Origin of the sequence: Janthinobacterium sp. LS2A, assembly GCF_036543145.1 — a bacterium.
GTDB lineage: Bacteria > Pseudomonadota > Gammaproteobacteria > Burkholderiales > Burkholderiaceae_D > Janthinobacterium > Janthinobacterium aestuarii.
In genome coordinates this window covers 336958-394628 of the sequence record NZ_JAZHPB010000003.1, presented here as the reverse complement: position 1 = coordinate 394628, position 57671 = coordinate 336958, and the positions used below count along the sequence as shown (strand labels likewise).

41 protein-coding genes and 1 tRNA gene (1 of these 42 running past the window's edge) are annotated in these 57671 nt (G+C 61.3%); 30 read left to right on the top strand and 12 right to left on the bottom strand.

What is annotated here, in order from left to right:
- The first annotated feature begins 125 nt into the window (after positions 1-125).
- From acs to V3C40_RS11960, 9 genes are all read left to right on the top strand, one after another.
- The gene (acs, locus tag V3C40_RS12000) at positions 126-2132 is read left to right on the top strand and encodes an acetate--CoA ligase (RefSeq protein WP_331777540.1); all 2007 of its coding nucleotides are present in this window, start codon (positions 126-128) and stop codon (positions 2130-2132) included.
- A gap of 203 nt (positions 2133-2335) precedes the next feature.
- Positions 2336-2426: transfer RNA gene (locus V3C40_RS11995), tRNA-Ser, on the top strand.
- 241 nt (positions 2427-2667) lie between these two features.
- Complete coding sequence (locus V3C40_RS11990; protein ID WP_331777539.1) at positions 2668-3978, top strand: tyrosine-type recombinase/integrase; 1311 nt, start codon at positions 2668-2670, stop codon at positions 3976-3978.
- A gap of 1114 nt (positions 3979-5092) precedes the next feature.
- Positions 5093-5959, top strand: coding sequence for a phage integrase N-terminal domain-containing protein (locus V3C40_RS11985; protein WP_331777538.1), 867 nt, complete (start codon positions 5093-5095; stop codon positions 5957-5959).
- Between the two features lie 135 nt (positions 5960-6094).
- Positions 6095-6295: a helix-turn-helix transcriptional regulator gene (locus V3C40_RS11980; RefSeq protein ID WP_176382029.1), complete on the top strand. Its 201-nt coding sequence runs from the start codon at positions 6095-6097 to the stop codon at positions 6293-6295.
- 367 nt (positions 6296-6662) lie between these two features.
- The gene (locus V3C40_RS11975; protein WP_331777537.1) at positions 6663-8273 is read left to right on the top strand and encodes a type I restriction-modification system subunit M; all 1611 of its coding nucleotides are present in this window, start codon (positions 6663-6665) and stop codon (positions 8271-8273) included.
- Positions 8270-9589: a restriction endonuclease subunit S gene (locus tag V3C40_RS11970; protein ID WP_331777536.1), complete on the top strand. Its 1320-nt coding sequence runs from the start codon at positions 8270-8272 to the stop codon at positions 9587-9589. Before V3C40_RS11975 ends, V3C40_RS11970 begins: the two co-directional genes overlap by 4 nt.
- A 38-nt stretch (positions 9590-9627) precedes the next feature.
- The gene (locus tag V3C40_RS11965; protein ID WP_331777535.1) at positions 9628-12909 is read left to right on the top strand and encodes a type I restriction endonuclease subunit R; all 3282 of its coding nucleotides are present in this window, start codon (positions 9628-9630) and stop codon (positions 12907-12909) included.
- A 2-nt stretch (positions 12910-12911) separates the two neighbouring features.
- The gene (locus V3C40_RS11960; protein WP_331777534.1) at positions 12912-13622 is read left to right on the top strand and encodes a YgjP family zinc-dependent metalloprotease; all 711 of its coding nucleotides are present in this window, start codon (positions 12912-12914) and stop codon (positions 13620-13622) included.
- Positions 13623-14358: 736 nt separating this feature from the next.
- On the opposite strand, the gene V3C40_RS11955 is transcribed toward V3C40_RS11960, so the two are convergent.
- The 5 genes from V3C40_RS11955 to V3C40_RS11935 form a co-directional block, all read right to left on the bottom strand.
- Positions 14359-16092, bottom strand: a complete 1734-nt coding sequence (locus V3C40_RS11955) for an MAG1210 family protein (RefSeq protein WP_331777533.1) — start codon at positions 16090-16092, stop codon at positions 14359-14361.
- The gene (locus tag V3C40_RS11950; protein WP_046685382.1) at positions 16089-16826 is read right to left on the bottom strand and encodes a LemA family protein; all 738 of its coding nucleotides are present in this window, start codon (positions 16824-16826) and stop codon (positions 16089-16091) included. Before V3C40_RS11950 ends, V3C40_RS11955 begins: the two co-directional genes overlap by 4 nt.
- 710 nt (positions 16827-17536) lie before the next feature.
- Positions 17537-19117: an isocitrate lyase gene (locus tag V3C40_RS11945; RefSeq protein WP_331777532.1), complete on the bottom strand. Its 1581-nt coding sequence runs from the start codon at positions 19115-19117 to the stop codon at positions 17537-17539.
- 425 nt (positions 19118-19542) lie between these two features.
- Positions 19543-20106 (bottom strand): cysteine hydrolase family protein, encoded by a 564-nt coding sequence (locus V3C40_RS11940; RefSeq protein WP_331777531.1) that lies wholly within the window; start codon positions 20104-20106, stop codon positions 19543-19545.
- Positions 20107-20189: 83 nt separating this feature from the next.
- On the bottom strand, positions 20190-21494 hold the full coding sequence (locus tag V3C40_RS11935) for an MFS transporter (RefSeq protein ID WP_034760055.1): 1305 nt from the start codon (positions 21492-21494) through the stop codon (positions 20190-20192).
- A 163-nt stretch (positions 21495-21657) separates the two neighbouring features.
- Between V3C40_RS11935 and V3C40_RS11930 the strand changes: the two genes are divergently transcribed.
- A complete protein-coding gene (locus tag V3C40_RS11930; protein ID WP_331777530.1) occupies positions 21658-22374 on the top strand; it encodes an SDR family oxidoreductase in 717 nt (238 codons plus the stop codon).
- Positions 22375-22377: 3 nt separating this feature from the next.
- On the opposite strand, the gene V3C40_RS11925 is transcribed toward V3C40_RS11930, so the two are convergent.
- Positions 22378-22656: a DUF1993 family protein gene (locus V3C40_RS11925; RefSeq protein WP_331777529.1), complete on the bottom strand. Its 279-nt coding sequence runs from the start codon at positions 22654-22656 to the stop codon at positions 22378-22380.
- Positions 22657-22790: 134 nt separating this feature from the next.
- Between V3C40_RS11925 and V3C40_RS11920 the strand changes: the two genes are divergently transcribed.
- From V3C40_RS11920 to V3C40_RS11885, 8 genes are all read left to right on the top strand, one after another.
- A complete protein-coding gene (locus V3C40_RS11920) occupies positions 22791-23213 on the top strand; it encodes a hypothetical protein (RefSeq protein ID WP_331777528.1) in 423 nt (140 codons plus the stop codon).
- Positions 23214-23283: 70 nt separating this feature from the next.
- On the top strand, positions 23284-24240 hold the full coding sequence (locus V3C40_RS11915; RefSeq protein WP_331777527.1) for a bifunctional helix-turn-helix transcriptional regulator/GNAT family N-acetyltransferase: 957 nt from the start codon (positions 23284-23286) through the stop codon (positions 24238-24240).
- A 94-nt stretch (positions 24241-24334) separates the two neighbouring features.
- A complete protein-coding gene (locus V3C40_RS11910) occupies positions 24335-24973 on the top strand; it encodes a TetR/AcrR family transcriptional regulator (protein WP_034760036.1) in 639 nt (212 codons plus the stop codon).
- Between the two features lie 116 nt (positions 24974-25089).
- Positions 25090-25911: an alpha/beta fold hydrolase gene (locus V3C40_RS11905; protein ID WP_331777526.1), complete on the top strand. Its 822-nt coding sequence runs from the start codon at positions 25090-25092 to the stop codon at positions 25909-25911.
- Positions 25912-26059: 148 nt separating this feature from the next.
- On the top strand, positions 26060-28264 hold the full coding sequence (locus V3C40_RS11900; protein ID WP_331777525.1) for a TonB-dependent receptor: 2205 nt from the start codon (positions 26060-26062) through the stop codon (positions 28262-28264).
- 84 nt (positions 28265-28348) lie between these two features.
- On the top strand, positions 28349-29344 hold the full coding sequence (locus V3C40_RS11895) for an extracellular catalytic domain type 1 short-chain-length polyhydroxyalkanoate depolymerase (RefSeq protein ID WP_319992389.1): 996 nt from the start codon (positions 28349-28351) through the stop codon (positions 29342-29344).
- A gap of 200 nt (positions 29345-29544) precedes the next feature.
- Entirely contained in the window at positions 29545-30219 is a 675-nt protein-coding gene (locus V3C40_RS11890; protein ID WP_331777524.1) for a hypothetical protein, read from the top strand.
- Positions 30220-30258: 39 nt separating this feature from the next.
- Complete coding sequence (locus V3C40_RS11885; RefSeq protein WP_051992096.1) at positions 30259-30693, top strand: DUF695 domain-containing protein; 435 nt, start codon at positions 30259-30261, stop codon at positions 30691-30693.
- On the opposite strand, the gene bla is transcribed toward V3C40_RS11885, so the two are convergent.
- Both bla and V3C40_RS11875 read right to left on the bottom strand, forming a co-directional pair.
- A complete protein-coding gene (gene bla, locus V3C40_RS11880; protein ID WP_331777523.1) occupies positions 30694-31587 on the bottom strand; it encodes a class A beta-lactamase in 894 nt (297 codons plus the stop codon).
- On the bottom strand, positions 31580-34255 hold the full coding sequence (locus tag V3C40_RS11875) for a hybrid sensor histidine kinase/response regulator (protein ID WP_331777522.1): 2676 nt from the start codon (positions 34253-34255) through the stop codon (positions 31580-31582). The genes bla and V3C40_RS11875 overlap by 8 nt, the downstream gene beginning before the upstream one ends.
- A gap of 510 nt (positions 34256-34765) precedes the next feature.
- Between V3C40_RS11875 and V3C40_RS11870 the strand changes: the two genes are divergently transcribed.
- On the top strand, positions 34766-36997 hold the full coding sequence (locus tag V3C40_RS11870; RefSeq protein WP_331777521.1) for a TonB-dependent receptor: 2232 nt from the start codon (positions 34766-34768) through the stop codon (positions 36995-36997).
- Between the two features lie 78 nt (positions 36998-37075).
- On the opposite strand, the gene gluQRS is transcribed toward V3C40_RS11870, so the two are convergent.
- Positions 37076-38053, bottom strand: a complete 978-nt coding sequence (gene gluQRS, locus V3C40_RS11865) for a tRNA glutamyl-Q(34) synthetase GluQRS (protein ID WP_442907246.1) — start codon at positions 38051-38053, stop codon at positions 37076-37078.
- A 166-nt stretch (positions 38054-38219) separates the two neighbouring features.
- Positions 38220-39083, bottom strand: a complete 864-nt coding sequence (locus tag V3C40_RS11860; protein WP_442907245.1) for an outer envelope protein — start codon at positions 39081-39083, stop codon at positions 38220-38222.
- Between the two features lie 388 nt (positions 39084-39471).
- Between V3C40_RS11860 and V3C40_RS11855 the strand changes: the two genes are divergently transcribed.
- From V3C40_RS11855 to V3C40_RS11830, 6 genes are all read left to right on the top strand, one after another.
- Positions 39472-40986, top strand: a complete 1515-nt coding sequence (locus V3C40_RS11855) for an ABC transporter ATP-binding protein (protein ID WP_331777519.1) — start codon at positions 39472-39474, stop codon at positions 40984-40986.
- The gene (locus V3C40_RS11850) at positions 40979-42055 is read left to right on the top strand and encodes an ABC transporter permease (RefSeq protein ID WP_331777518.1); all 1077 of its coding nucleotides are present in this window, start codon (positions 40979-40981) and stop codon (positions 42053-42055) included. Before V3C40_RS11855 ends, V3C40_RS11850 begins: the two co-directional genes overlap by 8 nt.
- Positions 42048-42977, top strand: a complete 930-nt coding sequence (locus V3C40_RS11845; RefSeq protein WP_070303295.1) for an ABC transporter permease — start codon at positions 42048-42050, stop codon at positions 42975-42977. Before V3C40_RS11850 ends, V3C40_RS11845 begins: the two co-directional genes overlap by 8 nt.
- A 21-nt stretch (positions 42978-42998) precedes the next feature.
- Complete coding sequence (locus V3C40_RS11840; RefSeq protein WP_331777517.1) at positions 42999-44084, top strand: BMP family ABC transporter substrate-binding protein; 1086 nt, start codon at positions 42999-43001, stop codon at positions 44082-44084.
- Between the two features lie 115 nt (positions 44085-44199).
- The gene (locus V3C40_RS11835) at positions 44200-45036 is read left to right on the top strand and encodes an HDOD domain-containing protein (protein ID WP_034760008.1); all 837 of its coding nucleotides are present in this window, start codon (positions 44200-44202) and stop codon (positions 45034-45036) included.
- 136 nt (positions 45037-45172) lie between these two features.
- Positions 45173-46786, top strand: coding sequence for a M28 family peptidase (locus V3C40_RS11830; protein ID WP_331777516.1), 1614 nt, complete (start codon positions 45173-45175; stop codon positions 46784-46786).
- 144 nt (positions 46787-46930) lie between these two features.
- On the opposite strand, the gene V3C40_RS11825 is transcribed toward V3C40_RS11830, so the two are convergent.
- Positions 46931-48145: an MFS transporter gene (locus V3C40_RS11825; RefSeq protein ID WP_331777515.1), complete on the bottom strand. Its 1215-nt coding sequence runs from the start codon at positions 48143-48145 to the stop codon at positions 46931-46933.
- A 150-nt stretch (positions 48146-48295) separates the two neighbouring features.
- Complete coding sequence (locus V3C40_RS11820) at positions 48296-49294, bottom strand: LLM class flavin-dependent oxidoreductase (RefSeq protein ID WP_319992400.1); 999 nt, start codon at positions 49292-49294, stop codon at positions 48296-48298.
- Positions 49295-49554: 260 nt separating this feature from the next.
- On the opposite strand from V3C40_RS11820, the gene galT reads away from it, so the two are divergent.
- The 5 genes from galT to V3C40_RS11795 all read left to right on the top strand — a co-directional run.
- On the top strand, positions 49555-50658 hold the full coding sequence (gene galT, locus V3C40_RS11815; RefSeq protein WP_331777514.1) for a galactose-1-phosphate uridylyltransferase: 1104 nt from the start codon (positions 49555-49557) through the stop codon (positions 50656-50658).
- Positions 50655-51761 (top strand): peptidase M24, encoded by a 1107-nt coding sequence (locus V3C40_RS11810; protein WP_331777513.1) that lies wholly within the window; start codon positions 50655-50657, stop codon positions 51759-51761. Before galT ends, V3C40_RS11810 begins: the two co-directional genes overlap by 4 nt.
- On the top strand, positions 51758-52825 hold the full coding sequence (galK, locus tag V3C40_RS11805; RefSeq protein ID WP_319992402.1) for a galactokinase: 1068 nt from the start codon (positions 51758-51760) through the stop codon (positions 52823-52825). The genes V3C40_RS11810 and galK overlap by 4 nt, the downstream gene beginning before the upstream one ends.
- A 177-nt stretch (positions 52826-53002) precedes the next feature.
- Positions 53003-54742 (top strand): glycoside hydrolase family 2 protein, encoded by a 1740-nt coding sequence (locus tag V3C40_RS11800; protein WP_442907254.1) that lies wholly within the window; start codon positions 53003-53005, stop codon positions 54740-54742.
- 55 nt (positions 54743-54797) lie between these two features.
- Positions 54798-57671 carry the 5' portion of an NAD(P)-binding protein gene (locus V3C40_RS11795; RefSeq protein WP_331777511.1) on the top strand. The gene runs 963 nt beyond the window's last position, so only the first 2874 of its 3837 coding nucleotides appear in the window; its start codon is at positions 54798-54800; the stop codon falls past the right edge of the window.

The window sequence follows — 57671 nt, the reverse complement described above, 5'->3', positions numbered from 1 at the left end:
CTATTGCTGAAGGCGCTTATGGTTAGCCTTGATAGGGGTAAACGCTGCATAAACGCGACATGTAAGGCGTCCGTAAGACATGGGGCCTATCGTGTTAGCAAACAATTACTACACTGGAGACAAGCATGAGCGCTACAGAGAACCAAGGGCAGGGCACACAGCAGCAGGGACCAGAAGAGTCACGCGTATTTGACCCGTCGACAGCATTTGCCGCACAGGCAACGATTTCCGGCATGGACGCTTACCGCGCCATGGTGGCCGAGGCCGAACGCGACTACGAAGGCTTCTGGGCCAAACTGGCGCGCGAGAACCTGAGCTGGAAAAAGCCGTTCACCCGCACCCTGAACGAAGACAACGCCCCATTCTACAAATGGTTCGAAGACGGCCAGTTGAACGTGTCGTACAACTGCCTGGACCGCAACATCGAAAATGGCCTGGGCGACAAGACGGCCATCATCTTCGAAGCGGACGACGGCACCGTCACCAAAGCAAGCTATAAAGAACTGCACGAAAAAGTCTGCAAGTTCGCCAACGGCCTGAAATCCAAGGGTATCGCCAAGGGCGACCGCGTCATCATCTATATGTCGATGTCCGTCGAAGGCGTGGCCGCCATGCAAGCGTGCGCGCGCATCGGCGCCACCCACTCCGTCGTCTTCGGCGGCTTCTCGGCCAAGTCCTTGCAGGAACGCATCATCGACGCGGGTGCCGTGGCCGTCATCACGGGCGATGAGCAATTGCGCGGCGGCAAGAAGCTGCCATTGAAATCCATCGTCGACGAAGCGCTGGCGCTGGGCGGCTGCGAGTCCGTGAAAAACGTCATCGTGTATAAACGCACGGGCAGCGACCTGCCGATGGTGGCCGGCCGCGACACGTGGTTGCACGAGCTGATCGAAGGCCAGAGCGCGCAATGCGAACCGGAATGGGTCGATGCCGAGCATCCATTGTTTATTCTCTACACGTCGGGTTCCACCGGCACGCCGAAGGGCGTGCAGCACTCGAGCGGCGGCTACCTGCTGTGGGCCGCGCTGACGATGAAGTGGAGTTTCGACATCAAGCCCGACGACGTGTTCTGGTGCACGGCCGACATCGGCTGGGTGACGGGCCACAGCTACATCGCGTATGGCCCGATGGCCGTGGGCGCCACGCAAGTGGTGTTCGAAGGCATCCCGACCTACCCGAACGCGGGCCGTTTCTGGGAAACCATCAAGAAGCACAACGTCAGCATTTTCTACACAGCCCCCACGGCCATCCGTTCGCTGATCAAGGCGGCTGACGTGGACCCGAAAGTCCACCCAAGCAACTACGACCTGACGAGCTTGCGCCTGCTGGGCACGGTCGGCGAGCCGATCAATCCGGAAGCGTGGATGTGGTACTACAAAAACATCGGCGGCGAGAAATGCCCGATTGTCGATACTTTCTGGCAAACGGAAACGGGCGGCCACATGATCACCCCGTTGCCGGGTGCGACGCCGATGGTCCCCGGTTCCTGCACCCTGCCATTGCCGGGCATCATGGCCGCCATCGTCGACGAAGCGGGCCAGGACGTGCCGAACGGCCAGGGCGGCATCTTGGTGGTGAAGCGCCCATGGCCATCGATGATCCGCACGATCTGGAACAATCCCGAGCGTTTCAAGTCCAGCTATTTCCCGGAAGAGCTGGGCGGCAAGATGTACCTGGCAGGCGACGGCGCCATCCGCAACAAGGACACGGGCTACTTCACGATCACGGGCCGCATCGATGACGTCCTGAACGTGTCGGGCCACCGCATGGGCACGATGGAAATCGAATCGGCCTTGGTCGCCAACCCGCTGGTGGCCGAGGCGGCCGTGGTGGGCCGTCCGGACGACACGACCGGCGAATCGATCTGCGCTTTCGTGGTGCTCAAGCAAGCGCGTCCGACGGGCGAGGAAGCGAAGAAGCTGGCCCTGGAGCTGCGCAACTGGGTCGGCAAGGAAATCGGCCCGATTGCGAAACCGAAGGAAATCCGTTTCGGCGACAACCTGCCAAAAACCCGCTCCGGCAAAATCATGCGCCGCCTGCTGCGCGTGTTGGCCAAGGGCGAGACGATTACGCAGGATGTGTCGACCCTGGAGAATCCGGCGATTCTGGATCAGCTGAAGGAAGCGTCCTGATGTTGCTTGGGTAGCCAAAACCCAAACCAACATCCGGGGTCGGACCCGCCGGGTCCGACCCCAGCCTTTACTTGGTTACTGTAGATGCGCTACTTTTACCCCACGGTAAATAACTTTGGCAGTCCGTAGATTCTTTGCTATAATCTGCGGCTTCGCGACAAGCGAGAAATAGTACGCAATGTAAGTAAGACACATTGCCTGCAGGAGAGGTGGATGAGTGGTTGAAGTCGCACGCCTGGAAAGCGTGTATAGGTTCATAGCCTATCGGGGGTTCGAATCCCCCTCTCTCCGCCACGGATAGTAATTAAGTAAGATCAGGACGTCTCAGGAAGTCCCTCAAAAACCGCTTAGAGCCTTGATTCTAAGCGGTTTTTCGTTTTTCGGCGTCTCAGGTCGTGTCAGCCCATTTCAATGCATCGCGCTTTTTTTAGGGTAGGTGATGTGGAATCGGCGGCATACCCTTGATCGTCTACTCTTTTAATTTGCACCATCTTGTCTATAGTGTTCTTTCAACACGTTGACGTGGAGGTGCATCATGCCCAAGATCATTGCTCCGCTGACTGACGTTCGTATCAGGAACGCCAAGCCACGCGAGAAATTGTACAAACTGTTTGATGGCGACGGCTTGTACATCGAGGTGACACCAAGCGGTTCGCGCATCTGGCGCTTCAAGTTCCGACAGGCCAACGGCAAGGACAACCTGCTGACCTTCGGCCCATATCCGGAAATCACGCTACAGCTTGCTCGCGAAAAGCGCCTGGAGACCCGCCGCCTGATGCTGCAAGGAATCGATCCCGGCAAGCACCGCGATGACGCCAAGCGGCGATTAAAGGAGCGCGCCGCTAACACATTTGAAAAGATTGCCCGCGAGTGGCACGCCAACAAGGTGCCGACCTGGAGCGAGCGCACCGCCAAGAACGTCCTGCAACGGCTGGAGGCAGATATCTTCCCTGCCATTGGCCGCAGGCCCATCGATGAACTCAAGCACCTCGATGTAATCGCTGCACTGCGCAAGATCGAGGAGCGTGGCGCAAGCGAAATCGCCCATCGCCAGAAAGCGGTATGTGCGTCAATTTTCAGCTACGCGATTCAATGCGGATTCACAGAGAGTAATCTGGTCACCGATATGAAGGATGTGTTGAAGACCGTCCGCGCCGGACACTTCGCCGCCATCAATGCCGACGAACTGCCGCAGTTTCTCACCATTCTGGACCGCAACGAAGCACGCATGTTCGCGCCGACCCGCATTGCGCTGCGTCTGATGCTGCTGTGCTTTGTGCGCACCAGCGAGTTGATCGAGACGCCCTGGAGTGAAATCGACCTGGAGCGCGGCGAGTGGATCATTCCATGGCAGCGCATGAAGCGCGGCAAGCTGACCGTCAATCCGGATATGACCAACCATCACGTTTGCCTGTCGCGCCAGGCGCTGGAGCTGTTGCGTGAACTGCATGCGATCACGGGCCGCAGCAAGTATCTGTTCCCGAATCAACGCGACCACGAAAAGCCGATCAGCAATAACACGATACTGGTGGCGCTTGGACGCATGGGATACAAGGGCAAGATGACCGGCCATGGCTTCCGGGCGCTGGCCATGAGCACCATCAAGGAGCGCCTGGGTTACCGGCATGAAGTCGTGGACCGGCAACTCGCACATGCACCGAAGGACAAGGTGGCCAGCGCCTATGACCGCGCCCAGTTCCTGGCAGAGCGGCGCCGGATGATGCAGGATTGGGCCGACTACATCGATGCCGTCAGCGGCAAGGGAGCGCCGCCGCAGGCGCCCAGATTAACGCTGGTCAGCGGTGAATTCAGCCGGGATGGCGGAACAGGAGGGCACCATGTCTAAGTATGTACTGCGCCTCACGGATGCGCTTATCAAGCAAGCGCCCCCCAAGGAAAAATTGCATAAACTAGCAATTTGAGCCTTTGTCCGGGCTGCAACGCTACCGGTCAATGCCAGTAACACCAGCCCAGTCCGCGCCGGTCGCAAATCTGTGTACTACGAAAAGCGCACTTGACGAAACGAACCGCTTGCAAACGTCGATATCAGGCATAGAATGAAGCTCTCTTATGTGGGAATCGCTCCCACGAGGGCATGCTTCGAGCATGTCCCTATGCTTAGCGGCATAGGCGTTGCGGTCGTTACCCGCCACCATGATACATAGCAGTTTCTGCTAGATATATCGCCGGGCCATGCAGAAGCATGCACATCTCGGCACGATAAAGCGCTGCCTTCAGCGTCTTCATATCCCACAATCCGCAAGACGGATTGCCTGGATGATTGCGCCCGGTGGGCGCTTCTTCAAACAGGAGCAAGACTCCTGCCCCGATTGGTTCGCATACCCCGCGAGGTAGCGCACCCTATGAAGCACAGCATGGCTTTGCCGCAAGCCGCACCGTTAGCAGAAATGCCAGCGATGCGATGCCATCGCGGCTGCCGCCAGCGCGTGTGCTTCAGAATCGCCAGTATCGTCACCGTGAGTGCGATGCTGGCATGTATGCCGTCACATGCCATGGCTACGTGCGCGCGTCGTTACTGGCGGCGTGCTGCCAGTGACGACGCGTCGCCGACGGCACAGGCCCAGGCGGCAAGCGGCATTCCACCGCGTGATGATGTTCAGTGACGGGGCCAGGCGCCCCCATCGCAGGCAAGCCCTGCGATGTCCTTTGCCCGCTACGGGCTGATTAATAGAAGTTGATCCGTGCACGATGTGCACTCCATGGACCCTGGGTGATTGGTCCCCGCTGCGGCAGCTTCCTCCGGGAGCGCGCAGCGGTGCCACACGCGCATGCGGCGCGGGCAGGCAGTAACAGCAACCGCATACACGGGAGTGGTGTCCCGAGGCCCTTGATTCAACCTTTTCTGCTGAGGCAGTGAGGGTGGCCAGAAACACTTACCAGACAGGATTACACCACGCGGCATCGATGTGAAAAACAAAGATCGAAGGGATGACTTTGCCATGCGCGACTTGAACTACCAGCTCAAGCAACTGTGTCACCGCAACCGGGATGGCAGCTTTGCGACGCAGGCCGACCGTGAGCGCTTATTGAACCTGTGCGCCAACGACCTGGCGGACCGAGGCTTCCAGCAGATGAGCGTGGACAGTCTGAAGCCGAAGCATGTGGCGGCGCTGCTCGACAAGTGGAAGCAGGATGGCGTCAGTACCGGAACGATCAAGAATCGCATGAGCGCCTTGCGCTGGTGGGCCGAGAAGATCGGCAAGGAGAACGTCATTGCGCGCACCAACGGCGAATACGGCATCGCGGAGCGGGTGTTTGTCACCAATGTCTCGAGGGCGAAGGTGCTCGACGCCGACACGCTGGCCCGCGTGAATGATCCCTATACGCGCATGTCCTTGCAGCTGCAGGCGGCATTTGGTTTGCGGCGCGAGGAAAGCATCAAGATCAAGCCGGGATGGGCCGATGGCGGGAACATCCTGCGGCTGAAGGATAGCTGGACCAAGGGCGGCAAATACCGGGAGGTGCCGATTGCCACCATGCAGCAGCGCGCCGTGCTGGAAGCGGCCAAGGCGCTGGCGGGCAAAGGCAGCTTGATCCCGGCGCAGTTTCGGTATCGGGACCAGTTGAACCGTTTTCGTGCGCAGTGCGACAAGGCTGGCCTCCATGGCGTGCATGGGCTGCGCCATGAGTACGCGCAGCGGCGCTATGCCGAGTTGACGGGCCGACCTTGTCCAGCCAGTGGCGGGGCGACCTCCAGACAGCTGGATGCCTCACAAAAACTAGCAGATCAAGCTGCCCGGATGAAGATTTCGGTGGAGATGGGGCATGGACGTGAACAGGTCACGTCCATCTATTTGGGCAGATGACGGTCCACTTGTATCAGGCGGCAGCGCATGGAGCGGAAGATCTGTAAAGGGTGCAGCCCTGGCGCTGCCGGAACTATCGCGGAGAGTCGGCATGACTCTCTATTGTTTGCTGTTCATCAATCGAAGGAGAATCTTATGACCACGACTAGAAAATTCCTCCGCTTGCCTGCGGTAATCGAGGCCACCGGCTGGTCCCGCGCCACAATCTGGCGCAAGGTGAAGGCCGGCGTGTTGCCAGCGCCTATTCCCATCGGCCCCAAGTCTGTCGCCTGGGACGCGGCCGAAATTGCCGAATGGCAGCAGCGCTGTATAGATGCCAGCCGTGGAGTCGGCTGAAGGTTCCTTTTTGGTAATCCCAGTTTCATTGCCAATCAAGCTGGGGATTCAATGCGAGCGTAGTTCCCCAGTTATGATCGTGCTCGCCGTACTCCTCGTTATATTCATCATTATTTGCAAGTTGGTGAATTGATTTGATGAGTATGGCAACATCTCGCTGAACAACGGCGGGTAAGGTTTGCAAAGTGAGCGTAGTCCGCCTTAACTATAGGCATCAATAGCTAACTGTGCCAGAGAGGGTACCTATGAATTTACTGTTCTTGCTAGTGTACAATTAGCCGCTCTTTGAGGCCGGTATTCCGGCCTTTTCACTTTGTGTGTCGCTGCTAAACTGGCAACAGCACATGGACTTTTAAGTATTGCACCAATGGCAAATCAACTCACCCTCGACGCCCTCGAATCATGGCTGTGGGAATCCGCAAATATCCTGCGTGGTTCCATCGATTCATCAGATTTCAAGAACTATATCTTCGGCCTGCTGTTCCTGAAACGCTTCAACGACGTGTTCGACGAGCGGGTTACCCGGTTGATGCAGGACGATGGCCTGAACGGCAGGGAAGCCGAAGAAGAAGTCGAAGACAAGTGGGGGTACTTCCCGTTGCGTGCACGTTGGCCTGAGCTGATTGCCCGTACAGAGAACATCGGTGAGGCGCTGGACCAGGCCTTCGCCACCATCGAGGCCAACAACCCTGAACTGCAACATGTGCTCACCGCCACCCTGTACGGCGACAAGCGCGTGCTGTCCGATGCCACCTTGCAGCGCTTGTTGCGGCATTTTAACCAGTACAAGCTGGGTAATGCCGACTTGTATAAGGCCGACATGTTGGGCGACGCCTACGAGTATCTTATCAAGCAGTTCGCCGATGACGCTGGCAAGAAGGGCGGCGAGTTCTACACGCCTAAGGCTGTCGTGCAACTGGTGGTGGAACTTATCGATCCCCGTCCCGGCCATGCCGTGTACGACCCGACCTGCGGAAGTGGCGGTATGTTGGTTGAAAGCGCGCACCACATTTCCAACCTGCCGGACGGTACCATCATGGGCATGCCCAATGTGCTGCTGTTCGGTCAGGAGAAGAACCTCGGTACGTGGGCCATCGCCAAACTGAACCTTTACCTGCACAATATGCGAGCCGAGATTGAACGGGGCGACACGTTGGTGGAGCCCAAGCATCTCGACGGCGATTACCTGAGGACTTTTGACCGGGTGATTGCGAATCCACCGTTTTCCGCTAAGTCATGGTGGTCACCGCTGGAACTGGCCAATGAGGCAGAGCAGGAAAGTGGCAAGAAGGCCAAAGCGCCTAACTACAAGCAGGTGAATGACCCCTATGGTCGCTTTGTCTATGGCATCCCGCCCCGTGGGTATGCCGACCTCGCTTTTGCCCAGCATATGCTGGCAAGCTTGAAGGCTGACGGTCGCATGGGCATCATATTGCCGCACGGCGTGCTGTTCCGTAGCGGTGAAGAAGGCAAGATTCGTGATGGTCTGCTGTTCGGTACCGACGCCGCCAGCGGCAACCAGCCCGGCGACCTGATTGAAGCCATTGTCGGTTTGCCGTCGGCGCTGTTCTACAACACCGGCATCCCAGCCTGCGTGCTGATTCTAAACAAGCAGAAGCCAGTAGCCCTCAAGGATAAAGTCATCCTTATTGACGCCAGCCGCGACTACCTCGGAAGCAAGGCCCAGAACACCCTGCGCCCAGAAGATGTCAAGCATATCGTCAGCACGCACAAGGCGGCGTTCGACAGCCAGACCGAGGTAGAGAACTACTGTCGGGTGGTGATGGTGGATGAAATCCGTAGCAACGACGGGAACCTTAATATTGCCCGCTATATCGACAACGGCGAAATCGAAGAGACCGTGGATGTTGCCGCCACGTTAGCGCAACTGGCGGCGCTGGCAGAAGAGGAATCACAGATTGACGAGCGGCTAAATGGGTATCTGGCTGATTTGGGGTTGCTGGAGGTAAGGGAATGAGCGAGGTGGGTAAACGGGGATACAAGGAAACCGAAATCGGTTGGATTCCGTGCAACTGGTCATCTTCGCGGTTGGGAAATGAAGTTGAAGCAATCGTTGGTGGCGGGACACCTTCCAAAGATGTACCTGAATATTGGGGTGGAGAGATTCCTTGGGCGAGCGTAAAAGACTTTGTCGCCACGCGCTTAAGCAGAACTGAAGACTACATAACATCCAAAGCAATCAAAGAGAGTTCGACAAATTTGATTCCTGCTGGGACATTGATTACGCCTACACGGATGGCACTTGGTCGGGTTGCCTTCTTTGACTGTGACGTGGCTATCAACCAAGATTTGAAAGCCATTTTCCCGAAGAGTTCTTTGATAAAGGAGTTCCTGTTCTATTGGTTCCAGTCGAATGCAGAAAAAATCGAAGCCGCAGGAACGGGGTCTACGGTCAAGGGTATTCGCCTTGAGCTATTGCGCGAGTTTGGTTTTGCACTCCCGCCACTCTCGGAGCAAGGGGAAATCGTTGCCATCCTCAGGGCTGTGGACGACAAGCTGGACGTGATCGCTCGCCAGATTGACGCCACCCAGACCCTTAAGCAGGGCCTGATGCAGTCTCTATTCAGCCGTGGCGTGGGTACTCAAGATGCTGCTGGTCGCTGGGTGCCTCATACTGAGTTCGAGGATAGTGAGTTGGGTGCGATTCCGATTGGGTGGGAAGTGCGTAGTCTCGAAAGTGTCGCGGATGTTGAGCGTGGAAAGTTTTCGGCGCGCCCTCGCAATGACCCTAAATATTTTGATGGTGGCGACATCCCATTCGTTCAGACCGGTGACATAGCATCTGCTACTCGGTACTTGGAACGCGCTTCACAGTTCCTGAATGCCAATGGGCTTAGAGTGAGTAAGCAATTCCCGGTAGGTACAATTTTCATCACCATAGCAGCGAACATTGGTGACATAGCAATCGGGAAAATCCCTATGGCGTGTCCCGACAGCGTTGTTGGTATCGGGGCGAATGTGGATATCTGCAATAGCACGTGGCTCTATTACCTACTTGGAAATAATAAAGACTACTTTGATTCCCGTGCAACGCAGAATGCACAAAAGAACATTAATTTGCAGGTGCTAAGGCCTTTTGTGTTCCCAATGCCCACGATGTCAGAACAATGCCGTATCGCAGGCATTCTTACTGCACTTGACGATAAACTTGATGTGCTGACATCCAAGCAAAATCATCACCAAACTCTCAAACGCGGTCTGATGCAAAAGCTGCTGACCGGCGAGTGGCGCGTGACGCTGGGTGTGCACCATGAAATCGCTATTGCCGCCTGATTGGTTGGGCCAAGAAAACGCACAGAGAGGACGTATCCATGGGGGATGCAGAAAAAGTCGGGGTCGAAATTCCAGCAATTGAATCGCTGGTCAAACTGGGCTACACCCATCTTCCGGGCAACAAGGTCGAGGTCGAACATCGGCATCTCGCCCCGGTACTAGGCACTGTTCTGCGGCCCAGACTTCTAGCCCTGAACCCATGGTTGCAAACCGCTCCTGGCGGCGTCAATACGGCACTGATTGAGTTGCGTAAACTGGTGAGCGACGATCTGCTGTCCGCGAATAGGCTGTTCTGGGGGCAGGCTGTGCATCGCTCTGACATTCAGGTGAAGGACGCGGAGGGCAAGCAGCGCAGCGTGCGCTTCTTCGACGCGACGTCAGCCGCAAGCAACGACTTCCACGTGGTTGATCAGTACGTTGGCAAGAATGCTGACGGCGACTTCTTCCGCCCTGATCTGTTGTTGTTCATCAACGGCCTGCCGCTGGCCATCATCGAATGCAAAGCGAGCCACTATCGACTGGATGAGGCGCTGTCTCAACTGGACGAATATCAAGCTAGCTTTCCGGCACAATTCGTATTCAACCAGCTCTGTGTTGGCCTCAACCGGCGTGAAGGCCAGTATGGTGCTATTCGAACAAAGCCTGCTTTCTTTGCCCGGTACCGCTTGGAGGGCGATGAACTAGCGTCCGTGACTAGTGTTCTGGGTTCCGACCCCAGCGAGCAAGACCAGTTGTTGTGGGCATTGTTTGAACCGACACGTTTTCTCGAACTGATTACCCACTTCGTAATGTTTGAAACCCGCGATGGTAAGACGGTGAAGAAGCTGCCACGTTATCAGCAATGGCGTGCAGTACGCAAAACCATAGCCGGGCTGACGGCAACCAACCCCATGGGTGGTGTGGTGTGGCACACGCAAGGCAGCGGCAAATCGCTGACCATGGCGCTGCTGGCGCGGATGCTGCGGGCCGATAGCACTGGTCTGAATAATCCGACACTGCTGGTGCTCACCGACCGAAAAGATCTTGATAAGCAAATCTTCGATACCTTCCACGCCGTGGGCATCAAGGCCATTCAGGCAGTCTCGGTCGATGGGTTGGTTAAGTTACTGGGTAACGATTACGGCAGCGTGTTCACCAGCACCGTTCAAAAGTTTCAAGAGAATGAGCAGCCCGGCGTTGCCGCTGACGCCGCCCCAGATGAGGAAGACGACACCCTGCAGGCGACCCGGCATAGACGGGTGCGTGAAGGGAAGGACTTTTTCATGGTGGCAGAGCGCAATCTCCATGTCGGCCTGTCTGATGCCGATGGTGCGATGCGGGACGCGAAGTGGGAAGAAGTTAGTAGGGAGCGTGTCAATTTTCAAGTGCTAAGTGCCAAGCCCAACTTCTACGTGCTGGTCGATGAAGCGCACCGCAGCCAATATGACTTCTTGGCAGCATTCATGCGTGCCAGTCTGCCTCACGCCAAGTTCATCGCCTTCACCGGCACACCACTGCTGAGCGATGACAAGCACACGCTGGCAGAATTTGGCGGCATTGCTTACATCGACGAGTACCGACTGCATGAAGCGGTTGCGGACGGTGCGACTCTCCCCATCAAGTACCAAGACGCCTGGGTGGAACTCGCCCCTAACGCCAAGCTTGACCAAGCTTTCAAAGATCAGTTCTCCAAGGAGAATGAAGCCAGGCAGCAGGTACTGAAAAAGGAACTGCTGGGGAGATGGCGACAGGCTGGCGACCGTATGGAGCAGGTGGCCACGCATCTGGCTGAGCACTTCGTCTCTAACGTGCAGGCCAAAGGCCTGAAGGCCATGCTGGTGTGTGACGGTCGCGACATGGCAGTGCGCTACAAGGACTTGCTTGATGAGTTGATGAAGGAACGCAAAGCCCATGGCCTGCCAACCTTCGAGAGCCGGGTGGTGATCTCGCTCGCCAGCGTTACGGCATCGCGCACAGGCTTGTCGGTACAGGAAGACGCTGCCGAATACAATCTTGGCCCAGAGCAGATTCAGACCATCGAAGAGCGCATCAAGGGCGAACTGAAGGCTGGCAAACAGCCTGTCGCACTACCGGCAGAGCAGGTGGCAAACTTTGTCAGCAAGCTTTTTCCTCTGCCGTATGGCGATGAAGCCAAGGGGCGCGATGGTCAGCAGCATGCCAATAATGTAGGTCTCATCATCGTGTCGGACATGCTGCTAACGGGCTGGGACGCGCCGATTGTCGGTACCATGTATCTCGACAAGCCACTGAAGGAACACACGCTATTGCAGGCAATTGCACGGGTCAACCGTACCATGGCTGGCAAGAATGCTGGTTATATTGTCGATTACCATGGCGTGGTGGAACATCTCGACCACGCCCTGAAGATTTACGGTGGTGACGTACAAGCGCCCCAGGTCTGGGATGGCGTCGAAAGCGAACTGCCCAAGCTGCAAGCGACACTCGACCGTATCCTCAAACTGCTGCCGAAGAAGCATGACCCGGTCAGTCAGCGTGAGGATTACAAGGATGATGCCGAGCGTTTTCTTGACCCGACCAGCAGATTGGATGCGGTGGAGGACTTCCTTGAGTTGGCCAAGCAGTTCAACCGGAGCATCGACATCATCCTGCCCGATGTGCGTGGCGTGCCCTTCAAGCCGTATTTCACACTGTTTGCAGAAATCCGTCTGATGTTGCGTGACAAGCTGCCCGGCAATACCTATCGGGAGCGTATTACCAAACTGGAATCGCTGCTGTTGCAGCAATTGCTGGACGAGTACATCTCCGCCAGTCCGGCCAGGAGCCTGTTGGGTAAAGAAGTCTCGATTCTCGATGCAAGCGACATGGCCAGGCTGAAGAAGTTGGCGAGTCCGGGAAGTCAGGCGCTGGTCATGAAGAATCAGTTGAAGCACACCATTGCCACCGGAAGAGACAAAGATCCTGCCTTCTTTGATAAGTTGGCGGAGGAACTGGAAAAGCTGTTGGCTGAGGAAGCGGCGGGTCGCATTAGTCAGGCTCAGTTCCTGGAACAGCTCGACCTTTTTGGGCAGCGCATCAGAGACAAAGACAATACGGGCTTTGACCATCCGGCCCACTCGGCGGTGTATCATTATCTGGCGGCATTGCTGACAGAGGGGGCTGCAAGGGAGGCGACGAGCAAGCTGTTTCAGGATGTCGGCTTGAGTAGTGCGATGGCGGCCGCAAACTGGAAGAAGATGCATGACCTGCATCCAGAAATCCGCGACCTGCTGCGCAAGTTGCTGATGCCGTTGGCGGGTTGGGAGCGATCGGCAGCGCGTGACCATGCGAGCCGCATTTTGGATATTCTGCTGAAGAACTGACTATGCCCCGCTTGCAATACGGTCAAACCACCATCGACTGGCTTTTTCAGCCAGACGCCAGTTTGAAGCGGCACTATGTGACCGTGGAGCGGGGGCGTCCGGTGCTGTTGCGCGGGCCGGTAGTGGGGCAGCTGGAGCAGCAAGCATTGGTGCGTAATCGGGCGCGCTGGATACGAGACAGATTGGTGATGGTGAATATGCCGCAGGCCAGTGATGACATCGTCACGGGAAGCCGTTTGCGTTACTGTGGCCGCACGTACTTTACCGAGGTACGGCATGCTCCGGGGTTGCTCAAACCACGCTTGACTTTTACTGCAGCGCGCTTCGTTGTCGAGAACCCAACTGGTATCAGTATCGAACTTGTAACTTTGACGCCGGTATTGGAAGCGTTCTACCGCGACAGGGCACATGAAAAGTTGCTGGTGCGGGTTCGACATTGGGAGCGGAAAACCGAATTGAAGGCCAGGGGCGCTCGTGTGCGCCATTTCCAGAGCCGCTGGGCCAGTTGCAATCCTCAAAATGTATTGGAGTTTCACCCAAGGGTGATGGAACTACCTGCCAGCGTGCAGGACTATGTGATTCTGCACGAACTTTGTCATACCATAGAGAAGAATCACACTAGAGTATTTTGGGCCTTGGTAGCACGACACATGCCCGATTGGCAGCGGCAGCACGACATCTTAGAACAGGCTGTATTTGGTGGGGCAGTTTGAGGGGGAAAGAACCACCATAAATTACTATTGTTTCCCTATTCTCAATAGAATGCGCTCGGAATTGCACTACCCAAGTAGGTGGCTACATTGCGTTATCTACGCTGCCATGGCGAGAGTTTAGACCTTTCACTGGTTTTTACACTATCGGACATGGTGAAAATCTCTCATCAGATGCGGAAATTGGATGATCGAGTGTCCGAGTAGAGCGCAAAAAACTCCCAACCCGGCTGTTTTATGTTCTATAAGTTATGAGTATTAAATATTCTACGCGAGGGGTAGATATGGGGGTATGGACATCTTTATTCTCCTTGAAAAAGAAGAGTTTATCGGTAAAAGCGGGCAGGATATGAATCCCCCTCTCGAAAAAACATAAAGCTACCCTCGGGTAGCTTTTTTTTCATCTGTACGTGGAGAGAAGCACTTCGTTCCGCTGGCGCAGGGCGATGCTCTGCGAATTCTCTGCTTCACCTTGCGCGCTCTGCGCGGGAGATTCGAAGGATCAGGCCTACCGGCCCTTTCCGAATCGACCAACTGCTACCGCTGCGCGGCAGCCTCGCGCGCCTGTGGCGCGCGTTCGTGGTTCTAATCAGCTTTGTGAGTGAGCATGTTTTTACGGCACCTAGCGCAACAGTTCGTGTCCAAATGGCGGACCTGACCCCGCGTCTATGTCGGCACACAGCTTTATGATTTCATACTAAAGCGGTCAACTTCTGCCACTGCAATCCGCGAAGCTGCCCTAACCAGCCAAAACCGCCGAAACAATCGAGCGGCGAAGCACGGTCTTCCCGGCATCGATGCCACGCTGTGAAAACGCCGGCGGCAACGCGACTTCATCCGCAGCAGTGTTGCCTGGCGAAGCCGTTTCCTTTACCAGCATGTTGGCGCTATTCTCGACCTCGAAGTACTCGTCCCAATGCACTGGAACTTGATGGGAGCGGCCATCTCCGCCTCTCACCGAGACGTAGTGGGTTCGCGCGATGCTGCGGAAGCCGCTGGCCGTTACCTGCACTTTCTGCGATCCGTCGGCCTCCTGTTGCATGGATGTCTTCAGGATACTTCGCGTGACGCACTCGGGATGCTTGAACATCGCCTCGCCGTGGTAATTGGCAATCGCTTCATGCTCCCAGAAACAGGGTTTGTGCGAATACGTGTCTTTATAGATGTCCGAGTGCGGTCGATGCTGTTGGTACAAGGGGATGGCAAGCAGCGGGGCGATCCCGAAGTAGAACGACTTGAAGAAATCGTTGTGATAGGCGTTGAAAAACATGCGCGCCTGGGCGAGTTCGTAGGCAAGAAATTTCTCCGGTGCGCCACTGATATCGGTAGCGCGCATGTGTCCCGATTCCAGGACGTTGATCATGCGGGTTTTTTCGAATACGAAGGTGTCGCCAAAACCTGTTTGACTATCCTTGAGCAGCTTGAGCATTTCCTGTTGCGCCAATGGCGTGAACAACAGCCGGAACTGGACTTCATGGTTGCGGTCCGTGGCATCGAACAAGGCGTCGAATTCGCGGTTGGCCATCACCGTAAAAGTATGCCCCTCGTCGACATCGCGGGACTTTTCTTCCAGCTTCTTGATGGCGCGATTCTTCCGCCATTTGTCGAGGAAGCCGTCTTCCAGGCCGGAGAGTTTTGACGGGTGGCGGCTGAACACGAGATCCGGCGCCGCTTCGTTGCCGTAGACGATAAACGTCTGATTTTCGTACTCGGGCATCGGACGCTCGATCGATGCCCGCAGAGTTTCGTGGCGGGTTCTGGTTTCCGATTTGCCTTGCGAATTGCGGTACTGTTCCGTCCAGCTGATAGCCAGCGAGCCATGGTATGTCTTGCTGCCCATCGAGTGTGACAAGGTGCGTGCAAGAATGAAAGGGTTGCCGTTCAGTACGCCGCTGTGCGAGAACTCGATCGAGTGGTTCTCACCAAGATTGCCATACCAGCCAAAGCTGTTGCGCAGCTCTTCCATGCGGCCGTTGCTGAAATACGGGTCGAATGCGATGCGAGGCACTGTTTGTTGCATCAGCTTCGCCACGATATCCCAGTCGTACAGGCGGTTCAGCGGCACCATCTGGCCCCAGGCCACGGCACGCTTTTCGTCGCAGGCTTCCTGCAGCCGCTTTAACTGTGCGTCGGAATCGTTGATGATGCGGTTGAGCGTATGAATCGCAGCGGCAAGCGCAATCGCCGGGACCATGAGCCATGGCCATGCGTGATAGGCGTAGATATAGAGTGCCGCCAGTAACGCGGCCACGATGCTGGCGCCGCGCAGGATACGCCACCATTTGTTGCTGGAACCGGCGCCCGCGGCCTGCTTTTCGAGCACGCGTAGTTCCTGCACCGTCGTGATGTTGGCGTTCTCGTCCACGCCGGACTGGCGCACGAGGTCTTCGAAAAAGTCCGACGTATTGCTGGCGTGAGCATTTTTGAAGTGGAAAGAATACTGCTCCAATGGTTCATGGACGTCGTTGATCAAAAGAAGACGCTCCGGGCGGCAGCCTTGGTTTCGGCGGAGGCAGTGAAAGGAATGCGGGTGGTATAACCTTGCCGCGCCGCAACGATCTGCTTGGTCGGCCAGGCAAAGACGTCTTGGTTCCACATGCCGACGGTATCGTTATACAGCGTGCGCGCGGCGGTCACTTCCTTTTGCAGATAACTGTTTTGGCGCATGGCGTCGGCGATGACGGCTTGTGCCTTCAGATCGGGATAGGCTTCGCACGCCAGGCTGATGCGGGAAAAAATCCCGTCGATTTTCTGGGATGCCTGATTGCGTTCGGCATCGGGGTTCTGTCCGCTCCGGTAAGCTGCTACCGACTTCATCACGTCCTTGTCGAGGTCGATCGCTTTTGCGACCAGGCCAACCACGTTGTTCAGGACGACGACGCGCTGTTCCAGGTAATTGTCGATCTGTGAAGCATCGGCCTGGATTTTCTGCTGCAGCTTGCGCAGATACGCCAGGGCGGAGATCTTCATGAACAGGAAGACCAGGCCTGGCAGTGCCCCCAGCACCAGGAGTGCCAAGCTGTACGTTTGCGGCAACGCACCGGTCAGCAGCGCCAAGCCTCCAATCAGCGGAAGGACGGTCCACAGGGCGATTTCAAATATGAGCGACCCGGTGCCGACTTGGACGGAAATCTGCTTGCTGATGACGTTGATGTCGCGCCCCTGCTCATTTATCGGGCCAGTTACTTCGTCCAAATCATTTGCCATGCTTGAAAATCCTTTGTATTGAGTGTTTCTTATTGAGCGACTCTCGCTCGGTTACAAAATATTTCGCTTTAGCTTTTTAAGTGCGGGAGCGAAATGTCGGTGTATTGTGTATATTTCCCAAAATCAATTTTTTTGTCATCATATCTTGAAGGATGAGACCCTATCAAGGGCGGTCAAGCCGATATTTCACATAAAGTTTCGGGGAAAATCCTCGATACTTTCCGGTGCGGCCAATTTCAGACAGCCGCTTGCATAAACCCGGCAGCAGCGAGGCGGGGCACTGGATAAGGCATACCCGCTTCCAGCCGGCCATGGCGTTCCAATCAACTCCTTCTGGGCCGGCAGGCAATCCCCGCCCTCCACCGTATCTTCGGCTGCTCCAGCCCAGACTTTGCGGAGAAATAAATGATCAAGAATTTTTTAGGGCTTTGCCATCGGCAAATAGAGGAAATGCAGGAAGCGGCTGCAATGCAGCGGTGAAGTAACACTGTCGAGCTGGATGAACGACAGTATTAATTAATTTTTACGAATTTAATGACAGGAATGGCAGCACGGCCGGGTAGAACGATATCGATTGCCGTTAGCATCGGCGCTATCGATTCGCGCTATGCCTATCAAGCATTAACATCCATCAGCAAGCGGGATTGCCGTTCGGTTAACGAAAAAAACCCGCCGAAGCGGGTTTTTCACTTTACAGCCAATCCAAAAGCTCAGAACTGGTTCATGGTGTTGTCTTTGCCAGCCGCCTTCAGCGCCGCTTCGCCGCTGAAGTAATCCTTGTGATCGTCGCCGATGTCCGAGCCGGACATGTTTTGATGTTTCACGCAGGCGATGCCCTGGCGGATTTCCTTGCGCTGCACGCCGGCCACGTAGCCCAGCATGCCCTGGTCGCCGAAGTATTCCTTGGCCAGGTTGTCCGTCGACAAGGCTGCCGTGTGGTAGGTCGGCAGGGTGATCAGGTGGTGGAAGATGCCGGCTTCGCGGGCCGAGTCGGCCTGGAAGGTGCGGATCTTCTCGTCGGCGGCGATCGCCAGTTCCGTCTGGTCGTATTCCACGCTCATCAGCTGGGCACGGTCGTAGGCGGACACGTCCTTGCCTGCCGCTTTCATGCCGTCGAAGATCTGCTGGCGGAAGTTCAGGGTCCAGTTGAACGACGGGCTGTTGTTGTACACCAGCTTGGCGTTCGGGATGACCTTGCGGATTTCGCTGACCATGCCGCCGATTTGCGCGATATGCGGTTTTTCCGTTTCGATCCACAGCAGGTCGGCGCCGTTTTGCAGCGAGGTGATGCAGTCGAGCACGCAACGCTCTTCGCCGGAACCGGCGCGGAACTGGAACAGGTTGCTTGGCAGGCGCTTAGGACGCAGCAGCTTGCCTTCGCGCTTGATGATGACGTCGCCATTGCCCAGCGCGTCGGCCGACACTTCTTCGCAGTCGAGGAAGGAATTGTATTGGTCGCCCAGGTCGCCTGGTTCATTGGTGACGGCGATCTGTTTGGTCAGGCCGGCGCCCAGCGAATCGGTGCGGGCGACGATGATGCCGTCGTCCACGCCCAGTTCCAGGAAGGCGTAGCGGATGGCGCGGATCTTGGCCAGGAAGTCTTCGTGCGGCACCGTGACTTTACCGTCCTGGTGGCCACATTGTTTCTCGTCGGACACCTGGTTTTCGATCTGAATGCAGCAGGCGCCCGCTTCAATGAATTGTTTCGCCAGCAGGTAAGTTGCTTCGGCATTGCCGAAACCGGCGTCGATGTCGGCGATGATGGGCACGACGTGGGTGACGTGGCCGTCGATCTTGGCCTGGATGGTTTGCTTCTCAGCACCTTGAGCCGCGTCCAGCTGGCGGAACAGGCCACCCAGTTCGCGGGCATCGGCCTGGCGCAGGAAAGTGTAGAGTTCGCGGATCAAGCTGGTGACGGCGGTTTTTTCATGCATCGACTGGTCTGGCAGCGGGCCGAACTCCGAGCGCAGGGCGGCGACCATCCAGCCGGACAGGTAGAGGTAGCGGCGGTCGGTGCTGTTGAAGTGCTTCTTGATCGAGATCATCTTCTGTTGACCGATGAAACCGTGCCAGCAGCCGAGCGACTGGGTGTACTTGGATGGGTCCGCATCGTAGGCAGCCATGTCGTTGCGCATGATCTTCGCCGTGTACTTGGCGATGTCCAGGCCCGTCTTGAATTTGTTCTGGGCGCGCATGCGGGCGGCGGACTCGGGATTGATGGCGTTCCACGCGCTACCTTGTTGGTCTTTCAAACCGGCAACAGCCTTGATGTCGTCTTGATATTGGGACATGTGTATCTCCTAAAGAAAAACTAAGTTTGAGAAAATCGTCGAGTGCGCCGCTTTGTCGATGCGAACTGCATGACTAAATAGTAGGCTTATCCGTGTCGATGTTCAAGTCTTATATAAGACATATAACTTAAATTTAATCCTTTTTTTTCAACGACTTAATTATATATTTTCATGATATGAAATGAATTTTCAAAAAGTGAGAGCATTGCTGGCTGAGTTTGTTGTCTAAAATTCCGCGATGTGAAACGTCTTTTCAGAATTTGGTGCAGCGCGACAAATCGGGACGAAAAAAAGCCACCCGTAGGTGGCGCGAGCTTGGGCATGTCTGCAGGGAATGGGCGGGAGGCCTTGCGGGGAAGGCTGTTCCAGCGTGAATGTCGTGTGCCAGCAACAGCCTGGCGGGCAAGATGGTGCGCCGGCGCAGCTCAGGGGCGGGACAGCGCATCGATCACGTCCGCAGCTGTCACCACTTGCGCATACTCGCCGTGCAAATTGGCCAGCGCCATCGCATGCACCTCGTCCGCCGTTCTCGGCGTGCCCGCATAATCGACTTGCGCAAATGCAAAACACGCATCGGCGACGACTTGCGTGGCAAAGCCCAGATTGCCCGCCGTGCGCGCGCTCGACTCCACGGAATTGTTGGTGCTGACGCCCACGATGACGAGCTTGCTGATGCTGCGTACGCGCAGCCAGCGTTCCAGTCCCGAGTGGATGAACGCATCGGGCACATTTTTCTCCACGACATGCTCTTCCTGCAAAGGCGCCAGCGCTGGCTGAAATTCCACGCCGGGCTGGCCGGGCCAGAAGGGCGAGCCTGGCGTTCTGGAAATGTGGCGCACATGCACGACGGCGGCGTGCGCCGCGCGCCAGGCTTGCAGCAGGGTGGCAATCTGGTGTTCCGCATCGGGATTGTTGCGGCTTCCGGCAGCGGGGCTGGCCATGCCTTGTTGCATGTCGATGATGATCAGTGCGGGATGGTGGGCATGCATATTGGTAGCCTGGAATGGATGGCAGGCGCACTTGGCGCCTGCCTGGGGAATAGTGCCGGAGTGATTGTCGCAGGGGAGCGGATCTAGCGTCCCACGGTCTGCCGCTGATCCTTGATGAACAGCGCCGTCAGCATGCCCACCACGCACACGCCGATCACATAATAGGCGGGGCCCAGCACGTTGTTCTTCAGCATCAGGGTCACGACCACGGGCGTCAGGCCGCCGAAAATCGCGTACGACAAGTTGTAGGAGAACGACAGTCCCGAGAAGCGCACCTGGGCCGGGAACGCTTGCACCAGCACGTAGGGCACGGCGCCGACGACGCCGACGAACAGGCCCGTCATTGCGTACAAGGGCAGCAGCAGGTCGGGGCGGCTGCCGACGGTGGTGTAGAAGATATACGTACTGATGGCCAGCAGCACGGAGCCGACGAAGATCACGCGCTTGCCGCCCAGGCGGTCGGCCAGCATGCCGGCAATGATGCAGCCAAAGGCCAGGCACAGTGTCGCCACGGTATTGGCGACCAGGGTGGTGCGCGGCGCGATGTGGTGGATTTTTTGCAGCAGGGCAGGCGTCATCAGAATGACAACGACGATGCCGGCCGACAGCATCCACGTCAGCAGCATCGAGACGACGACGGCGCCGCGGTGGCTGCGCAGCACGGATTTCAAGGGCATTTCCGTGGCCAGCGCCTTGCGCTGCTGCATTTCCGCAAACACCGGTGTTTCATGCAGCCAGCGGCGCAGATACATGGCGCCGAAACCGAAGATGCCGCCCAGCAGGAATGGATAGCGCCAGGCGCCATCGGTGATTTCTGCCGGCGTGTAGACGGTGTTCAAGCCCGTCGCCACCAGCGAACCGAGCAGGATGCCGACCGTCAGGCCCGCCGTCAGCACACCGCAGGCAAAGCCCGTGAAACGGCTCGGCACGTGTTCGGACACAAACACCCACGCGCCCGGCACTTCGCCGCCCACGGCCGCGCCCTGGAAGATGCGCATCAAGAGCAGCAGCAGCGGGGCGGCCAGGCCGATGGTGGCATACGTAGGCAGCAGGCCGATCAGCAATGTCGGCACGGCCATCATCAGGATGGACAGGGTGAACATGCGCTTGCGGCCGAGCAAGTCGCCGAAGTGGGCCATGACGATGCCGCCCAGCGGACGCACGACGTAGCCGGCGGCGAAGATGCCGAAGGTTTGCAGCAAGCGCAGCCATTCCGGCATTTCCGGTGGGAAGAACAACTGGCCGATGGCGTTGGCAAAGAAGACGAAGATGATGAAATCGTAGAATTCCAGCGCGCCGCCGAGGGCGGCCAGCGACAGGGTTTTGTAGTCTTGCTGGGTGAGGGGACGGCTTGCGGCGTTGATTGCGGCGGTGTTGGAAGTAGGCATGTGTCTCGTTCTTGTGTGTTATCGGAGATTGCCAGATCTAGCATACGCATTTCCGCCGCGTGAGTAAATGCTGTGACAGGCGCGCGGGTAGGGGGAGCAGCCTCAGCTGTGCTTAATACAACGCCGCTATCATCAGCGTTGACTTCATTGGAAAGGATACTGCATGAACATCATGATCGTGGGCGCCAGCCGGGGCCTGGGACGCGCGCTGGTGGATGGTCTGCTCGCTGACGGACATGCCGTCATCGGCGTATCGCGCCAGCAACCTGTCGACTTGCCCGCCGGCCAGGGCACGCAGCTGCAATGGATCGCAGCGGACCTGGCGGCACCCGCCGAGGCCGTCGAATGCATCGCGCGCGAAGCGCCCGCCGCACTGGACGCCGTGATCTACAACCTCGGCGTGTGGGAAGAAAAGGCGTTCAGCGATGACTACGCTTTTCTCGGCGATGCGGACGACGCCATCGTCGACATGGTCAATACCAACATCACGGCGACGATATTGCTGCTCAAGCGCCTCGTGCCCCGCTTGCTGGCCAGCAGCAAGCCGCAGCTGATACTCACGGGGTCGACGTCCGGCTTGCGCCAGAGCGGTCGCCCGGAAGTGACGTTCAGCGCGTCGAAATTCGCCCTGAACGGCATCGCCGACGCCTTGCGCGAAGGTTTCCGCGAGCAGGGGCTGGCTGTGACGGCATTGCAGCTGGGCTACCTGAATACCTATGACGGCTTGGCCGTGCCGCTGGCGGACGCTGCCGCGCGGGGCGAGGGCGAACTGATCCCCGTGCATGACGTCGTCGCCGTCGTGCGCATGCTGCTGAGCCTGTCGAATGCCTCGTTCGTGCGCGAACTGGTGATGCCGGCGCTGCGCGACGAACGCTTTTAGGCTTTACGCCGGAAACAGCGCCCCGGCTTGCCGCAAGTTGGCGGGCGTGGCGAGTTGGGGCAGCGCTTGCTGCGTCAGCCGGCACACGGCTTCCTGCGCCTGGGTGCAGCTGAATTCCACCTGGCGCGCCAGAGTGTGCATGTCGGGCGCCAGCCGCGCGTCGAGCAGGTTTTGCGCATAGAAACCCAGCGCTTGGGCGCGTTCCTCACCTTTGGCTAACAGCGTCGTCAGGGAACGCAGCATCTGTGCAAAGCAGGGGATGGTAACGGCGTAGACCGACATGGATTTCCTCAAGTAAAGGGGCGAGAGCAATGCCGGCAGTATGCCCGGGCCAGCCGTGTTTCGGCGTGCCGGTTGAACATGCTACAGTCCGCCATTGCCGCCAAGCTGGAGCGGCGCCCTCTGGATCATGCTTGATGCCCACCTGGACTTCCCCACCCCAACTCGTCGACCTGGCCGCCTTTTATGAACAGGCGCAAGCCCATCCTGAAACGTTCAGTGATGCTGTCTTCGTGGACACCGTGAAAGCCGCCCACTGGCCCACCAACTGCTGGAATTATGTGGAAGCGTCGTTCGCCATCATCGCACCCGCCTGCCTGCTGCGTCCGCATTTGACCGCCGAGCTGATCGCTTTGCCCATCGACGCCATGATCGCGGGCGGCCTCGAGGATGCGGGACAAGTCATCGAAATCGGCCTGGCCTGCGCCAGGCGCGACGCACCGTATGTAGAGCCCAGCGAGGAGGGCAGGCGCTGGCTGACGCAGGTGTGGCCGGGACTGGGGGAGATGGCCGAGGCGGTATTCCAGACCAGTCTGCAAGAGGCAATGGAAGAGGAGTAAGTCTGCGCTTGACCGGTAAAGTTGGTTTACGTTAGGATATACGTAACTACTTACATATATCCCGTTAAACATGTCCTCCACCCTGCAAACCTACGGCTCCCTGATGCTGGCCAGCCGCCTGCGCCGTCTTTCCGATCAACTGTATGCCGGTGTCGACACCAGCTATGTGGCGGCTGGCGTCGAGCTGACGTCACGCTGTTTCCCTTTGTTATTGCTGCTGCGCGACAACGGCCCAACATCGATCACGGCCCTGGCCGCGCAGATCGGGCAGACGCATCCGGTGGTGGTGCAGCTGGGGCGCAAGCTGCTCGACGCGGGCGTGGTGGTGGAAATGCCAGACGCCAAGGATGAGCGGCGGCGCCTGCTGGCGCTGTCCGACGCGGGGCTAGCCTTGCTGCGCGAGATGGCGCCCCTGTGGGACGATGTGCGCGCGGCCGTCGATAGCGTGTTCGAGCAGGGCACGCCGCAGCTGATGGCCAGCCTGGACCGGGCGGAAGCGCGCTTGCAGGCGCAAGGCTTTGGCGAGACGATCGCCGCCTGCCGGCGCCAGCGCGAGCGGGCCGCCGTGGAGATCATCGATTACGCGGCACCCTATGCTGCCGACTTCAAGCGCCTGAATATCGCCTGGCTGGAACGCTATTTCTATGTCGAGGCGCTGGACGACAAGGTGCTGTCCGATCCGCAGAGTTCGATCCTTGACGCTGGCGGGCAGATTTTTCTCGCGCGCCTCGATGGCAGGATCGTCGGCACTTGCGCCCTGATCCGCGCCGATGGCGCCAGCATCGAGCTGTCGAAAATGGCCGTCACGCCAGAGTGCCAAGGGCTGGGCATCGCGCGCCGGCTGATCGAACGGGCTTTCGATGCCTTCGAGGCCAGCGGCGCGCAACTGCTGTTCCTGGAGTCGAACAGCAAGCTGGCGCCCGCCATCCGCCTGTACGAAAGCAGCGGTTTTAACCACGTGGCGCGGCCGGCCGGCGACGCCCATTACCAGCGCGCCGACGTCTACATGGAGTGGCAGGGCAGGTAGTACATTTGAACGCACCCATCGGCCGTCTCCCGCGTTACAATACGCGCACCCATAACGGAACCACGGTTCCACTATCGAGAGACGCCGACGCCGCATGCCTTCCTTTCCGATGCCCTTCCCGCAGATGATCGTTCCCCCCGAGCCCACCCAGGCGCGCAGCAAGCAGGCGTTCGAGCGCCTGCTGCAGGTCGGTGAACAGTTGCTCGCGGAAAACCGTTTCGATGAAATCGGCGTGGCCGACCTGGCCAGACTGGCGGAAACCTCGGTGGGCACGTTTTACCGTTTATTGGGCGACAAGGACACCCTGAGCCGTTTGTTGCTGCAGCGCTTTTTTTCCGACATGGTGGAAAAGGTCGAGACGCTGACGGAGCTGCGCCAGTGGGAAGGGCGCAGCCTGGAAGAGTTCATCCGCGCCATGGTGGCCATGTTCGTGGCCGTGAATGGCGGGCGCAGCGGCGTCTTGCGGGCCCTGATCACACGCGCGTCGCAGGATGCGCAATTTCGCGACAGGGTGCACCAGATCAATCATTTGATCTCGCAACGCACGGTGGCCGTGCTGGCCAGCAAGTCATCGAGCATCGGCCACCCAAACCCCACGCAGGCGATGATGGTGGTGCCGCCCGTGCTGCTGGGCATCCTGAACCAGCACACCCTGACGGGCTCGCTGTCCTTTTTGTCGGGTGCGGCGCTCGAGGATGAACTGGTGCGTGTTGCTTTAAATTACCTGACTTGAACTATTTAGCGATTTAACTTGAAATCGGAATTCGGATTCCGTATTATGTTTTCCAACAGCGGGAAAACATATTCCTGCACCTGAACACAAAGCATGTTCAACAGCAAGGAGACAGAATGCGGCGTCACACGACATCCGATGTTCCATTGCATTACCTCGACCTGGGTCTCGGCACTGAGACGGGGCAAGGCGAGCCTGCGCAGTCAGAGCCCGTTTTCTTGCTGCACGGCCTCGGTTCCTGCGCCGAAGACTGGCGCCCGCAAATCGACGCCCTCGGCAGCACCTTTCGCCTGATCGTGCCCGACCTGCGCGGCCATGGCCGCAGTCCCGCGCCCATCGGCGACTGGCAGATCGGCGACTTCGCCAACGACCTTTTCAACCTGATGGACCAGCTCGACGTGCCGCGCGCGCACATCGTCGGCTTTTCCCTGGGTGGCATGGTGGGCCTGGAAATGGCCAACCGCGCACCCGGCAGGGTGGCCAGTTTGTGCCTGATCAACTCCCAGCCCTTCCAGGGGAGCAAACCTGCCGCGCTGCTGTTTGCCTACTGGCTGCGCCGCACGGTGATCGCCACGTTTGGCCTGAAAACCATGGGCAAGATCATCGGCAAGAAGCTGTTTCCCGATCCTGCCCAGCAAGCCCTCGTCGAGCGCTTCGCCACGCAGATGGCAGGCATGGACAAGCGCGCCTACCTGGCCGCGCTGGACGCCATTTTTCACTGGGATATCGATCCTCACTTCCAGGCCCTGGCCATGCCCGTCCTCATCATGGCGGCCGACCAGGATTACACGCCCGTCGCCAGCAAGCGGGTCTTTGCCGCACAGTTTCAGCATTGCGAGTTCGAGGTCATCGCGAACTCGCGCCACGCCACGCCCCTGGACCAGGCGCAGCGTGTGAATACCTTGTTGCAGTCCTTCCTTACCATAAATTCAAAATAAACAGGCCACTCGCCGCACGGGTCTAGGGCCGGGAAACAGTCATCGCAGGGCAGGTGCTCGCATTGCGCGCGCGGGTACCGTTACGTCTTGCGATCCTGGCATCCGGCCGTCTTCCCTGGTGGCAGGCAAGCCTGACATTGGAGACGCTATGAAACTTGCTTTGAAATTGATGCCCGCCGCCCTCGCCGTTGCCGGCGCTTTTGCCACCCAGGCCCAGGCGCAGGAAGCCAGCCCGGCTACTGCCACCACCGCCCAGGAAGCCAGCGACGCGAAAGAACGCATGGAAACCGTCACGGTCTCCGCCCGCCGCCGCGAAGAGCGCCTGCAGGACGTGCCGCTGGCCGTCACGGCGTTTTCCGCCAAGGCTCTGGAACGGGCGAACATCCAGAACCTGGCCGACTTGCAGGAGCGCGTGCCGAACCTGACCGTGTACGCCTCGCGCGGCACGAATACGACATTGACGGCGTTCATTCGCGGCGTGGGCCAGGCCGATCCCGTCTGGGGCGTTGACCCGGGCGTGGGCATTTATTTCGACGACGTCTACATGGCCCGGCCGCAAGGTGCCTTGCTCGACGTGTTCGACGTGCAGCGCATCGAAGTGCTGCGCGGCCCGCAAGGCACGCTGTACGGCAAGAACACCATCGGCGGCGCCATCAAGTACATCTCGCGTCCGCTGGCGAAGGAAAACGGCGCATCGGCGGAAGTGGGTATCGGCAACTACAACCAGCGCAACTTCAAGGCCGCCTTCAATCTGGCCAACGAGAGCGGCACCTGGCGCGCGCGCCTGGCGGCTGCCAAGCTGGACCGCGACGGTTTCGGCCGCAACACTTTCAATGGCGAACAGGTCAGCGACCAGGACAGCACGGCCGCGCGCCTGTCCGTCGGCTATTTTCCGCAAGACATCCCTTTGACCGTCGTGCTGAGCCTGGACGCCACAGATGACAAGTCCGGCGTGCGCGGCTTCCAGCGCATGGGCGTGAGCGCGTTCGACCCGCTCAAGCGGCCGGCCAGCACGGATGCGTACGATATCCAGAGCGGCATGCCGGGCCATAACTTCACGCACAACCGGGGCGGCTCGCTGGTGGCCAACTACACGCTCTCGAACGACTGGTCCGTCAAAGTGATCGGCGCCAAGCGGCGCAGCACGTCCGAGCAAACCATCGATTTCGACGGCCTGCCGCAGCCGATTGCCGACGTGTTTGGCGACTCGCGCGACGAGCAAAAGAGCCTGGAATTGCAGGCCTCGTACAGCGGTGACTACGGCGCCGGCGTGATCGGCCTGTACCGCTTCGAAGGCACGGCCGGCGGCGGCATCTACAACAATTTCCTGGGGCGCCAGTTCACGGCCGCCGTCAGCACGGTGGAGACGGACAGCACGGCGCTGTACACGGACTGGACCTGGCCGCTGGGCAAGGTGTGGAGCATCAATGCGGGCTTGCGTCACACGCGCGAGGAAAAGCGCGCCATCGTGCTCAACCGCGCTTTTGCGGACGTGGGCTTTACGCGGCCCATCCAGACGGCGGCCGATTTCGACAAATCTTTGTCAGTCAGCAATACCTCGCCGAAATTGTCCGTGCGCTACGAAGCGTCGAAGACGACGAATTTCTACAGCAACCTGTCGCGCGGTTTCAAGTCGGGCGGCTATAACGTGCGCGCCAACAACCTGGTGGTACCCGACTCGGCGCGGCCGTACAAGGATGAAAAACTCGACGCGCTGGAAGTGGGCATGAAATACGCGGCGCCGGACGACACGTTCGACGCCAACGTGGCCCTGTTCTACAACCGCTACAAGGATATCCAGTTGTCCGTGTTTACCAGCTATGTGCAGCCGGGCGGCGTGCCGGGCTTCTATGGCGACTTCACGAATGCGGGCAAGGCGACCGTGAAAGGCGCCGAGTTCGAATTTTCGTGGCGGCCGAACCGCCAGTGGGAAGTCAACGGTTTCCTCGCCTTGCTGAACGCCAGCTATGACGAGTTCATGAGCGGTGGCAAGAATATCGCGGATACGCAAAAGTTCAGCAATACGCCCGCCCGGCAAGTGGGCTTGAACCTGACGCGCACGGACCGCGACGTCTTCGGCGGCGCCTTGCGCAGCATGGTCGGCTATGGCTACCGCAGCAAGGTGTATCCGACCACGGACTTGAGCGAAACGCTGGCGCAGGGCGGCTACAGCATCTGGACGGCTGGCGTCGTGTGGGAAGCGCCGAAGAACTGGACCTTCAGCCTGCACGGCAGCAACCTGGGCAACAAACGCTACCGCACGGATGGCTACAACATTCCGGCCGTGTTCATCCTCGACGGTTTCTACGGTCCGCCGCGCCAGATCATCGCCAAGGTTGGCTACAAGTTCTAAAAGGTTGTTGAAGTGCCAGCCTGGTTAGCGCCAGGCTGGTTTGTTGTCGCTGTTTTCGTCCTTAATAACAATCAGGAGACTGGCATGGCACATCTGCATCACCAACTACGTCACTTCGTATCCGCACTCATCGCCGCCTGCGGCTTGCTGGCCGCGTTGCCGGCTGCCGCCGGGCAGTGGGACTTCGGCCTGTACGCGAGCCTGTGGGGATCGCGCGAATACCAGGTCTGGCTACCGAGCAATTACAATCCGAACACGCCGCTGCCCGTGGTGCTGATGCTGCACGGCTGTGGTTCCGAGCCCAACAGCATGGCCGCCGTCAGCCGCTACAACCAACTGGCGGACAGCGAAAACTTCATTGTCGTTTATCCGCGCCAGAACGTCACGGCCAATCCCATGCGCTGCTGGAACTTCATGTTGCCGCTGAACCAGGAGCGGGGCACGGGCGAGCCGGCCGTGCTGATGGGCATCTTGAACAAGGTCAAGAACCAATATGCGGTGCAGGATAGCCGCGTGTATGTGACGGGTATCTCGGCGGGCGGCGCCATGGCTTCCATCATGGCCGCCTGTTACTCGGACGTGTTCGCCGCCGTGATGGTGCATTCGGGCGGCATGTACAAGGGCGCCACCGGCCTGGTCACGGCCGCCGACTCGCTGTTCAACGGCAGCTCGTTCGACCCGAAAGTGCGGGGCAAGGATGCGTGGCGCTGCTCCGGCTCGCCGCGCCGGTTGATGCCGACGATGGTATTCCACGGCACGTCCGACATCGTCGTCAATCCCGTCAACGGCGAGCAAACCATCGAGCAATTCCTGCAGACCAGCGACTACGGCGACGATGGCCTCGACAATGACAGCGTGCGCTACCGTGCCGACAGCATCGTGCGCCAGACGGTGCCCTACGGCCGCAGCTACTCCATCGACACGTATCTGCGCAACGGCGCCGTCATCGCGCAAAAATACACGGTCGAAGGCATGAACCACGCGTGGAGCGGCGGCCCTCCCGGCTGGCCCTTCAGCGATGAACTGGGCCCGGACGCCACCGTGATCAGCTGGAATTTCTTCAAGAATTACCAGCGCTGATGGCGTGAGGCTTGCAGCTTGGACCATGGGGCGCAGCGATGGCGCCCCATTTTTTATACTGGAACATGCGCCATGCCCCGTCGCGCCCATGGATGTCAACGTTCGCACGTCCTGACGCCGCGTCCGCCTTTCATTTCCTGCTAACTATATAATCTGCGCTTGGGCGATACCCGCCCTTGAACGTCGATTGAAGGAATGCCATGCCAGGATACATGCCTGCTTATTTCGTGCGCCCCTTGGCGCTGTGTGTCGTGTTGGCTCTGTGCCTCCCTGCCAGTGCCGCCGAGGCGGTGGCGGTCGATGCGCAGCAGCGCGCGTCCTTGCTGGAGTTTTATGCGCAGCAATATCCGGGCGAGCCCGCAGCGCGTACCGTGTTCGAGAGCGTGCCCGTGGTGGGCGGACGCGGCAGCGAAGTGGTGGGCAGCGTGGAAACGTCGCCGTATCGCGGCCATGGCGCGCTGTGCCGGACGCAGCGCACCAAGTTCGTGCTGCACGGCGAGGGCAAGCAGGCGCGCTGGCAGGAGGCGGGGATGGAGTATTACGCCTGGCTCGACCGTGGCACCTGCCGGCCTGTGGCTGAACCTGTGCGCATGCTGCAGCGTGTCCCTGATGGGGAACTGGAAGGCGTGTTGCTGTATCAAAAGTCGCTGCTGGAACGGGCGCGCTTGCTGATGGCTGGCAATACGGCCTGCGCCCCGTTGCGGGCGCTGAAGTTCTCGCTGGCGGCCGTCGATGTGGGCGCCGCCGCACCGCGTGCCGAAGAGCGCTATGCGCTCGTGTTCAAGAGCGACCGCGACAGCTACGCCCGTGTCTGGCTGCGCAAGAGCGGTGCCCAGTATGATGCGTGGAATGTGACTTGCCCGCCGGTGCTGTAAGCTGCGCACCCTCGATTTATTTTTTTGACTGTTGCAACCATGAACGAAAATTCCACTTCCGCCCGCAGCTGGGGCACCATCGTCACGCATAGCGACGAGATGGCCATCATCTACCGTTACGTCGACGCCTTCCATGACGACTGGGACCTGTCATCGCAGCCGGACCGCATCATCATCGCCTGGCGTTACGAGGACGAGACGGGCATGCCCGCGCCGAACGAGCGCGAGCACATGGAAGAGCTGGAAGCGGCGCTGGCGCCCGTGGTGGAAGAAGACGGCTTCGCCACCCTGGCGCTGGTGTCCACCGGTGAAAACTTGCGCGAATGGATTTATTACACGCAGTCGGGCGAAGAATTCTTCAATCGCCTGAACACGGCGCTGGCGCCGCGTCCAAAGTTCCCGATCGAAATCCGCAGCGCGGCCGACCCCGCCTGGTCGACGTATGCGGGGTTCATGGCGGCACTGCCGAAGTAATTACACCAGCGCGGCCGTCACGATGCGCGTGGCGGCCGTGATGATGTCCTGGTTCGTGTCCGCATTTTTCTGTTCGCGCGTGTAGTACACGGCGATCACCAGCGGTGCGCCGCTGGCCGGGTAGGCGACGCCGATATCGTTGACGCTGCCATAGGCGCCCGAGCCGGTTTTATCGGCCACTTGCCAGCCGGCCGGCACGCCGGCGCGGATGCGCTTGTCGCCCGTCGTGTTGCCGCGCATCCAGGTGTCCAGTTGCTGGCGCTGTGGTGCCGGCAAGCTATTTCCCAATAATAATTGCTGCAAGCTGTGCGCCATCGACGCGGGGCTGGCCGTATCGCGCACTTCGCCGGGGATGGCGCTGTTCAATTCCGTTTCCCAGCGTTCCAGCTGGAACACCGTATTGCCGATGCTACGTGCAAACGCCGTCACGGCTTGCGGCCCGCCCAAGAGTGTCATCAGGAAATTGGCCGCGCTATTGTCGCTGTATTGCAAGGTGGCGGCGCACAGATCGGCCACGTTCATGCCGTCGGCCAGGTGCTTTTCCGTGATGGGCGAGTAGGTGACCAGTTCTTTTTTCTCGTAACGCACGTGCTGGTCCAGCAAGCCCGGCTGGCTGGCGCTGCGGGCCAGCACGGCACCCGCCAGCATGGCCTTGAAAGTGCTGGCCAAGGGAAAGCGTTCGTCGGCGCGATAGGCAACGCGCAGCTCGCTGCCCTGGCGCCAGGCGGCAACGCCGAGGCGTCCGCCTGCGGCTTGTTCCAGCGCGGCCAGTTGCGTCTGGGCGGTGGCGATGCTGGTGGCGGGCGCGGCAAACAGCAACGGTGCCGGGCACAGCAGGGTAGCGCCGCCAGCCAGCAGGAGGTTGCGGCGGACGTGGTTCAGGGATTCAGTCATGGTCTGTCAGTGTTTTTGGAGTGGAAAGAGTGGCCAGCAGTTCGCCGATGGCGAGCAGGTTGGCCGGTTTGGTCAGATGGTGGTCGAAGCCGGCCGCGCTCGATTGGCTGCGGTCGTTTTCGGCGCCCCAGCCCGTCAATGCGACGAGCACGACGCTGGCGCCGGCCGGTATCCGGCGCAGCGCGCGCGCTACTTCGTAGCCGTTCATGCCGGGCAAGCCGATGTCGAGGAAGATGACGTCCGGTAAAAACTGCGGCGCCACGGCCAGGGCCTGTGCGCCATCATGGGCCACTTGCGTGGCATGGCCCATCATGTCGAGCACGGCGGCGAGGGTAACGGCCGCGTCGACATTGTCGTCGACCACCAGCACGCGGAATTGCGGGCCGCTGGCGGTGACGGCGGGCGCGGCGGGTGATGCGGGTGTTGCTGGCGCCGCCGCCAGCAGCGGCAAGCGCACGCTGAAGGTGCTGCCCAGGCCGGCGCCGGGACTGGCCACCGTGGCGCTGCCGCCGTGCAACTCGGCCAGGCGACGCACGAGCGACAGGCCGATGCCCAGGCCGCCCTGAGCCCTTCCCATGTTTTGCCCCACTTGCGTGAACATGTCAAACACGGTCGTAATCGATTCAGCGGGTATGCCCACGCCGCTGTCTTCCACCTCGATCAGCGCCGCGTTGCCGTCGCGCCGCGCGCGCAAGGCGATGTGGCCGCCGGCCGGCGTGTATTTGGCGGCATTGTTGAGCAAATTGCCCAGCACTTGCGCCAGGCGCGTGGGGTCGGCCTCGAGCGGCAGCGCCTGTTCGTCGAGTTCTACACGCAACTGATGACGGCCCGCTTCGATCAGCGGCATGCTCGTTTCCACGGCGCTGGCGACGATGGTTTTCAAGTCCGTGCGTTCGAGCTTGAGTTCGATCTGCCCCCGCGTGATGCGGGCCACGTCCAGTAAATCATTGACCAGATGCACCATCTGATTGACTTGCCGCTCCATCACGTCGCGCACGCGCGCCACGGTGGCGGGCTTGTCGGCGGCCAGGCGCATGATCTGCAAGCCATTGCGGATGGGTGCGAGCGGGTTGCGCAGTTCGTGCGCCAGGGTGGCCAGGAATTCCGTCTTGCGCCGGTCCATTTCGGACAGGTTGTCGGCCAGCTGGCGCAATTGCTGCTCCGAGCGCTTGCGCTCGCTGATGTCGCTGAACAGCACCGTCAGCAGGCGGCTGCCGGGGCCGCCCAGGCGCGCGGCGAAGACTTCGAACCAGCGCTCCATGGCCACGGCTTCGTTTTCATAGCGCACGGGCTCGCCCGTCTTGACGACCTGGTCGTACAGGTCGAACCAGTGCTGGTCGTGGTCGGGCACGAAGCTGCGGATGGTCTTGCCGATGGCATTTTCCAGTCCCGACTGCTTGACGAAGGAGCGATTGCCTTCGAGGTAGCGGAAATCCACGGGGCGGCCTTGCTCGTCGTACAGCATTTCGATCACGCAAAAGGCCTGGTCCATCAGTTCGATCAGGGTGCGGTAGCGCTCCTCGCTGCGGCGCAGCGCATCTTCCACCTGCTTCTGGCGCGTGATGTCGAGCAGGACACCGGGCAATTGCAGGGGCGTGCCATCGGGCGCGTATTCCGCGCGGCCCCGCGCGATGACCGAGCGGTACTGGCCATCGCCGGCGCCGACGCGGTAACTGGCCTCGAACGGCGTGTGTGCGTGCAGCGCCTCGGTAATCTGCGCGCTGACCTGTTCTCGGTCATCGGGATGGATGATGTCCATGTAACGCGCCAGTGGCGCCGCCGTGGCCGCATCGGTATTGACGGGGAACAAACGCGCCATATTGCTGTCGGCCGTGACCCGGTCGGCAATGATGTCCCAGTTCCAGGTGGCCACTTCGCCTGCCGCCAGGGTCAGGCGCAGGGTTTCCTCGTTCTGCTTGCTGGCCGTCAGGTCGAGCGAGATGCCGGACAGCGCGATCACGTTGCCGGCGCCATCGCTGGCGCAGGTGCCACGCATGTGCGCCCAGTGCAGCGAACCATCGGGCCAGCGCACGCGGATGTCGATTTCGAAATCGCCGGCGCTGGCGATGGCCGCGTGCACGACCGCTTGCCAGTGCTGCAGGTCGCCGTCGAGCATGGCGCCCGTCAGCTGCGCGTAATCGATGTGGCTGTCAGGCGGCAGGCCCAGATTGGCCTTGAACGCATCGGAGCCGGCCATGCTGCCGCTGCCCAGGTCGATCTCCCACGTACCCATGCGGCCACCTTGCATGGCCAGGCGCAGCCGTTGTTCCGTCTGCCGTTGCTGCGTCACGTCGCAATGCGAACCGAGCCATTCAACGATGCTGCCATCGGGCGCCAATACCGGCAGCATGCGCACGAGCATATTGCGGTAGGCGCCGCTGACGTGGCGTAGCCGGTATTCCGCTTCAAACACACTGGTCAGGTGCGAGGGCACGACGTAAGGCAAGTTGCGGTCGTCCGGATGCAGGGCATTGACCCAGCCGCGGCCCAGCAGTTCAGCCTCGGTCTGACCCGTGAAGGCGCGCCAGGTGGGCTGGTCGGCATCGAACTGGCCGAAGGTTTTCGTGCTCCAGACGATGTCGCAATGGGCGCTCAGCAGTAAATGCGCCGCCTGGGCGGCGACGGTGGAGGACGGGACGGCGTTGCTGGGCTGGCTGGGTTCTGGCATGGCGGCGATTAACGATGGTGCATGGAGCCGCGGCCGCACTGGAATGGGGCGGCATGGCAGCGCAAGTCTGGCGATATTACAACTATTTTTACCGTCGGGGCTGTCTTGCAGGATGCCAATTTGGCTTTCGTCTGGCCAGGCGAAAAACGGGTGCCATGCGGCAAGTCATCAGGCCAAATAGCAAGGCAAGGGCGTTATTGTGGCTGAATAACCACTAGTCGGCCCTTTATGTTGATGAATGAATATTTTACATAACAATATTCTTGCAGCGCATAAGGCGCTTGAATTAAATTGGCGCCTTACTCAAAAGTTGGTGTTCATCAGACATCCCGGAGATGCGGCCGCTACCGCTGTCAGCTAGCACGACAGCCAGGGCAGAGCCAGTGACACCAGGAGCGGAGAGACATCCGCTCGCGCTGCTGCACCGTGATGGTGCACACGATCATCCAGCGCCGTACATAAGCCGGAGACAGGTTTCGCAATTCTTTTTTTAAACTTCTGGGAAACAACATGATCAAGATGTCCAAGATGCACAAGCGGTTGTGCGCCAAAAGCGCCGCCATGCTGGCACTGTCCGCTGCCCTGCCTATCGGCTCGGCTTATGCAGATGAAGTCGCTGCTGATACGGCGCCCGCCGCCAGCCAGCTGGAAACCGTGACCGTGACGGCGCAGCGCCGCAAGGAAAATATCCGCGACGTGCCCGTCTCCGTGTCGCTGCTGCGCGATGAAAAGCTCGACGTGCTGGTCTCCAGCGGTCAGGATATCCGCGTGCTGGCTGGCAAAGTGCCGAGCCTGAACGTGGAATCGTCGAACGGCCGCACCTTCCCCCGCTTCTACATCCGCGGCTACGGCAACACCGACTTCAACATCTTTGCATCGCAACCTGTTTCCCTGATTTACGACGATGTCGTGCAAGAAAATCCTATCCTCAAGGGCTATCCGATTTTCGACGTGGCTGGCGTGGAAGTATTGCGCGGCCCGCAAGGTACATTGTTCGGCCGCAATACGCCTGCCGGCGTGGTCAAGTTCGAATCCGTCAAGCCGAACCTGGACAAGGTTGAAGGCTATTACAACGTTTCCGCCGCCACGCACAACACGACCAACTTCGACGGCGCCGTCAACGTGCCGCTGAGCAAAGAATGGGCGCTGCGCTTCTCGACCCTGCGCCAGCACCGCGACGACTACGTCGACAACACGTTTACAGGCCAGAAAAACGCACTGGACGGCTACGACGAACACGCCGAACGCGTGCAACTGCTGTACGCACCGAACACCATGTTCAACGCCCTGTTCAATGTGCACCAGCGCAGTACCACGGGTAGCGCGCGCATCTTCTACGCCAACATGATCAAGCAGGGCACGAACGATATCGTTGACGGTTTCGACCCGAACAAGTCGTTCACGAATGCACCGAATTTCCAGCGCCTGCGCACCAACGGCGCCAGCGCCCGCCTGAGCTGGGACCTGGACGGTATTAAACTGTACTCGGTCACCGGCTTTGAACAGGTCGGCAATTATGTGTCGCATGGTGACATCGATGGCGGCACGCCAACGGGTCCTGGCTTCATTCCTTTCCAGGTTGAAACGGCCGGCGGCATCACCAGCGTGAAGCAATACTCGCAAGAATTCCGCGCCGAATCGAAGAATGCCGGTCCGCTCAACTGGCAGGCTGGCGTGTACTACTTCAACGAAGATGCCAACGGTTTCACCGACAACTTCGATACCAACACGCATGCGCTGACCACGCACCTGGCCAGCCGCCAGAAGAACTCGGCCTGGGCAACGTTTGGTTCCGTCAACTACGCCGTCAACGATGACTTCATGCTGCGCGCCGGTTTGCGCTACACCAAGGACAAGAAGGATTTCAACACGGTGGAAGCGACCAACATCGTGCAGGTCAGCCCGACCAGCGCCGATGTCAGCAAAGCCAAGGTCAACTGGGACTTGAGCGGCACCTATAAATACAACAAGGACGTGAACTTCTACGGCCGTGTCGCCACCGGTTTCCGCGCGCCAAGTATCGCTCCGGCCAGCACCAGCGTGCCCGTCACCGTGGCCGATGCGGAAACGATCACCTCGTTCGAAGCCGGCATCAAGGCCGATCTGTTCGAGCGCCGCGCCCGCGTGGCCTTCAGCCTGTACAACTACCAGGTGAAGAACCAGCAATTGACGGTCGTTGGCGGCACCTTGAACGTGACGCGTTTGATCAATGCAGCCAAGACGAACGGCCGCGGCGCGGAACTGGAACTGGAAGGTTTTGTCACGCCGAGCCTGAAGATGTCCCTGGGCGGCAGCTACAACTTCACGGAAATCAAGGATCCAAGCCTGTCGATCGCTACCTGCGCCCAAACGCGTTGCACCGTGACCGATTCGCTGACCACCGGCAACCGTGCCATCATCGACGGCAATCCATTGCCGCAAGCGCCGAAGTGGACGATCACCGCCACGGGCCGTTATTCGATCCCGATGGAAAACGGCGAATTCTTCGTCTTCACGGACTGGGCTTACCGCAGCAAGATCAACTTCTTCCTGTATGAAGCGACCGAGTTCACCGGCAAGGCAATGGTCGAAGGCGGCTTGCGCGTGGGCTACACCTGGGATGCTGGCAAGTATGAAATGGCCGTTTTTGGCCGCAACATCACCGATACCCAGCGCATCACGGGCGCCATCGACTTCAACAACCGTACGGGTTTCATCAATGAGCCACGTCAGTTTGGTGTGCAGTTCAAAGGCAACTTCTAATTGCCTCATACCAGGCGCCGGCCCTAGCGGCTGGCGCCTGCATTGCTACCCGCCCGGTTCGCGCCGCGGCGGGTTTTTTTATGTGCGCTCGGGAAGTCGCGCCAGCCGCTGCGCCCAGGTGGGAATGGCTTGCCGCCAGAAATCTTCCACATTGTCGGCACGCACGTCGAGGCCGAGGAAGCGGGCGGCCGGCAGCAGCGCCGACGTCAGCAGTTCGGCTTGTGTGCCTGTATCGAAGGCGAGGGCGCCCGTCTGCTTGGACAGCTTTTCGCCGCTGTCGTTCGTAACGACAGGCACGTGCAGGAAGCCGGGGTGCGGCAAGCCCAGCACATCCTGCAGATACAGCTGGCGCGGCGTGGAGTCGAGCAAGTCCGCGCCGCGCACCACCTGCGTAATCCCCTGCGCGCCATCGTCGACCACGACGGCCAGCTGATACGCCCAGTAGCCATCGCCGCGCAGCACGATGAAGTCGCCCACCTCGCTGGCCAGGTCCTGCCGCTGCGGACCCGCCCAGCGGTCGGTAAAAGCGTACACCGCATCGGCCCCCTGCGGCACCCGCAGCCGCAAGGCCCGCGCCGCCTTGCCCGGCGCCAAACCGTGGCGGCACGTGCCCGGATACACGGCGGCCCCATTTTTCGGCGCGCCGGCCTGCAAATTCGAATCCTGGATTTCCTTGCGCGAACAGCCGCACGCATACACGAGCCCATCGTCCTGCAACTGCTTCAGCGCCGCCTCGTACAGCGGCAGCCGCCGGCTCTGCCACGTCGCCTCGCCATCCCAATGCATGCCGCAGCGCTGCAGGCTGGCCAGGATGCCGACGTCGGCGCCCTCGACATTGCGGTCATAGTCCAGGTCCTCGATACGCAACAGCCACGTGCCGCGATGCACCTTCGCATCAAGATAACTGGCCATGGCGGCAACGAGCGAGCCCATGTGCAGGGGACCGGAGGGGGAGGGGGCGAAGCGGCCGATGTAGGGGGAGGAGGAGAGAAGACTGTTCATGCGTGCTGGCAAAGCGGCGACGGCGCTTGTTAACCGGAGTGGAGCAAGCGTCAAGTATCGTGGAGGGAATCAGACGTGTCAAATGCGGAAAGCACACGGGCGTGTGCAATCAGCTCCGTTTGCCTTTGTCATACTGTAGTGGCTGTCCACGAACGTAGTCTCTCCAGCACAAAGTTTCCATGCCGGCATTCGCTACGTTCGTGGGTATTGATTGCTGCAATTAGAAATGATACTCCGCACGTATCATCGGCGTCTTCGCCGTCTGGCCCACGTTGCCCGTGATGGCGGGCGAGTTGCCGAACTTGTTCTTCCAGTACTGGTATTCCAGGCCCACGCGGAAGGTGTTCTTGGCGCTGCCCAGGGCCGCGCCCACGTCGAACATCACCTGCATGTCGATGTTCGTTTCCACCGCCGTGTCACGGCCCACTTCATCCTTGCCTTTCGAATCGATGAGGTTAAAGAAGCCTTCGAACGAGAACAGCGGCGACAGGGGGATGCCCCAGGCGCCGGTCAGCATGGCGTGCGTTTTATACGTGTAGCGGCCTGTTACTTGCGAGATGGGCGGGAAGGCGCCGCTGGGGGCGTTGCTTTCGCGCAGCAACAGCAGGCTGGTGTTGAAGAAGCCGGGCACGTCCCACATCAGGGTAGGGCCGGCTACCAGCATGCGCTTGCGCGAGTTGTAGCCGACGTCGTTCTTGGTGTTGACGTCGAAACCGAGGGTGACGCCGACGCCGCGCACGGGGCCGAACTTGATGTCGCTGCCGCGCACCTTGCCGATGTCGATGGTGTTGCGGTACACGAGGTACGCTTCCTGCGCGCCGGACGTTTTACCGAGCGCGCCAGGGTCCTTGCTGTCGGACATGAGGAAATCGAGGTTGACGAAATTGCTGCCGTATTTGTAGCCGCTGGCGTGCGTGATGGCGAAGATGTTTTTCTTGATGTCGTCCGGATTGAACGGCTCGCGGTAGTCGTTGCCGGCGCGCCAGCTCAGCGCGGTATCGCTCCATTCGGCAGCCTGGGCGGTCGCGCCCGCGCCGAGGGTGGTAGTGAGGCAAAGCAACAGACACGGTAGGGTTTTTGGCACTTTCGGCTCCTGATGATGTGATAAAACGGGAACGGGGGATAGCAGGGTGCGTAGTGCGCACGAAGCGCTGCGATGAGGAAAATTGCGCACCGTTCAATCCATGATGCGAGAAGCGCCGCGTCGGGCGATATGTCTTGTCTGCATACTTACTATCAGTTCCTGCATATAATCATCGCACCTTCCCGCCCTTGCGGGGCAAGGCAGCCGCTGCAAAGCTGATAATTTTTTTCAAAATTGTATACAGGTGTTGTTTTTTTGCGGAAATAGAAATGCGCGCCGCCGCGCCCGCTCCCCAAGCGCCGCGGATGCCGATACGATAGAGACAGAGTGTTGATTTTTTTCACCGATCAACATCCCGCATACCACGCAGCGAGGCACGAAAAAAACAATGACGGCACGCCTGGAACTCCTCGATATCAGCAAGCGCTATCCGGCCGTGGTGGCCAACGACGGCATCTGTCTCAACGTCGCGCCCGGACAGATCCATGCCGTGCTCGGTGAAAACGGTGCCGGCAAATCGACCCTGATGAAAATCATTTACGGCGCCGTGCAGCCCGATGGCGGCCGCATCCTGTGGAATGGCCGCGAAGTCGAGATCGCCAACCCGTCGGCCGCGCGGGCGCTCGGCATCGCCATGGTGTTCCAGCACTTTTCCCTGTTCGACACATTGACCGTGACGGAAAACATCGCCCTCGGTTTGCCCGCTGGCACCAATATGGCGGAGCTGGCTCAGCGCATCGAAGACACGGCGCGCCAGTACGGCCTGGACCTGGAACCGCAGCGCCACGTCCACACCTTGTCTGTCGGCGAATGCCAGCGCGTGGAAATCGTGCGCGCCTTGCTGGCCAAGCCGCAACTGTTGATCCTCGACGAGCCGACGTCCGTGCTGACGCCGGGCGCCGTCGAAAAACTGTTTACCACTTTGCGCCAATTGGCGGCCGAAGGCTGCAGCATCCTCTACATCAGCCACAAGCTCGACGAGATCCGCGCCCTGTGCCATACGTGCACGGTGGTGCGCGCCGGCAAGAACGCGGGGGTATGCGACCCGTCACAAGAGTCGGCGGCCAGCCTGTCGCGCATGATGATCGGCGCCGAACCGCCGGCCGTCACGCGCGTGACGCGCACGCCCGGTGCGGCCATGCTGAGTGTCAGGGGCCTGAACTTGCCGAAGAGCCACCCGTTTGCCACGCAATTGATCGATATCCATTTCGACGTGCGTGCGGGCGAGATCGTCGGCATCGCGGGCGTGTCCGGCAATGGCCAGCAGGAATTGCTGGCGGCCCTGTCGGGCGAGGACATGCGCGCCCCCGCCGCCAGCATCGTGCTGAATGGCACGCCAGCGGGACGCTTGCCGCCGGGACGCCGGCGCGCCCTGGGCTTCGGTTTCGTGCCCGAGGAAAGGCTGGGACGCGGCGCCGTGCCCGACATGGCGCTGGCGGACAACGTTTTGTTGAGCCTGCAGACACCGGCCACCATCCGCCACGGCTTCGTGCGCCACAAGGTTATCGCGCAGCGGGCGGCCGCCATCATCGCCCGTTTCCAGGTCAAGGCAGGCGGGCCGCAGGCGCTGGCGCGCAGCCTGTCGGGCGGCAACTTGCAGAAATATATAGTCGGACGCGAAGTCATGCGCGAACCCACGGTGCTGGTCGTGGCGCAGCCGACCTGGGGCGTGGACGTGGGCGCGGCCGCGCAAATCCGCGCCGAATTGCTGGCGCTGCGCGACGCCGGTTGCGCGCTGCTGGTCGTATCGGAGGAACTCGATGAATTGTTCGACATCAGCGACCGCTTGCTGGTGATGGCGAAGGGAAAAATCTCGCCGTCGCTCGACGTGGGCGAGGCCAGCGTGGCGCAGGTGGGGCAATGGATGAGCGGGTTGTGGCCGCAGGAGGCAGCCCATGGCTAAGTTTGCCTTGCGCCTGGAAGCCCGTCCGTCCCCGTCGCGGCTGATGTCGTGGCTGTCGCCGGTGCTGGCCGTCTTGCTCACCGTGCTGTGCGGGGCGCTGCTGTTTATTGCGCTGGGACACGATCCGCTGGCGGGACTGGCCGTCTTCTTTGTCGAACCCTTGCGCGACGCGCACGGCTGGTCCGAGCTGGGTCTCAAGGTGGCGCCTTTGCTCTTGATCGCCGTCGGCCTGGCCATCTGCTTTCGCGCCAACATCTACAACATCGGCGCCGAAGGGCAGTTGACCCTGGGCGCCATCTGCGGCGGCGCGGCCGCGCTGTACCTCGACGATGGCGTCGGCGGCGCGGCCATCATCGGCGTGTCCCTGGTGGCCGGCATGGCGGGCGGCATGGCGTGGGCGGGATTGGTGGCGTGGCTGCGCGACCGCTACAACGCCAGCGAAATCCTCGTCTCGCTGATGCTCGTCTACATCGCCCAATTGCTGCTCAGCTATCTTGTGTATGGCGTGCTGCGCGACCCGGAAGGTTTCAATTTTCCGCAGTCGAAACTGCTGTCGGACGGCTTGCTGCTGCCGATGGTGATCAGCGATACGCGCTTGCACGTAGGTATCGTCTTCGCCTTGCTGGCCTCGCTGGGCGGCTGGCTGTATTTATCCCGCAGCATTGCCGGCTTCCGCCTGCGCGTGGGCGGCATGGCGCCGGCCGCCGCCCGCTATGCGGGATTTTCTTCGCGCAAGACCTTGTGGTCGTCCTTGCTGATCTGCGGCGCCCTGTCCGGCCTGGCGGGCGCCTGCGAAGTGCTGGGGCCGATGGGACAGTTGACGCCCACGGTCTCGCCCGGCTACGGCTTTGCCGCCATCATCGTCGCCTTCGTGGGACGCTTGCATCCCGTGGGCGTGATTTTTTCCAGCTTCGTCATGGCCCTGTTTTATATCGGCGGCGAACTGGCGCAGTCGCGCCTCGGATTGCCCAGTGCGATTACCGGCGTGTTCCAGGGCATCTTGCTGTTTGCCTTGCTCGCCTGCGACGTGCTGATCCAATACAAATTGCGCTGGAGAAAACATGGATAACCTGGCCCTGACCATCGCGCCATTGATTGCGGCCAGCATCAATGCGGGCACGCCGCTGATGCTGGCCGCGCTCGGTTTATTGGTGAATGAAAAAGCGGGCGTGGTCAACCTGGGCGCGGAAGGCATGATGCTGGTCTCGGCCATCACGGGCTTTGCCGTGGCCGTCAACACGGGCAGTCCCACCCTGGGCTTCCTGGCTGGGGCGGGCGCCAGCATGGTGCTGTCCGGCTTCTTTGCCTGGCTGACCGTGTGGCTGGGCACGAACCAGTATGCGACGGGTCTGGCTTTGTCGCTGTTTGGCGCGGGCGCGTCCACGTATATCGGCTTGAAGTACGTGGGCAACAGCTTGCAGAACGGCCGCTTCGGCATCCCCTTCCTGGAAGATATTCCCGTGCTGGGGCCGGCCCTGTTCCGCCAGCATCCGATGGTGTATCTGTCCTTGCTGCTGTGCCTGGCCATCGCCTGGTTTTTGTACCGCACGCGGGCAGGATTGGTGCTGCGCGCCGTGGGCGAGTCGCCCGCGTCCGCGCATGCGCTCGGCTATCCCGTGCGCCGCATCCGCCTGGCGGCCGTGCTGTTCGGCGGCGCCTGCTGCGGCCTGGCCGGCGCCTTCCTGTCGCTCGTCTACACGCCGCTGTGGGTCGAGGGCATGGTGGCGGGGCGGGGCTGGATCGCGCTGGCACTGACGACCTTTGCCACCTGGCGCCCGGCGCGCGTGGTGGGCGGCGCCTATTTGTTCGGCGGCATCACGATATTGACGTTCCACGCGCAGGCGCTGGGCGTACCGATTGCGTCGCAATTGCTGTCGATGCTGCCCTACGTGGCGGCCATCGTCGTGCTCGTGCTCATTTCCAGCAACGCCAATTACATCAAGCTCAACATGCCCGCTTCGCTGGGGAAAAATTTCAATCCCGGAAATTAATCACTGACCACAAGGAAAACCATGTCCAAGAAACTGTTGTGCGCCGCCGTTTGCGGTGCTGCGCTGATGTCCTCCATGCCCGCCATGGCCGCCGCGCCCGCTGCCGCTCCGCTGAATGTGGGCTTCGTGTATATCAGCCCCATTGGCGACGCGGGCTGGACCACCCAGCACGATCAGGCCCGCAAGGAAATGGAAAAGGCGCTGGGCGGCAAGATCACCACCAAGTACGTGGAAAACGTGCCGGAGAGCGCCGATGCGGAACGGGTGATCCGCGACCTGGCGCAGACGGGCAGCAAGCTGGTCATTACGACCTCGTTCGGCTACATGAATCCCACCTTGAAGGTGGCGAAACAATTTCCTAATGTGAAGTTCATTCATTTGACGGGCTACAAGACGGCCGTCAATGTGGCCAACACGAATGCCCGTTTCTACGAGGGCCGCTACCTGGCCGGCGTGTTGGCGGGAAAGATGAGCAAGACCCACGTCGCCGGTTATGTGGCGGCATTCCCCATCCCGGAAGTGTTGCAGGGAGTTAACGCTTTTACGCGCGGCATGCGCAGTGTCGACCCGAAGGCGGAAGTGAAAGTGGTGTGGGTCAATAGCTGGTTCGACCCGGGCAAGGAGCGCGACGCGGCCATCACCCTGATCGGCCAGGGCGCCGACGTGGTCACCCATCACACGGACTCGACCGCCGTGGTGCAGGCGGCCGAAGAGAAGGGCAAGTATGCGATCGCCTACCACTCGGACATGAAAAAATACGGACCGAAAGCGCAGCTGGCCGCCGTCACCCACCACTGGGGCGATTACTACACGAAGCAGGCGCAAGCCGTGCTGGACGGTACGTGGAAGTCCAGCAGCACCTGGGGCGGCATCAAGGATGGCATGGTCAAGCTGGAAGGCATCAATGCCGCCGTGCCGGCCGACGTGAAACAGTTTGTATTGGCGCGCGAGAAAGACTTGGTAGCTGGCAAGCTCAATCCGTTCAGCGCACCGATCAAGGATAACGATGGCAAGGTACGCCTGGACAAAGGCGTGCTGGACGATGCGGCGCTGACGAAGATGGATTATTTTGTCGAAGGCGTGGCCGGGAAAGTTTCCGGAAAGTAATAGGTTTGAGTATAAACTTGCTGTAATATTGCCGGAAACGGGAGCAGGGCCGGGAGCGCATTCCCGGCCCACCCACACAGCAAAGCCTGAACAGGCCCGTACCGGAGATTGACCCATGGACAGACTGGAAGTATTCAAGATTATCGCGTTGCAAGCGAGCAAGGGTGAGCTGACGTTCCCCGCCAACGTCAAGGCTACCTTGAAGCTGCAGGAAGCGCTGGACGACCCCGATTGCCATATCGAAGCGGCCGCCCGCATGGTCATGGCCGAGCCGCTGCTGTCGGCCCGGGTCGTGGCATTGGCCAATTCGGCCGCCTACAACCGTTCCGGCAATGAAATCGCCAATGTGCGCGCGGCCGTTTCGCGCCTGGGCTTTGCCACCCTGAAATCGATGGTGGCGTCCGTCATCGTGCGCCAGCTGGGCAGCCAGATCACGGACCCGCAATTGCGCGCCAAGGCGGCCAGGCTGTGGGAACACACGGCCCATGTGGCCGCGCTGAGCCAGGTGATCGCCAGGAAAGTCACGCACGTGGACGTGGAAACGGCCATGTTCGCCGCCATCGTGCACGAAGTGGGCGGCTTTTATCTGCTGTCGCGCGCCGAGGAATATCCGGGTTTGCTGGACGACAATACCGAAGACTGGATCGAATACGGCGAAAAGCTGATCGGCCGCGGCGTGCTGCGCCAGCTGCAAGTGCCGGACCTGGTCTTGCAGGCCGTGGAAGGCATGTGGCACGGCGGCAGCACGTTCCCGCCCCGCACCTTGGGCGCGACCCTGGTACTGGCCAACGATCTGTCGCCCGTCGGCTCGCCTTTGCATCCGCCGGAAAGCGCCGCGCGGCGCCAGGCAGCGGCGAAGATCGATTTCGGCATCGGCGGCAGCACCTTGCACACCATTCTCGAGGAATCGGCGGAAGAGATCGAATCCCTGGCGGCGGCCCTGCTGGTCTGAGCGTTCTTCCTGAATCATCCCCGCCCTTGCCGCGGGGATTTTTTTCGTCCGCATTTTGATGCGCCTTTCCCATGGCATACAATCGCCGGCCCGGCTATCCGCCGTACCGCTTTCCTCCTCTTACCCAAAGGATCTTATGCAGAAGCTGTTTTCTTCCCTGACCTTGACCGCGCTGGCATTTTCCGCCCACGCCGCGACCGGTTTGCCCGTGGTGCAGGAAGCGCCCTTGCGCGCCCACCTGGCATTCCTGTCCAACGATTTACTGGAAGGCCGCGGCACGGGCCAGCGCGGCGCCGACCTGACGGTGGCGTACCTGGAAACCCAGGCGCAGATGGCCGGCTTGAAACCCGTGCGCGGCAACAGCTACCGCCAGAGCGTGCAAATTGCCGGTGTGAAATCCTTGCCACAAGATAGCAGCCTGCAGGCGATGGCGGACGGCAAGGCGGTGCCGCTGGCCTTCGGTCCGGACTGGGTCTGGGCCACGGGCGACTCCGTTGCCGCGCACACGTTCGACGCGCCACTGGTATTTGTCGGCTACGGCATCACGGCGCCGGAAGAAAGCTGGAACGATTTCAAGGGTGTCGATGTCAAAAACAAGATCGTCGTCATGATGGTCAATGACCCGCAACCGACCGCTGCCGAACCAAACCGTTTCGCCGGCAAGGCGCTCACGTATTACGGCCGCTGGACCTACAAGTTCGAGGAAGCCAGGCGCCAGGGCGCGGCTGGCGTCTTGCTGATCCACACGAAACCGTCGGCCTCGTACGACTGGAGCGTGGTGCAGAATAGCTGGAGCGGCAGCGAACGTTTTCAATTGGCGGACCGCACGGCCGGTACGCCGTTGCAGGGCTGGATCGCGGAAGACGCGGCGCGCCGCCTGTTTGCGGCCGGCGGCCAGGACCTGGACGCCTTGCGCGCGCAGGCGGAAAGCAAGGACTTCAAGGCCGTCGCCTTGAATGCCAAGCTGTCGGGCGAGATGAAGTCCATCGTGCGCAAGGTTGAACAGTTCAACATCGCCGGCATGGTGCCGGGTACCGACCCGGCATTGAAGGATGAAGCCGTCATTTACAGTGGCCACTGGGATCACCTGGGCAAGCAGGGAGATACTGGCGATACCATCTACAACGGCGCCGTCGACAATGCCTCGGGCACGGCAGGCCTGCTGGCCATGGCGCAGGAAGCCGTGAAAAAGCCTGCGAAGCGCACGCAGATCTTCCTGTGGGTGGCGGCCGAGGAACAAGGCTTGCTGGGCAGCGCAGCGTATGCGGCCGATCCGCTGTGGCCCTTGAACAAGACGGCGGCCGCGCTGAATCTGGACAGCCTGAACTTTGTTGGCGCTACGCACGACATTGGCGCGCAAGGCAGTGAGCGCACGGAGCTGGGCGCCATGGCGGCGGCAACCGCCAAAGCCATGGGCATGCATATCGCGCAAGCGCGTCCCGACCTGGCCGGCGGCTATTTCCGCAGCGACCATTTCAGCTTCGCCAAGGCGGGCGTGCCCGCGTTTTCCATCAATGGCGGACGCGAGTACATCAAGGACGTGGAAAAGTCGAAAGCCAAGGCGGCCGCCTATGGCCCCCGCTACCATCAAGTCACCGATGAGTACGACGCCAGCTGGGATTTGTCGGGCATGACGCAGCAGGCCCAGTTCACGCTGAACCTGGGTCTAGCCGTCGCCAACGCGGTGAAGATGCCGGCCTGGAAGGCGGGCGATGCGTTCGGCAAGGCGCGCGAGCAGGCAGCAAAGTAAGGGGTGGTTTGTGCCAACAATGTTGTCGGCTTACGCGCTGGCGCGCTAACCCGACCTACGTGGCTTGTTTCACCAGCATCAGGCGTAGGTCGGATTAGCTCGTAGAGCGTAATCCGACAACATGGCTGGCGCCGTAGCGTCGGATCAGGCTGCCCGTTCCAGCCGCCGCTGCGTGTGCCGGTACTTGCTCCACACGATCAGCATCAGCAGCGGCATGGCGCCGCCTACCATACACAGGGCGGGCCAGCCGCCGGCGGCAAAGCTGGCGCTGGCCAGGGCCGAGCCTGCCGATGCGCCGATGAAGCCGCCCGCGATGAACACGGTGGTCACCCTTGCGCGCGCATGTGGCGCCAATTTATAGATGATGGACTGGTGCGTCACTTGCAGGCCCATCACGCCCATGTCCAGCAGGACGATACCGATCAGCAATAGTACGAGCGAATGGGCGCCAAAGCCGATCAAGGCCCAGCCCGCGATCGAGGCGACGGCCAGCAGCCAGGTGGCCTGGCGCGCGTAGCCGCGGTCGGCCATGCGGCCCGCCGTGTTGGCGGCAAAGGCGCCCGTGGCGCCGGCCAGGCCGAACAGGCCGATCTGCATTTCCGAATAGTGATAGGGTTCGCCGCTGAGCAAAAAGGTCAGGCCCGTCCAGAACACGCTGAAGGTGCCCAGGCCCAGGCCCGAGAACAGGGCGCGCTGGCGCAGCAATGGTTCCTGGCGGATGATGTCGGCCAGGGAAGCCATTAATTTTCCGTATTGCAGCTTGCCGCGTGGCGCCTCGTTCGGCAGGATGCGGCGCAGCATGACGAGCAGGGCCGCGACGACGATGGCGGCCAGGACGTAGACGGTGCGCCAGCCGCCGCTGATCTGCGACACCGTGCCGGACACGGTGCGCGCCAGCAAGATTCCCAGCAACAAGCCCGTCATGACGGTGCCCACCATGCGTCCCCGGCTGTGATCGGGCGCGTACGAGGCCACCATGGCCGTCACTACCATCAAGGCGCTGGACGTGATCCCCATCAAGACGCTGGCGATGGCAAAGACGATGATGTTCTGGCTGGTGGCGGCCAGCAGCAGGGCGGCTATCTTGGCGATCAGCATCCACGTCAGCAGCTGGCGGCGGTTCAGCACGTCACTGAGGGGGACCAGGAAGACGATGCCCAGCACATAGCCGATTTGCGTGGCCGTGACCAGATAACCGGCTTGCGGCACGCTGACGCCAAACGAGGCGGCCAGCATGGACGTGAGCGGCTGCACATAGTAGAGGCTGGCGACGAGCACGCCGGCGGACAGGGCGAACAGCAGGATGCGGGTCGACGTCAGCAGGGCGCTGGCATCGACGGTAGAGGGTGCGGATTTCATGCGGTTACAACTTTCTTCGAGTGATGCTTTTGGATAAGCATGATAGCGGGGCTGCGCATTTCTTGCCGAGCAGGCAAAAAAATCCCGGCGATCGTTGCCGACGGCCGGGAAAAGGGTATATGGGGATATATACCGAGGGAGAGTTAAAACTTACTGCGCGCTTGCCAGCTCCGCATGCACCTGCGCCGTGATTTCATACGAGCGCAGCCGGTGCTGGTGCTCGAAGATCTGCGAAGTGATCATCAGCTCGTCGGCGCCCGTTTCGGCGATAAAGGCGGCCATCTTCGCCTTCACGGTGTCCGGCGCGCCGATGGCCGTGCAGGACAGGACGGAGTCGAGCATGGCGCGTTCCTGCGGGCCCAATTGCTCGAGGTAGCCGGGCACGGGCGGCTGCAGACGCGACGGGCGGCCCGTGCGCAGGTTGACGAACGCCTGCTGCATCGACGTGGCGCGCAAGTGCGCCTCGGCATCCGTATCGGCGGCAAACACGTTAAAGCCCAGCATCACGTACGGTTTGGCCAATTGCTTGGACGGCTTGAAATGCTCGCGGTAATAGGCCACGGCTTGCATCATCATCTGCGGCGCGAAGTGCGAGGCGAATGCATACGGCAAGCCCAGGTGGGCGGCCAGCTGGGCGCCGAACAGGCTCGAGCCCAGTATCCACACGGGCACTTTCGCGCCCTTGCCGGGTACGGCCAGCACGCGCTGGCGCGGCTCGTCGGACATATAGTCGATCAATTCCAGCACGTCCTGCGGAAATTGTTCCGCATCGGACTGCAAGTCGCGGCGCAGCGCGCGCGCCGTCGTCTGGTCGGAGCCGGGCGCGCGGCCCAGGCCCAGGTCGATGCGGCCCGGATGCAGCGCTTCCAGGGTGCCGAACTGTTCCGCGATGACGAGCGGCGAGTGGTTCGGCAGCATCACGCCGCCTGCACCCACACGGATGGTTGTCGTGCCGGCCGCCACATGGGCGATGACGACGGCCGTGGCGGCGCTGGCGATACCGGGCATGCCGTGGTGTTCGGCCAGCCAGTAGCGGTTGTAGCCCCAGCGTTCGCCGTGCTGCGCCAGGTCGAGCGTGTTCTTGAACGATTGGCTGGCGTCGCTGCCTTCGGCGATGGGGGCCAGGTCGAGTATGGAAAATGGAATCATGGTAGCGATATCGGGACGTGGTGGAAAATCACAATGGACGATTTGTCTATCCCCTGACGACAATAGGGTCGGCCTTGAAAGCGGCAGGAATGACAGGCTGTGCACATGATAATGCGAATCGGGAATTTGCGTACTGATCGGTAAAAAACTCGTGCCGGTCGGGATCGGTGCTGCTTGAACTGGCGGAGTTGCCGCAAACTCTGGAACTTTCCTTGCCAGCCCCAGTCTTAAGAATTCGTGCCTTAAGATTGTGAAACATCATGTATTGCGAGCAACTCGTCAAGCCCGACGGGCGCCAGCTGACCCTTTACAGTAGGCGTCCCATCGTCGTCGCTGGCGTTGCACCGAGCCCTTTCCCCTTGCCGCAGGAAGCCAATCCGCACTTGCGCTGGCATCCTTTGCGCGGCGAGTGGGTCGCGTACGCGGCCTATCGCCAGGGCCGCACCTTCCTCCCTCCGCCAGAGTACAACCCGCTGGCGCCCACGCGCGATCCCGCCCATCCGACGGAATTGCCGGCCGGCGACTACGATATCGCCGTCTTCGACAACCGCTTTCCCACCCTGGCGCTGGACGCCCATGACCCGCCCGACCTGACGGTGGCCACGGCGCCGGCCGCCGGCCAGTGCGAAGTGGTGGTGTTCGCCCAGGATGCCGGCGCCTCGCTGGGCACCTTGCCCGTCAGTCACATCGTCTTGCTGCTGCAAGCGTGGACCGCGCGCACGCAAGAACTCGCCAAGCGGCCCGGCATCGCTTATGTGCTGCCGTTCGAAAACCGTGGCGCGGAAGTGGGCGTGACGCTGCACCATCCGCATGGCCAGATCTACGCCTATCCCTTTGTTCCTCCGGTGCCGGCGCGCATGCTGGAGCAGGAGCACGCGTATTTCGCCGAGCATGGCCAGGCCTTGCTGGTGGATATGGCGCGGCGCGAAGCCGATGGCGGCACGCGATTGCTGTACCTGGGGCCGGAGGCCGTCGCTTTTGTTCCCGCCTGTGCCCGCTACCCGTATGAAGCGTGGCTGATGCCGCGGCGGCAGACGGACAGCTTTGCGGCCCTGTCGGCGGCGCAGCGCGAGGATCTGGCGCGCGCCCTGAAAACCGTCCTGCTGAAATACGACGGCCTGTGGCAACGCGAAATGCCTTACCTGATGGCCTGGTACCAGGCGCCGACAGACGGCCGCGCGCATCCGGAAACGCAGCTGCACGCACAGTTTTATCCGCCGTACCGCACGCGCGAACGGCTCAAATACCTGGCCGGCACGGAGCTGGCCGCCGGCATGTACGCCATGGATGCTTTGCCCGAGGAGTCGGCGCGGCAGCTGCAGCAAGTGCGCGTGACATGGGAAATGTCAGAGGAAATCGCATGAACTGGAATGTGGAATTGGAAATTGCACATAAGCTGGCGCAGATGCGCGGCTGGCTGGAACAGGAAAGGGCTGGCGCGGTGCGCTTGCGCGGCGTGGACTGGTTCGCCTGGGCCACGGCGGGGGCGTCGGGCAGCGCCGGCCACTCAGCCGAGTGTGGCTGTGCCGAGGTGCTCGTCACGCGCGATGCGGCCTACATCCTGACGGATGCGGCCGAGGCGCAGCGGCTGCGTCAGGAAGAAGTGCGCGGCAGCTGGACCTGGCAAGTGACGCCGTGGATGCAGCCGCGGCTGGCCGAATTGCGCGAGCATTTCGTGCAGCATGCGGCGGAAGGGCGGCCCGTGCTGTGCGACCGGCCCGGCCTGCAAGAACGCTGTCTGCCCGTTGCCCTGCGCGAGGAGCGCCTGCCCCTGCTGGCGCCGGAACAGGCGCGCTACCGCGAAGTGGGGCGCCTGGCCGCCGCGGCCGCCAGCGAAGCGCTGCGCGCCGCGCGTCCCGACTGGAGCGAGCAGGACCTGGCCGGCGCCTGCGCCCGTGCCCTGTGGTCGCGCGGCCTGCACGCCGTGTACGTGCTGGCGGCGGGTGCCGAGCGCTTCGAGCGCTACCGGCGCGCGCCACCGGCCGCGTCGCCGCTGGGCGAGCGGGCCGTGCTGGCGCTGTGCGCGCAAGCTTACGGCCTGTGCGCCAGCCTGAGCCGCCAGCGCCGCTTCCGTCCCGCGCGCGACGGCATCGGTGAAGCGGACGCGGCCATCCTGGCGCTGGAAGCGGTGGCGCTCGACGCCTGCGTGGCGGGGCATGCGCTGAGCATGGTATATCACGCGCTCGACAGCGCCTATGCGTATGCGGGCCAGCCCGATACGGTGCAGGAATTCCGGCAGGGCGGCATCGCCGGCTACCGCGCGCCCGAGGTGACCGCAGGCGCGCACACGGAAATCACCCTGAAGGACGGCATGGCCCTGGCTTTCCATCCCAGTTTGCCCGGCAGCATGGTGGAAGACACTTTCCTGCTCAGCGGCGGGCGCCTGCACAACCTGACTTGCGACCCGGACTGGCCAGTCACCTCGGTGGAGGGACGGCTGCGTCCGCTGACCCTGGAGTTGCCATGATCACCCCCGACGCGTATTTCGGCGCCGTCCCCGTGGTGGCGGCCTCGGCGCCCGGGAGGGTCAACCTGCTGGGCGAGCATACGGACTACAACGATGGCTACATGCTGCCGTGCGCCACGCCGCAACGCACGCGCGTGATGCTGGCGCTTGCCGCCGACGGCCACCATCAGTTCTATTCGGCGACCCTTGACGAACTCGTGCGTTTCGAGCGCCAGTGCGCCGCGCCGCCCGGTTTCGGCCGCTACCTGGAAGGCTGCATCCGTCTGCTCGAGGAGCGCGGCGTGGCCGTACCGGCCGTGCGCGGCCATATCGATTCGGACGTGCCGCCGGGCGCCGGCCTGTCGAGCAGCGCGGCGCTGGAAATCGCCATGCTGCGCGCGCTGCGCCAGCTGCTGGGGCTGCAGATTGACGACGTGTCGCTGGCGCTGATGGGGCAGCAGGCGGAAATCCGCTACGCGCAAGTCAATTGCGGCGTGATGGACCAGATGGCGTCCAGCCTGGCCGACGAGCGCCATATGCTGCTGCTTGATGCGCGCACCCTGCGCCATGAACTGCTGGCGCTGCCGCACGACAGCGAGGTGCTGGTCATCGACAGCGGCGTGCCGCGCACCCTGGCAGGCAGCGCGTACAACGTGCGGCGCGCCGAGTGCGAACAGGCGGCGCGCCTGCTGGGCGTGGCGGCGTTGCGCGACGTGCGCGAGCCGTCCGTGGTGGAAGGCTTGCCTGAGCCGTATCGCCGCCGCGCGCGCCACGTGGTCAGCGAAAACCTGCGCGTGCTGCAAGCGTGCGGCCAGCATGGTCCCGTGCTGTTCGGCCAGTTGATGACGCTGTCGCACGCCAGCCTGCGCGACGACTACGAGGTGTCGCTGCCGGTGCTCGATACCTTGGTGGCGCTGCTGTCGGCGCAGTCCGCCGTGTATGGCGCGCGCCTGACGGGGGCCGGTTTTGGCGGCGCCTGCGTGGCCCTGTGCCGCAAGCAGTGCGCGGCCAGTACGGGGCGCACGGTGGTGCAGCGCTTTAACGCCGAAGGACACAGCGCACGCATGGTGGTTCCCCTGAATTGAGCGTGGTTTGATCTTGCTCATGCGTGACAAAGCAAGCCTCTTTCTTTGGAACTTGCTCAGTGCCGCATGCCTCCAACAGGCATGCTCAATGACCATCTCTCCCCACCCGATACGAATGATGCCCAGGCCGGGACAGCCCAGCCTGGCGAGGGCGGTTTCGCGTATCCCCGCCCGCAGATGGTGCGTGAAAACTGGCAATCGTTGAACGGCGCCTGGCGTTTTACCTTCGACAATGAGCGGCGCTACCGGCTGCCCGATGGCGGCATCGACTGGACGCACGACATCATCGTGCCGTTTCCGCCGGAATCGCAGGCCAGTGGCGTGGGCGACCGTGGTTTTCACCGCGTCTGCTGGTACCAGCGCGAATTTTTTCTGCAGCCGGGCGGCCCGTGCGTGCTGCTGCATTTCGGCGCCGTCGACTACCATGCCAAGGTATGGCTGAACGGACACGTGGTGGCCGACCACGAAGGCGGGCATACGCCGTTTGTCGCCAACATCAGCCATGCGCTGCTGTCCGACGGGCCGCAAGTGCTGACGGTGCGCGTCGAGGACGATCCGCACGACCTGGCCAAGCCGCGCGGCAAGCAGGACTGGCAGCTGCTGCCGCATTCCATCTGGTATCCGCGCACCACGGGCATCTGGCAAAGCGTGTGGATCGAGCGCGTGGCGGCCACCTATATCGGCAAGCTGCGCTGGACGCCCGTGTTCGAGGGCTACGAGATCGGCTGTGACGTCTTCGCCACGGGCGACTTGCAGGATGACCTCACGGTGGCCGTGCGTATCTGGCATGGCGACAACCTGCTGGCCGACGACCAATACAAGCTGATCGAAAACGAAGCGAGCCGCAAGATCGCTTTGTCCGACCCCGGCATCGACGATTCGCGCAACGAACTGCTGTGGAGTCCGGAACGGCCCATCCTGCTCGATGCCGAAGTGACCTTGTGGCATGGCGACGAGCTGCTCGATACGGTCAAATCGTACACGGCGCTGCGCTCGGTGGCCATCAACCGCGACCGCTTCATGCTCAATGGCCGGCCGTATCCGCTGCGCCTCGTGCTCGACCAGGGCTACTGGCCCGACACCCTGCTGGCCGCGCCTTCCGACGACGCCCTGCGGCGCGACGTGGAGCTGGCCAAGGCCTTGGGTTTCAACGGCGTGCGCAAGCACCAGAAGATCGAGGACCCGCGCTACCTGTACTGGGCCGACCGCCTGGGCTTGCTGGTGTGGGAAGAAATGCCATCGACGTACCGCTTTTCCAGCAAGGCCATCACGCGCATGGTGCGCGAATGGACGGACGTGATCGAGCGCGACTACAGCCATCCATGCATCCTCGTATGGGTGCCGTTCAATGAATCGTGGGGCGTGCCCAACCTGACGGCCATCCAGGCCCACCGCAACGCCGTCGAGGCACTGTATCACCTGACGCGCACGCTCGACCCCACGCGGCCCGTGATCGGCAACGATGGCTGGGAAGCGTCGGCCACGGACATCCTCGGCATCCACGATTACGACTGCGATCCGGAACGGCTGCAGGCGCGCTATGCGATCAGCGATTCGGCCCGCACCACCTTGTTCGACCAGCGCCGCCCGGGCGGACGCATCCTCACGCTCGACGGCTTTCCGCACCGGGGCCAGCCCATCGTCCTCACGGAATTTGGCGGCATTGCCTTTGACAGGGAACAGAGCGAATCGGCGGAAACCTGGGGCTATGCGCGCGTGGGCAACGAGGCGGCCTTCCTTGATATCTACCGGCGCCTGATGAACGTCGTCAACACGGCGCAGATGTTCAGCGGTTTTTGCTACACGCAGTTCGCCGACACGTTCCAGGAAACCAATGGTCTGCTGACGGCGGACCGAACGCCGAAGGCCGCGCTGGAGCTGCTCAGCGCGGCCACCCGCAATATCCGGCTCAATTGAACGGGAGCCGGGCCCGGCACGTTTCATCTGGTTCATCACATCAAGAGGAGCAGGCATGGCCGATACCGATGGCGCGGCAGCGCCGTTCCTGACTTACTGGCAGGCGGGCTACGAGGGCGCCGACCACGTCACCCATGGCGGCCAGGCGCTGGACATGAACCGCGCCACGGGTCACCTGGACCGGGTGCGCGAAGACTATTTGCTGCTGCGCCAGTTCGGCATCCGCAGCGTGCGCGAAAGCATAGGCTGGCGCCTGGCCGAGCGCGATGGCCAGTTCGATTTTTCCGGCATCGAGGAGCGCGCCGCCGTGGCGCAGGAGCTGGGACTGCAAATCAACTGGACCTTCTGCCACTACGGCTGGCCGTCTGAACTCGACCTGTTCTCGCCCGACTTCGTGCCGCGCTTTGCCCGCTATTGCCGGGCGGCGGCGCAGTTCCTCGCGCCATATGCGGGTTGCGCGCCCGTGTATTCGCCCATCAATGAAATCTCGTTTACCAGTTGGGGCTTGTCGGTGCACATGTTTCAGTGCCTGAATATGTACCGGCCCGATGCCGGCCACGAAGGCAAGCGGCAGCTGGTGCGCGCCACCGTGGCCGGCTGCGACGCCATCCGCGCCGTCAGCCCGCAGGCGCGCTTTCTGCAATGTGATCCCCTGATCCACGTGACCGCGCCGCCCGGACGCACGGACTGGGTTGCACAGGCGGCCGCCTGGCGCGCCTCGCAGTTCGAAGCGTGGGACATGCTGTGCGGCCGGCAAGCGCCGGAACTGGGCGGCGCGCCGCGCTACCTGGACTTGATCGGCTTGAACTATTACCACAGCAACCAGTGGGAAAGCGGCAGCAATTTGCGCCTGTGGTGGCACCTGGGCGAACCGCGCCGCATGCCCCTGCACCAGTTGCTGCTGGAAGTGCAGGCCCGCTACCAGCGGCCGCTGCTGCTGGCCGAAACGAGCCACGTGGGCAGCGGGCGCGGTGCGTGGATACGCGACGTGGCCGCCGAGGCGGCGCTGGCCGTCCAGCATGGCGCCGCGCTGCGCGGCATCTGCATCTATCCCATCATCGACCGGCCCGACTGGGATGATGCCAGCCACTGGCACCACAGCGGCCTGTGGGATGTCGGCCTGGAAGGCGAGGGGGGGGAGCGGCTGCGGCGCATCCTCGTGCCCCCTTACGCGGCGGCACTACGGCAGGCACAGCGCCTGACCGGACAACTTTGTTCAACGTTTGCCCTGGCGGGGCAGAAAGGAACTGGCATGCGAACCATCATCGTTTTTTCCCATTTGCGCTGGAATTTCGTGTATCAGCGTCCGCAGCAGCTGCTGTCGCGGCTGGCGCAGTTCTACCGCGTGGTCTTCGTCGAGGAACCTGTCTGGCACGATGGGCCCGGTACGCTGGAACTGTCCACGCCGGCACCGAACGTGACCGTGTGCCAGCCCCGTACGGCCGTGCAGGCGCCCGGCTTTCACGACGACCAGCTGGCCGTGCTGCAGCCCTTGCTGAGCCAGATCACGCCTGCCGACGATCCCATTGTGTGGTTCTATACGCCGATGGCGCTGCCGCTGCTGCCGGCGCTGCACGCGGATCTGGTCGTGTATGACTGCATGGATGAACTGGCTGCATTCAAGAATGCGCCTCGGCAACTGCTGCAGCGCGAAACGGCCTTGCTGGCGCGCGCCGACCTCGTGTTCGCGGGCGGCCCCAGCCTGTTCGAGGCGAAGCGCACGCGCCACGCGAACGTCCATTGCTTCGCCAGCAGCGTCGATACCGTGCACTTCGAACAGGCGCTGGACCGCCACAATGGCCATCCCGCGCAAGCGGAGATCGGCCGGCCCAGGCTCGGCTATTACGGTGTGATCGACGAGCGTTTCGAGCCGGCCCTGGTAGCGGCGCTGGCCGACGCCCATCCCGACTGGCAAATCGTGCTGGTCGGTCCCATCCTCAAGATCGACCCGGCCAGCTTGCCGCAGCGGCAGAATATCCATTACCTGGGCCAGCAGCCTTACCAGGCGCTGCCGCACTTCCTGGCCGGCTGGGACGTGTGTCTGCTGCCCTTCGCCAGAAATGAAGCGACCCGCTTCATCAGTCCGACCAAGGTGCTCGAATACATGGCGGCACAGCTGCCCATCGTCAGCACCTCGATCACCGATGTGGCCGTGCCGTATGGCGACATCGTGGCCATTGCCGATACGCCGGAAGCCTTTGTTGCCGCTTGCGAGGCGGCGCTGGCCGCGACGCCGGAACAGCGCGCGGCGATGGCCGCCAGCATGCGCGCCATCGCCGAGGCTACCTCCTGGGATGCCACGGTGGACCAGATGCGCACCTTGCTCGACACGACACCGCCGGGGCAGGGCGCACGCCAGCAGGTGCCCGCCGCCAGCACGGCGCAGGCCGCCGCACCGGGCGCCGGCGCCGATGTCAACCTGCTGCATCCCCCCGGTGCGCCGCACGCCGTGGCCTGCGCCATCATCGGCGCCGGCCCGACGGGACTGAGCGCCGCCTATCACCTGGGCGCCGATACCTTGCTGCTGGATAAAAATGCCGCCGTGGGCGGCTGGTGCCGCTCCATCCAGGACCGGGGTTTTACCTTCGATCACGCGGGCCATATCATGTTTTCCAACGACGACTATGTGCTCGAGATGTATCGCACCTTGCTGGGCGCCAACCTGCACTGGCAAAACCGCGAAGCCTGGGTCTACAGCAAGCAGGTCTACACGCGCTATCCATTCCAGGGAGCGTTGTACGGCTTGCCTCCGGCCGTCATCAAGGAATGCATCGTCGGCGCCATCGAGGCGCGCTACGGCAAGGCGCCGGCGGCCCCCGGCAATGCAGCGACAGCGGCCTGCGCCGTGGAAGACTGCTGCGCCGACGGCGGCACGGGGCTGGAGCAGGTGCACGATGCCGTAGCGGCGCCGGCCCAAGCCCAAGCCCAG

Coding starts and splice junctions, on each gene's coding strand:
- V3C40_RS11840 (WP_331777517.1), top strand. CDS start 42,999: ATGTCCAAGAAACTGTTGTGCGCCGCCGTTTGCGGTGCTGCGCTGATG.
- V3C40_RS11810 (WP_331777513.1), top strand. CDS start 50,655: ATGAACTGGAATGTGGAATTGGAAATTGCACATAAGCTGGCGCAGATG.
- V3C40_RS11890 (WP_331777524.1), top strand. CDS start 29,545: ATGCCAGGATACATGCCTGCTTATTTCGTGCGCCCCTTGGCGCTGTGT.
- V3C40_RS11875 (WP_331777522.1), bottom strand. CDS start 34,255: ATGCCAGAACCCAGCCAGCCCAGCAACGCCGTCCCGTCCTCCACCGTC.
- V3C40_RS11990 (WP_331777539.1), top strand. CDS start 2,668: ATGCCCAAGATCATTGCTCCGCTGACTGACGTTCGTATCAGGAACGCC.
- V3C40_RS11820 (WP_319992400.1), bottom strand. CDS start 49,294: ATGATTCCATTTTCCATACTCGACCTGGCCCCCATCGCCGAAGGCAGC.
- galT (WP_331777514.1), top strand. CDS start 49,555: ATGTATTGCGAGCAACTCGTCAAGCCCGACGGGCGCCAGCTGACCCTT.
- V3C40_RS11900 (WP_331777525.1), top strand. CDS start 26,060: ATGAAACTTGCTTTGAAATTGATGCCCGCCGCCCTCGCCGTTGCCGGC.
- V3C40_RS11930 (WP_331777530.1), top strand. CDS start 21,658: ATGAACATCATGATCGTGGGCGCCAGCCGGGGCCTGGGACGCGCGCTG.
- V3C40_RS11985 (WP_331777538.1), top strand. CDS start 5,093: ATGCGCGACTTGAACTACCAGCTCAAGCAACTGTGTCACCGCAACCGG.
- V3C40_RS11980 (WP_176382029.1), top strand. CDS start 6,095: ATGACCACGACTAGAAAATTCCTCCGCTTGCCTGCGGTAATCGAGGCC.
- V3C40_RS11950 (WP_046685382.1), bottom strand. CDS start 16,826: ATGGCAAATGATTTGGACGAAGTAACTGGCCCGATAAATGAGCAGGGG.
- V3C40_RS11965 (WP_331777535.1), top strand. CDS start 9,628: ATGGGGGATGCAGAAAAAGTCGGGGTCGAAATTCCAGCAATTGAATCG.
- V3C40_RS11850 (WP_331777518.1), top strand. CDS start 40,979: ATGGCTAAGTTTGCCTTGCGCCTGGAAGCCCGTCCGTCCCCGTCGCGG.
- V3C40_RS11925 (WP_331777529.1), bottom strand. CDS start 22,656: ATGTCGGTCTACGCCGTTACCATCCCCTGCTTTGCACAGATGCTGCGT.
- V3C40_RS11855 (WP_331777519.1), top strand. CDS start 39,472: ATGACGGCACGCCTGGAACTCCTCGATATCAGCAAGCGCTATCCGGCC.
- V3C40_RS11970 (WP_331777536.1), top strand. CDS start 8,270: ATGAGCGAGGTGGGTAAACGGGGATACAAGGAAACCGAAATCGGTTGG.
- galK (WP_319992402.1), top strand. CDS start 51,758: ATGATCACCCCCGACGCGTATTTCGGCGCCGTCCCCGTGGTGGCGGCC.
- V3C40_RS11830 (WP_331777516.1), top strand. CDS start 45,173: ATGCAGAAGCTGTTTTCTTCCCTGACCTTGACCGCGCTGGCATTTTCC.
- acs (WP_331777540.1), top strand. CDS start 126: ATGAGCGCTACAGAGAACCAAGGGCAGGGCACACAGCAGCAGGGACCA.
- V3C40_RS11920 (WP_331777528.1), top strand. CDS start 22,791: ATGCCCACCTGGACTTCCCCACCCCAACTCGTCGACCTGGCCGCCTTT.
- V3C40_RS11905 (WP_331777526.1), top strand. CDS start 25,090: ATGCGGCGTCACACGACATCCGATGTTCCATTGCATTACCTCGACCTG.
- V3C40_RS11825 (WP_331777515.1), bottom strand. CDS start 48,145: ATGAAATCCGCACCCTCTACCGTCGATGCCAGCGCCCTGCTGACGTCG.
- V3C40_RS11800 (WP_442907254.1), top strand. CDS start 53,003: ATGGTGCGTGAAAACTGGCAATCGTTGAACGGCGCCTGGCGTTTTACC.
- V3C40_RS11960 (WP_331777534.1), top strand. CDS start 12,912: ATGCCCCGCTTGCAATACGGTCAAACCACCATCGACTGGCTTTTTCAG.
- V3C40_RS11935 (WP_034760055.1), bottom strand. CDS start 21,494: ATGCCTACTTCCAACACCGCCGCAATCAACGCCGCAAGCCGTCCCCTC.
- V3C40_RS11835 (WP_034760008.1), top strand. CDS start 44,200: ATGGACAGACTGGAAGTATTCAAGATTATCGCGTTGCAAGCGAGCAAG.
- V3C40_RS11870 (WP_331777521.1), top strand. CDS start 34,766: ATGATCAAGATGTCCAAGATGCACAAGCGGTTGTGCGCCAAAAGCGCC.
- V3C40_RS11940 (WP_331777531.1), bottom strand. CDS start 20,106: ATGCATGCCCACCATCCCGCACTGATCATCATCGACATGCAACAAGGC.
- V3C40_RS11915 (WP_331777527.1), top strand. CDS start 23,284: ATGTCCTCCACCCTGCAAACCTACGGCTCCCTGATGCTGGCCAGCCGC.
- V3C40_RS11885 (WP_051992096.1), top strand. CDS start 30,259: ATGAACGAAAATTCCACTTCCGCCCGCAGCTGGGGCACCATCGTCACG.
- V3C40_RS11910 (WP_034760036.1), top strand. CDS start 24,335: ATGCCTTCCTTTCCGATGCCCTTCCCGCAGATGATCGTTCCCCCCGAG.
- V3C40_RS11975 (WP_331777537.1), top strand. CDS start 6,663: ATGGCAAATCAACTCACCCTCGACGCCCTCGAATCATGGCTGTGGGAA.
- bla (WP_331777523.1), bottom strand. CDS start 31,587: ATGACTGAATCCCTGAACCACGTCCGCCGCAACCTCCTGCTGGCTGGC.
- V3C40_RS11895 (WP_319992389.1), top strand. CDS start 28,349: ATGGCACATCTGCATCACCAACTACGTCACTTCGTATCCGCACTCATC.
- V3C40_RS11845 (WP_070303295.1), top strand. CDS start 42,048: ATGGATAACCTGGCCCTGACCATCGCGCCATTGATTGCGGCCAGCATC.
- V3C40_RS11945 (WP_331777532.1), bottom strand. CDS start 19,117: ATGTCCCAATATCAAGACGACATCAAGGCTGTTGCCGGTTTGAAAGAC.